This is a genomic window from Acinetobacter sp. 24-47-66 (genome assembly GCF_056779755.1).
In genome coordinates, this window is record NZ_JBWYIL010000004.1 from 57,672 (window position 1) to 115,342 (window position 57,671).

Genomic DNA, 57,671 nt, shown 5'->3' on the forward strand with positions numbered 1-57,671 from the left:
TATTGAAAGTACCTGAAAATTTAGATACACAATCCATTGCACCCATCTTATGTGCTGGGATCACGACGTGGTCGCCATTAAAACATTGGAATGTCGGTGAAGGCTCTAAAGTGGCTGTTGTTGGACTCGGTGGTTTAGGTCATATGGCGATTAAACTTGCTCATGCACTTGGTGCAGAAGTGACTTTATTTACACGATCAGCAAATAAAGAACAGGATGCACGTGATTTAGGTGCAGATCATGTCGTGTTATCAACAGATCCAACACAAATGAAATCAGTGAAAAATCAGTTCGATTTAATTATTGATACTGTGCCATATGATCATGATCTAAAGCCTTATATTCCGACACTTGCATTGAGTGGGACACTAGTATTGGTAGGCTATCTCGGAGAATTTAGCAGCAATTCCGTACCCATGATTATGGGAAGAAAATCAATCGCTGGATCGGTGATTGGTGGGATTCAAGAAACTCAAGAACTACTTGATTTTTGTGGTGAGCACAATATCGTGTCGGATGTAGAAGTCATTGATATGCAAAATATTAATGAGGCATTTGAGCGAATGCTTCAAAGTGATGTGAAATATCGTTTTGTGATTGATATGAAAAGTCTACAAGCCAGCTAATCCATTAAACTCCTGTAGCAGAAAAGAAGCGGCAATCTGCCGCTTCTTTAGCTTTTGTTTTAGAAGAAACCCATTGGTTTAGTAGAGTAACTCACCAATAAATTTTTAGTTTGTTGGTAATGATCCAGCATCATTTTATGATTTTCACGACCAATCCCTGATTTTTTATAACCGCCAAAAGCAGCATGAGCAGGGTAGATATGGTAGCAATTTGTCCAGACTCGACCTGATTGAATTGCACGTCCTGCACGATATGAAGTATGCGCTGATCGAGACCAAACACCAGCACCTAATCCATAAATGGTGTCATTGGCAATTTTGATGGCATCGTCGAAATCTTTAAATGTTGTCACAGCCAAAACTGGTCCAAAAATTTCTTCTTGGAATGTTTTCATGCTGTTATTGCCTTTGAAAATCGTCGGCTCAATATAAAAACCTTGTCCAATTTCTTCACGAGCTTGACCACCCGTAAGAATTTGAGCACCTTCTTCACGACCTGTAGCAATACAACCTAAAATTTTATCTTGTTGCTCTTGCGAGGCTTGAGCACCAATCATGGTTTCTGTATCAAGTGGATGTCCCGTTTTAATTCGCTTCACGCGCTCTACAGCCATCTCTAAGAATTTATCTGCAATACTTTCCTGGACTAAAGCACGTGATGGACAAGTACAGATTTCTCCCTGATTCAGCGCAAACATGGCAAAACCTTCAAGCGCTTTATCTAGATATTCATCATCCTTATCCATGATGTCTTCGAAGAAAAGATTTGGAGATTTGCCCCCAAGTTCTAATGTCACTGGAATAATATTTTCGGTGGCATATTGCATAATTAATTGACCGACTGCAGTTGAGCCGGTAAATGCAATTTTTGAAATACGTGGGTTTGTGGCAAGAGGGCGTCCTACTTCAACACCATAACCATTGACGATATTCAGCACACCTGGTGGTAAAATATCTTGTATCAGTTCAACTAAAACTAGAATACTGACAGGAGTTTGCTCAGCTGGTTTTAAGACAATACAGTTCCCCGCTGCTAATGCAGGCGCAAGTTTCCACGCCGCCATTAAAATCGGAAAGTTCCAAGGAATAATCTGTCCAACGACACCCAATGGCTCATGAAAATGGTAGGCGATAGTATCTTCATCAATTTCTGAAATACCACCTTCTTGTGCGCGGATACAGCCAGCAAAATAGCGGAAATGGTCAATACACAGTGGAATATCTGCAGCTAAGGTTTCACGGATAGGTTTACCATTGTCCCATGTTTCTGCCACAGCAAGTAATTCTAGATTCTCTTCTAAGCGATCTGCTATTTTTAATAAAATGTTAGAGCGAGTTGTTGCAGACGTTTTGTTCCATTCAGTTTTAGCGGCATGAGCTGCGTCCAAAGCGAGTTCAATATCCTCTACTGAAGAACGGGGAACTCGAGTAAAGACTTTCCCGTCTACTGGAGAAAGATTATCAAAATACTCACCTTTTACTGGAGGAACCCATTTCCCACCAATGAAATTTTCGTATTGTGCTTTAAATTGAACTTTAGAATCTGGTTGATTGGGATCAGCGTAGCGCATAGTGTCCATCCTTTGGTTGTGCTGTAAAGTTATGGAAAATATCTTCGTCTTTGGTATTAGATATCTTCTATTATTGATGAGTTAACATAACCACTATAAGGTTGGAAAAAGGTTGGAATGATGAAGGTTTACAACTGATCAACAAATACTATAACTATAATAAGTACAACACATGCATATTGGGAAATGTTGAGATAATAAGGAATGAACTCAATGCAGACTCTAATCAAGCAAAGACAACAAATAGAAACACTTAGAGAGAAAATCAGTCTTTCAACTGTACAGGCGAAACAACTTGGTCAGCATATTTTAAAGTCTTGGCAAAGATCGAAGTTGGCAGAAATTCCGAAAGAGCGAATGGTAGCGCCGTTGATCACAACGTGTACTGTTGAAAGTAACAGCCTAAATCAAGCATTGAAAATATGTGAACAAGAGTTAAAACATGTTGCACAACAATCATCTATGGTACTTGCGGTAGGCGATATCAACAGCACCATTATTTGGACGGAAGCTAGTCAACAAATGCGTAAGGCTGCAGAACGTGTTCACTTTATTGAAGGCGGTCAATGGCGGGAGGAAGTGGTTGGAACAAATGCTTTAGCATTAACCTTGAAAACTGAAAAATCAAGTTGTGTGTTTTCAAATGAACACTATATGGAGTCTATTCATGATTGGGTGTGCTATGCAGCACCAATTGTTGATCCATTTTCGAAGCAACTCATTGGTGTATTAGATTTATCAACGACATGGGATCATCACAATAGTTTTGGACTACTCGCAGCAGAACGTTGTGCATCTTTAATACAATCAGCATTACTGAATTATCAACGCCAACATTTATTTATTCGTACCTTTGGAATTCCTCAAGTCATATTTAACGGACGTACCTTGGTGGTGACACCTAGACAGATTGAAATTTTGACAATATTGGCATTATGTCCTCAAGGTCTTAGCTTAGATTCGCTTCATCAAGCTTTATATGGGGAACGAAAGGTAAGCATGGGAACTTTAAAAGCTGAAATGTCGCAGCTTCGAGATTTATTGGGTGGAATGTTAGGCTCAAGACCCTATAAATTACTGGCGCATATTGAGGCTGATTTCCTCCAAATCGAAAATGCTTTAGACGTTGGATTTATTGATAAAGCTTTACAGCAGGTCAATGGTGTAATGCTCGCAAAAACAGAAAGCCCATTCTTGTGTTCTTGGCGAAATTGTTTAGATTCGCGTTTGAGCGAAGCAATTTTTAAATATTGTGATGTTGAAGTGCTTTTAAAATACATTGCACGAAATCCTGATGCAGTTGATGCAATGGAGCGTTTAATGGAGTTATCACCGCAAGATCATTCAACGCAACAACTTTTACAGCACTATCATAATTGAGCCGAATTAAAGTAAAACACAACGGCCTAAAGCATATTCTTCATATTGTTAACGTATTTTATTCCCATTTTTATATACCTACAAAATTTTAAAGCCGCTGTTCCTGATGTAATGTACTACCGAATTCGATTGTGAACCAAAGAATAAAAAAAAGAGAATCTGAAGTGTATCCAGATTCTCTTTTAGATCTAGCAACTCAAAAATTTACATTGCAGCTTTAAAAATGTTGATGACTTGTTGGAGATCTGCTTTACGTGGGTTAGTGAGCATGCAGGCATCTTTTTGTGCATTTTGAGCCATCACTTCTAAATCTTCTTCTTTAACTGAAAGCTCTTTTAATCCTGATGGAATGCCAATGGATTGAGATAGGATTTTGATCGCATCAATTGCTGCATATGCAGCTTCATTAATGGTTAATCCTTCAATATTTACACCCATTAATTCAGCTATTTTGGCATAACGATCAGGGCAGGCAATTAAGTTGAACTCACAGACATGGGGAAGCAAAATCGCGTTACATACACCATGCGGAAGATTATAAAAACCGCCTAATTGGTGAGCCATGGCATGTACATAACCTAAAGAGGCGTTATTAAATGCCATGCCTGCCAAATATTGTGCATAACTCATTGCATCACGTGCTTCAATATTCTCACCATTAGCAACCGCAGGACTCAGCCATTGACTGATCATGCTAATGGCTTTTTCAGCACAGGCATCCGTAATTGGATTCGCTGCTGTTGAAACATAGGCTTCGACGGCATGAGTAAGCGCATCCATACCTGTTGCAGCTGTCAACGCTGCAGGTTTTGCGATCATCAGTTTAGGATCATCTATGGCAATGAGTGGAGTGCAACGCCAATCGACGATTGCCATTTTTACATGGGTTTCTGTATTGGTAATAATACAAAAACGCGTCATTTCCGAAGCAGTTCCTGCAGTTGTGTTGATTGCAATAAGAGGTGTCATCGGAACGGTGCTTTTATCGATTCCTTCATAGTCGCGAATGTGCCCACCACCTGCAGTCACTAAACCAATACCTTTAGCACAATCATGTGAAGAGCCACCACCTAAAGAAATAATAAAATCACAAGCATTATTATTGTATGCTTCCACACCATCGTGGACATTAATATCAGTCGGATTAGGCTCGGCACCAGCAAATATGTAGCTCTGCACTTGCGCTTCTTTTAAATAGCCAGCGATGATATCTGCGACACCAAATTTGTATAAACCTGCATCAGTCACAATCAGTGCTTTTTTAGCCCCTAAATTTTGAGCTTTGCTTCCAACTTCTTTAGCACTACCTGGTCCGAAAAGTGAAACACAAGGGATATAAAAACCGTTTGTTTGGTCTGCAATATTTTTAAAAGCCATGGTGAGATTCCTTTTACCATTTATTGTTGTGGTCGGTGATATTTACCGTGTTTGCAGTATTGGACACTCTTGCGATTATGTGTACCTACCAAATACCAACCCAATTTCTCCATGGCTCAAAACAAGAAACAGCAAGCAAGAAATAATATTTCAAATGGGTGAAAAGGAGATTGGTCGCAAAGGTCTGTGAAGAGATGGGGAGGTTGAAGAATAGAAATATTGTATGACCAAGAGAAAGTCCATTCAGCTTGATCAATACACATTAACAATCAAGACCAGTAAAATAAGGTCTTAGATGAACAGAATTTAAAGATTTTTTGAAGAAAGCCAAGCAAAGAGTTGGTCATACACTTGCTGACGAACCAGTTTTTTTGAAAGAACCAAATCATGCAGGCCATCTTTAATTGTCATTACAGTGACATCACCTTGTAATGCTTTTGCATATTTTTCGATAGTTTTTACATCTAAAATCACATCAGAGGTCTGAGCATCAATGTTGTATTTCTTGGGATTGGTCGTGCGACTTGAGTGCATAACAAGGAGTGGAACTGAAATTTTAGGACTAGATTGAATTTTCTGTTGTGCTTTCACAACAGCACCAATAAAACTCAAATACACTTTGGTGTAGGTTTTAGGTTTAAGCTTGAGATCAAAACTCCATTCACCGTTCAAATTTTCGTGCAAACTCTTCACGTAAAACTTATTTAATTCACTTGGTAATTGCATCAACGGAAATTGCTGAGCTAATTTTGCAATCATTGGAAGCGCATATTTCTTTTTCAAGACATTCATATTGAAATCATAAAATGGGCTGTTGGCCCAGATTGCTTTAATCAATGGATAATCAGGGTGTCGAATTGAAAAATAAGTGGCAGTTAAACCGCCTGTAGAATGACCGCATAATAATACCGATTCATTTCCCTCACTCTGAATTGCATTCAATGCGGCATGAATATCTTCATCATATTCGGTTAGGTCTTTCACAAAATAAGGTTTTTGATGCGGAAGTAGTGATCTACCGTATTTTCTAAGGTCAATGGCGTAAAAATGAAAACCTTGGGCATTAAATTTTTTCGCCATTTCTTGTTGGAAGAAATAATCAATAAAGCCATGGATATACAGCACAGCTTTTGTTGATGGAATATCCGATGGACGACGTACTAATGTTGCAATAACCTCACCATCATAATCAGGCGTAAATTTGAAAATATGTTGTTCAAATTTTTCACCTAAAATGTCGGGTTGGTAGTGTAGCGTGGTCTCAGCACTCATTTTTTCGATCATCTATTGATTCATTCCCTGATTCAAAATTGTTTAGATTGACTATAAATATTCTTTTAAAAGTTGTTCTGTATCGTCAAACAATCGTTGAGCTAAACTACGATTTTTCGCATGTGAAGATTGAAAAGCTGGTGTTTGCAAACTTTTGTATTGACCTGTTTTTTTAGACCATTCAGGTGATAACGCAATTTGATGAATAAGATTTGCCGGTTTGTTGGGTGAGATTAAGAACAATTTTAAAGCGCGATATTGATAGTTAGGAAGCTCGCGATAAATTTCGGAATCCACACCACCTGGATGAATTGCGTTACTGGTGATAGATGTGCCTCTGAGCTTTTCAGCTAAAGCATGACTAAATAGTAAATTTGCTAATTTACTATTTCCATAGCTGAGTACACCGTTATACTTTTTAACAGAATGAAATTTAAATTGATGTGTGTCAATTTTACCCAGAACATGCATCATGGATGCAAGATGAATGATACGGCCTGAAGGCGCGTTTTGAAGTAAAGGTAACAATTGCATTGTCCACACAAAATGTCCTAGATAATTGACACCTATTTGTTTTTCAAAACCATTAGCCGTTTCTTCTAATTTAGGCGTCATTAAACCTGCATTGTTGACCAAAATATCAATCTGTGAATATTTTTCTTTTAAAGTTTGTGCTGCAGATTTGACTTGATTTAAATCATTTAAATCTAATTCTACAATATCAATTTGACCATGACCTTTGGTGCTGATTTCTGCTTTAGCTTTCTGAGCTTTATCCAAATTACGACAGGCAAGTACGACATGATGACCATCTTCAACAAATTTTTTTGCTGTCGCTAATCCAATTCCTGTATTTGCACCTGTAATCACCACTGTTTTCATTATTGTCTCTAAAGTTCTTAGTATGAGATTGTTTTAATACAGTCAGAGCAGTGAGTCAAACGTACTTTCAAGAAATTTTCATATAATTGTTGCATGATACGAACTGCTTATCTGACTCATACAAAAGTTACAGAATCTGAATAGCACAACTCATTTTAAGATAGAATAATATAGTTATATCGTTGTTATTTTTAAAATTCTTCCAGTCTTTCTTATTTAGGCAAACTGTATGCTGGCGTGTCCTCCGCAAAATCCAAAGCAACGTCATCAATATACTGCACAGGCATTAATTGATCATTGCGATACACTCAAAGCCGTATTTCAGGATCAGTGGTTATATCTATGGACGATTACGCCTGAAAATTTATTCGTAATTGATCAGGAAAATAATAGCTTAGTTATCGCAGATGGACTGCTCACAGTTGAGTGTATTTATGATTATAAAATTCAATTTTATACATCCCACGCAAATGTCGAGATTCAAAAAATTGCGGATTTTATGTTCAATGATTTTTGTTTTATCTTTAATCATAAGGCCTCACATCATTCTCTATATTTAAAAACGAAAGTGCAGTTATTTCGTCAAATGTTGGTAGAAGAAGTCTTTAAATGGGTCGATGGAGAAAATCGTGTTGAACAATGCCTTTATAATTTGACCGATCAGCAAGCGATGCAGTTAGATCGAATCATGATGCAAAGTGAGTATTATGATGAACCTCATTTGCTGAATTTCAGTCGATTTGGTGCTGAAATACCTTTGGAAGTTGAACTGAATTTTAAACATCTGTGCTTGGTCAATTCAGTCATGGGAGATAATTTTCTTGCAGTGCAAAAATTGATCCCAGTATACGATCGGTTAAGCACTTCAGCAGAATTAATGTTGCCAAAACGGTTATATCGTATGGCACAAATTTCTTTCGAAGAACAATTTAGCTTATCTCAATTGGTAGACTTAGAGCCTGATTTCAATTTACTCAAACAGCATAACGAGCAAACACCGCATTTATTAGGTTTTACACGTTGGATCAAACGAGGGTATTGGCAGTATCAAGATATTTTCAATAAACAAAATTTTTTAAATAAAGATGTGCAGTATTGGGTAGAAGATATAGCGCAACAGTCGCCACTGTTTATACACAAAAGAGCAGTGAATTGGTTATTTAAACAAGATTATCTTGTCATCGACTGGGTAAGTGAAAATTTAAAAGATCCGAATATTCGATTGGCCGTCACCGCTTTAAGTTTTGTGGATTGCTCTAAAGTACATCCGCATGTCATACAACTCTCGATTCAATATTTTGAACAGGTTATCGGTCGTTTATTTATTTCTGAGTGTTTACGTATTTCACAGCAACAAGCATGGTTTGAACTATCTGCTGAGCATCATTCATATGCATTGAATGAGGCACAAAATGCTCAAGATTTTAAAAAATCACAGCCACTCACGGCTTCTATTTTATATCTCAAGGAATGGTTGGACTTGTTATGGTCATTGGATCAGCAAGGATTGAGTTCAGTGAAATATGTCTTTAAACGTATTTCTCAAGTGATGCAGTCTTATATGTTGTTTTTAAATGACTTAGTTAAAGATCTGCCTGATGAAATCATCAAATTTATTGAGCCCTCAACACAACATCAAACGCATTTTCATTTCTTAATGCAGCAGTATCATATCAATCTAGATGAGTTTAGGCAGCGCTTTAAGCATCCAAATTCTCAATATAACCGCAGCAATAGTATTTTTGACTCTTATATCGCAGATTATCTCATTGATTTTTTTCAACAAGATCGAACCATTGCGAAAAACATGACTTGGTCTGCATGGTATCAGCAAGCAATACGTTGGCATCAACATTTACATTATGTTGATACATTGACGACTTTGAAATTGCGACATGCTGAGAGTCATTGGAAACGAGTATCACCGCAAGCAGTTATGTATACAGAGAATTGGAAATTTGAGGAGTTGAATGAATTAGAGCAAATTATTCAAGAGTCTGTAAATTATAAACATTGTCTAGCTTTATCTTATACCCAAAGAATTATTGATGGTGAATATGTGGCGTTCCATATGTCAAATTTACATGATCCCTCACAGCATTTGACACTCGGGTGTTTTTTTAAATTCGATCAGTTGCATTTTGACCAACTGCGTTTGCCCAATAACGAAGTTGCTGATCCTAAGGTTGTGAGGGAAGCTAAAGAGTTTGTACATCAAGTCAATGAAATGTTGATTTGGAATTTTGGAGATCCTGAACAAATCAACAGCTGATGCGCCTTAAATTGACGTATTCAAGCGTTAACATGATCACAAGGCTGATTTTTGGCTTAACTTTTTGATGAAATGTCGTTAGGCTATGAGCGTTCAAATTAGGTTAAGCACATATGAAACAAGAAACTGCACTGAAGTTAATGAAAGCAGGAGAAAATGTCTTTTTGACAGGTTCTGCGGGTGCAGGAAAAACGTATACGCTTAATCAATATATTAATTATCTTAAGGCACGAAAAGTTTCAGTCGCCATTACCGCATCTACAGGCATTGCAGCCACACACATGAATGGGATGACCATTCATACGTGGGCGGGGATCGGGATCAAAGATTTTTTATCAGATGATGATCTAAAGCGCATGAAAGAGCGTAAATATCTCAAAGAGCATTTAGAAAATGCGCAGGTATTGATCATCGATGAGATTTCGATGCTACATGCGAAGCAGCTTAATTTAGTTAATCAAGTGCTTAAGTTTTTTAAAGAGTCTGATGAAGCATTTGGTGGCATACAGGTGATTGCCGCCGGAGATTTCTTCCAGTTACCACCAGTCGGACGCAATGACGAAAAAAATCGAGATAAATTCTGTTTTATGTCCCAGGCTTGGGTAGAAGCGAAATTTCGTGTTTGTTATTTAACTGAACAACATCGACAAGATGACTCAGCCTTGAATGATATTTTGAATGCAATCCGTGCGCAAAATATTCAAGCCGAGCATATTCAAGCTTTACAACAAACGCGTGAGCAAGATATTGGTGAAACATTTACACGTTTGTATACCCATAATATGGATGTTGATGCCATTAATTACCGTCATCTAAATGAGATTGATGGGGATGGTCATCAATTTTGTGCACAAATGGATGGTAATGAAAAATTAATTGAGACATTAAAATCTTCCGTACGTGCACCAGAAGAATTGACCTTAAAGAAACATGCCAAAGTCATGTTTGTAAAAAACAATTTTGATGTGGGTTATATCAATGGCAGCCTTGGTGAAGTCATTGGCTTTGAAGAAGTAGATGATCACGGGGTATTACCTAAAGTTAAATTAACAGACGGCACTGTTCTGGTGGTCGAACCTGAAACCTGGTCTGTTGATAATGATGCAGGAAAGACAATCGCGAGTTTTTCCCAAGTTCCTTTAAGGTTAGCTTGGGCGATTACTATTCATAAGTCTCAAGGGATGACTTTATCGGCGGCGGAAATCAATTTGGCGAATACCTTTGAAAAGGGTCAGGGCTATGTCGCCTTATCTCGTTTGAAATCTATTGATGGTCTGAGGTTGCTCGGCTTCAATGAGCAAGCATTAGAATTAGACAGTTTAGCAATTAAAGCCGACCGAAGATTTCAAGAGCTCTCTGATGAAGCAGAAGCGCATTTTGGTGATGCTGATTTAGAAGCGCAACACAAGGCATTTATTCGGCACTGTGGTGGCACACTCAATGAGCTTGAGATTAGTCGTAATGAGAAAAAAATTGCCAAAAATGCAGGTAAAGCCAATTATGCCACCGCGACTCTCGATGAAACTCGCGAACTCTTTGAAAATGGTTATGAAATTCAGGATATTGCGGTTGAGCGTGGTTTAACGCCAGCAACCATTATTAACCACTTAGGCAAACTTCATCGTGAGCAGGGGTTAGATATTTCGGTTGCTCATCCTGGGGGTGAAGTCGTTGAACAAGTACGTAAAATCTATAAAAAATTACTTAAAAGACAGAGTCCTGAACATTTCGGTGAAGATGGTGCAATCAAGTTGCGTCCGATCGTGGAAAATACCAATCCGCGTATGGGCTATGACCAAGTGAGATTAGCCTTATTATTCATTGAATAATGAGTTACGCGTTTGAAATTGATTTTTTAACACACAAGCAAAGGGAATTAAGATGCCACAGATGATCGTTGAGTATTCGGATAATATTCAAAATTTAGATGCGAAAGCGTTGCTTTTAGGCTTAAACCACGCTTTATTTGATACAGGTCTAGTGGGGCATCCTTCTGATATCAAATCACGTATTCGTGCTAATAGTGATTTCCTGATTGGTTTTGGCGAAGAGCCTCAAGCCTATATTCATGTTCGTTTAGGGATCATGACGGGGCGTAATGAAGAGCAAAAGAATCTTATTTCAGATCGCTTAAATGAGTATCTTCATAGCTTTAATGGTTATCATGCTCAAGGCTTAACGGTTCAATTGATCATTGAGTTGGCGGAAATGCCAAAAGAGCATTATCGTAAAGGTAGAGTTCAGAAGTAAGACAAAAAAGGCTGAAGTGATCTTCAGCCTTTTGTTATGCAGCAAAAGTCAGTATTTCGATATCTGCACTATTTTGAATTTTTTCAGCCGAATAGCTATAGAGTTCATCGATAAAAGCGACATTAAAACTTCCGACAGTTTGAGCCTGCGTATAAGCGAGCTTACCTGCGATGGCAAAGTGTACATGGGCAGCAATACAGGCAATGGTTGGGTTTGTTACGCCAGCATAAGCAGCAATTAATGCACCTAAGGCGCATCCTGTAGCGGTAACTTTTGGCTGTAAATGTGAACCTCCATTAATCTTAACCATACATCCATAAGACTTAGAAAGAATAAAATCAGATTCGCCAGAAATTGCGATACATTCAGAGTAATCTAATAAAGTTTTTGCCTGTTCTACTACGGCAGCGCTATCGAGGGTACTGTCTACACCCTTAGATTGATTTTGTTGTCCTGCTAAGCTCCCAATTTCTGAAGCATTACCTCGGATAATGGTGGGTTTAAACCGCAATAAATCATTTGTAATTTCAGTACGCCATGGCAAAACAGCACTATAGCCAACAGGATCTAATACCCAAGGTATATTTTTTTTGTGAGCAGTTTCTGTGGCAATTTTCATTGCGGCAACTTGTTCTGTGTGAGGAGTCCCTAAATTGATACTTAAAGCTTGACTAATACTTACGAAACTTTCAGCTTCAAAAGGATTATCAATCATGGCAGGTGAGGCACCAGCAGCTAACAGTACATTTGCGACATAGTTGGCAGCAACCTGATTGGTCATACAATGCACTAAAGGTTGAGTGGTTTTTAACAGATGCCATGCTTCAATGACCTGTTTAAGAATCTCTTGGGTTTGAACCTCAATATCTTTTGGAGCATTTGCTATCAAGTTTTCTGGATGATTCATAGTCGTTCGCTAGCGTGTAAAATAGTGGTCTTGGTGATTACAATTACGACAAATTAAACTGACATAGTCATCTGCGTCATAATCCACAGAAAGTTCATTCGAGCCACAATTCATACAACGTTTTTGTGAGTAGAAATTTAAACGTGGCTCGATTTTACTCCACGATCGCCAAACAGGTTGAAAAAAGATTGATTCATCATAGCCTAGAAAATGAAAAAATAAGATTTCGCTCATTTTACTTAAAGGTAAGTTAGGTAGCCTTGGCAGTGTTGAGGTTTCCCATTTTTCAGCTAAAGAACGTTCACGATATTGCTGTAAGGTCTTTTTTAAAAGGTTGGTATTGATAAAATTTTCATTACGGGCTTGGAGTGCTTTCTGATGGTGCAAATACTCAAGCGCAGTTTGAACTAAATAATAGATTTGACCCACAGCAAGAGAGTCTAATAATCTAAAACAAAAGGTTTGAAAACTCTGATTTCCAGCAATTTGAACGCCCCAAGTACGACAGTAGTATTGCGCAAATTGAATAATTTCTTGGTACAACAGAGTATAGAGTGCACTTTTGACTTCATCACTATTTTTAAATGGTACACCTTGGCTCAGATTTTCATAAAAGAGCTGACGTAACGCTTGGGTAATACTAAACAAGCTCGGCTCAGAATAGCCGTCAAGACGGACATTAATATAGTATTGACTGAATTCACTCGAAAAGTCACGTGGGACAAGAATATTGTCTTTCAAAAGTTGTTTCATCAAATGATTTTGAAATAAATAACTTGGGGTAATGGTGTGATATTTAATATTTTCCCAATCGATGAATTCTTGATGTTGGGTATGCTCATGAACTTGTTGATCTAATATTGAGAGTAAAAACAACTTGTGCATAAAGCTCAGTTGATGCAAATCGAGTTCTTGTATGTCTTTATTCTTCGATGCAATTTTACGTTGTTCTTGAATGCGAGTTTCCTGCATCATTTTCTTTCGTTTTGCTGTGCAACGCTCACAATGACAGTTGCGGTTTTCATCTTGAAAGACTTGATGATGGCAGTGAGAGCATTGATGGAATAGGATTTCTTTATCAAATTCTTCTGCTTCAATAAAGTACATACTGGCCTGACAAAGTGGACAGAAACTACTTTCATCAGCATTTTTTTGGAGAATTTGCAACATGGCAGCACTTTAATTTCAAGATGAAAGAATTATACACACGATTGTTCAACATCGCTTGATTGAGTCAGTATTGAAAACAAATCTGACTGGTGTTGCGATCAATAAAATAAGCAGGTGAATGCCTGCTTATGTGAAATATATGAATAGATCGAACCGGAAAATTATTTCCTCAAGTGTTAGATCGACCTAGATGGAGGATTTAATAGGTTAAAGGGCAAGGGAGCTCTGAATCGGAAAAATGTTGCATTTTAGCTTGGATAAGTACCTGAGATTTCTTTTGAGATAATCTCTTGATTCCGAGTGCATCATAGTTTTTCAATACAGCTGTGACTTCTGATGTTTCAATAGGCATTCCCTCGCTGGTTAAAAATGCTGCAATCACGCGATGATCAATTTTAGCAGCATCCATCATCTGCATGGTTTTGATGTTTTCTACTCTGACTATATGGTCCCTGATGAGCATGATTCACCTCATTTATGATTTATAAGTTTTTTGATGATTACCGCTCTTAAACTGAAGCAATAATTATGCTTGAAAATTAAGAAGTGAATTTTTGTTACATTTCTATCGTACTTAGACAAGATATTTGAAACGGGTAATAAAGAAGCAAACTGTTGTTACTACAAATAAATTAAATTGAAAAAAAATGAATAGACCCATATTAAATAGAGCGTCAAACACAGACAATTCGTCAATTTTGACCTATGATCAATTGACTTCACATAAAAGCATAATCGCTGTAAAGAACAGCTTATAGGACGAGTTATGAATATCGCGGCAAATCCAGTGATCGAAGCAGATCAAACGATTTTTTTGAAAGATTATCAGAAGCCAGCGTTTGTCGTGGATTCGATTGAATTAAATATCCAAGTCTATGACGATCATACGATGGTGACAGGCACACTAAAAATGCAACGTCAGACTGAAGGTGATTTGGTGTTGCTTGGTCGTGATCTTGAGTTGAAGTCAATTACACTGAATGGTCAAGAGTTAAATTCTTCGCAATATTATCTAGATGATGAACAATTGGTGATTAAAGCTGTACCTGATGATGCATGCATCGTTACAGTCGTTAAAATTCATCCTGAATCAAACACACAACTTGAAGGTTTATACCAAGCAGCATCTGATCTGTTTGTTACACAGAACGAACCAGAAGGCTTTCGTAAAATTACGTTCTATCCAGACCGTCCAGATGTGCTGTCTGTTTTCACAACACGTGTCGAAGCGGATAAGAAATTTCCAGTCCTACTGGCGAATGGTAATTTAATTGAAGCGGGTGAAGTGGGCGAAGGACGTCATTATACCATTTGGCAAGATCCAACCAAGAAACCAGCCTATCTCTTTGCATGTGTCATTGGAGACTTAGCGGTATTAAAAGATCGTTACGTCACGTCTGAAGGTCGTGACGTAGCTCTAGAAATTTATGCTGAAGAAAAAGATATTCCGAAGTGCCATATTGCCATGGAAGCACTTAAACATTCTATGCGTTGGGATGAAGAACACTATGGATTACCTTATGATTTAGACAATTATATGATTGTCGCGACCAGTGCATTCAATATGGGTGCAATGGAAAACAAAGGGCTTAATATTTTTAACACATCATGTGTTTTAGCTGATGAAGAATACACGACTGATGCTGCGATTATGCGTGTTCAATCTGTTATCGCTCATGAATATTTCCATAACTGGACGGGTAATCGTATTACTTGCCGAGACTGGTTCCAACTTTGTCTGAAAGAAGGTTTAACCGTTTTCCGTGATCAATCTTTTTCTGAGGATTTGCAGTCTGCTGCTGTTCAACGAATTGATGATGTAGCAGTGCTTAAAGCGCACCAATTCCCTGAGGATTCAGGACCATTGTCTCATCCTCCACGTCCAGATCATTTCGTAGAAATTAATAACTTCTATACAGCGACTGTGTATGAAAAAGGTGCAGAAATTAACCGCATGATGGCGACTTTATTAGGTAAAGAAAAATTCCGTAAAGGAACGGATGAGTATTTCCGTCGCCATGATGGTCAAGCTGTGACTGTGGAAGATTGGGTTGCTGCATTATCAGCAGGTTCTGGTGTGGATTTATCAGGATTTTTAACTTGGTATAACCAACCGGGTACACCTAAGCTTGAAGCCAAAGGTGAGTATGATGCTGAGCAGAAAACTTATCGTTTAAACTTTAAGCAAAGTTTAAAACCACATCCAAAATATCCAAACTTAAAAGCGGTTCCAATTCCTGTCGCTTTGGCTTTGTTTGATGAACACACTGGTGAGCAACTTCAACTTGAATGCTCAGCTTTAGTTGAAGATCAAGTCAAAGATGGTGTTTACTTATTCACGACTGATGAAGCAACGATCGAGTTTAAAAACGTGGCGAAGGTGCCTGTAATTTCACTATTACGAAATTTCTCTGCACCCGTGAATTTAGAGTTTAATTATACTGATGAACAGCTTGCGTTCTTATTACAGTACGAAACCAATGGCTTTAATCAGTGGCAAGCGACGCAAACATTGCTTGAGCGCATCTTATTAAATGACCAACCTGCTGACATATATATTGAAGCGATGTTAAAAACGCTACCTAGAGTAATTCAGCAAGATCCGCTGTTAGCTTCACGTTTATTTGATGTTCCGAGTGAAGGTTATTTGGGTAGTCGTATTGACCACGATTATCAACCGACAGCGATCTATGAAAAGCGTAATGCTCTATTAGATACTTTGTCTCGCCGTTTAGGTGATTTTGCTAAAGAGACTTATTTATCATTAGATCCAGCAATACAGTCAGATTTTTCCCAAGCTATGGGTACACGTGCTTTAAAGAACATCATGCTTTCATTTATTGCGCGTCAAGGAGATGAGGCTGCATTTGATTTAGCTGAGCAACAGTATCGTCAAACACGTAATATGTCTGAACGTTTAGGTGCTTTAAAAGTGTTGGTGTGGAATGATGCACCGCAAGCTGTTGAGATTTTAGAAGATTTCTATACGCGTTTTAAAGATGAGGCTCTATCAATGGATCAGTGGTTTATGATCCAAGCAGCTCATCCGAAAGCGACAGCAGAAACGATTCAAAAACTGACATCACATGCTGATTACGATCTTAAAGTACCTAATCGAATCCGTGCTGTAACTGGTGGTTTAAATTCAAACCCTGTCAATACTTGGAGTTTTGGGGTAGATCATATTATTCAGTTGGCTCAATATTTGGATGAAAAGAATCCGATTGTAGGCTCACGTTTGTTACAACTTTTATCACGTTGGTACACGTTAGCCCATCCTCAACAAGCCGAAGTCAAAGCGAAACTCGAAGCATTGAAACCTATCGTGAAATCTAAAAATGTATCTGAAACTTTAAATAGTATGCTTGCTGTTTAAATCACAAATAAAAAACCAGTGCAATGCACTGGTTTTTTTGACTCAACAGAATCAAGCTTGCATGGTCATAAGACTCGCATTACCACCTGCAGCTGCGGTATTAATACTAATTGCACGTTCAATAAAGAAGCGTTCTAAAGGAATGTCATAATTACCATGCTCTAGATGTGTTATTCCGATGATCGGACCTTGTCGCTGAGCCACTTTATCTTGCAATTTTAACAGTTGATTTTTGGTGCCATGATGTAGAATTGCATCAAAACTACCTGTCTCAATATCAGCAATAATGGCGATACGTTGAGCGACCTCTTTAGGCATAGACTGTAAGTATTTTAAAACAAACGTATTCTCACCTAGAACAGTTGGCTGAGAGCCAACCGCGAGAATGGCATGAAGTTGATGAATCTGATCTATTTCTTGATCTGCCAAGCTTAAAACACGATGTCTCGGTAACACAACATATTGATTACTTTCACCTGTTGGTCCTTGTAATTCATAGCTATGTCCGACACAACTTGGTTGCAACGCCTTCATTTGATAATGCGGAAATGACTTATTGACCCAATCTTTATATTGATTCAATAAATTTTGATGTTCAGTCAATTCAACGCCTTGGCTCGTTGCATAAGGTTGTGCAATTTTTTTATGTGTACATTCATGCATTAATCGATAAATGTACATCGGTCCACCAGCTTTTGGACCTGTACCAGATAAACCTTCTCCACCGAAGGGTTGTACACCCACAACAGCACCTACAATGTTGCGGTTAATATAGAGATTTCCAACTTCTGCTTTTGAAATAACGGTTTGTATGGTTTCATCGATCCGTGTGTGTAAGCCCATAGTCAAACCATAGCCTTTGGCATTGATTTGATCAATAAGTAGATCAAGTTCGCCATATTTATAAGTAATGACATGCAGTACTGGACCAAAAACTTCACGTTCAAGATCATCTAAATGTGGTAACTCAATCAAAGTCGGCTTAACAAATGTGCCTTGCTTGAGATGAGAGTCATCTTCATCCCACATGAGTTGTTGAACGGGATAACCCAAAGATTTCATTTTATTGATATGTTGATCAATGGTTTGTTTTGCTTCGCGATCAATAACAGGACCGATATCAGTTTTTAATAAACTTGGAATACCGACACGCAATTGCTTCATCGCACCTTTAAGCATTTTGATCACGGTATGCGCATTATCTTCTTGAACACATAAAATTCGCAGTGCTGAACAACGTTGACCTGCACTATCAAATGCTGAGCTGACAACATCTAATACCACCTGTTCAGTCAGGGCAGAAGAATCTACGATCATGGCATTTTGACCGCCAGTCTCTGCAATGAGAGGTATTGATTGACCAAATTGATTCAGTCGTTTTGAAACGGTTTTCTGCAAAATTTTCGCAACCTCAGTTGACCCTGTAAACATAATACCTTGAATACGATGATCACTACTGAGTTGTGCACCCACTGTTTCACCACGTCCGGGCAAGAGCTGTAAGACAGATTGTGGTACGCCAGATTCCCAAAGGATCTGAACTGCAATTGAGGCAATTAAAGGGGTCTGCTCCGCTGGTTTGGCGATTACAGTATTCCCAGTCACAAGTGCCGCCGCGATTTGACCTGTAAAAATTGCCAATGGGAAGTTCCAAGGACTAATACACAATACTGTACCTAAGGGTTGAATAACGGCTTTGTTATCTAGATCTTTCACTTGTGCTGCGTAGTAGCGTAAGAAATCTACTGCTTCGCGTACTTCAGCAATCGCATTGGCAAATGTTTTACCGCTTTCACGACTGAGCAGAACCATTAGCTCTTCAAGTCGAGACTCCATCACATTGGATGCTGTAATTAAATATTCTGCACGTTGATCTTTTTCTAAATTTTGCCAATCCTGCTGTGCTTCAGTCGCATTAACTAACGCCATTTCCACTTGCATGGCATGAGTTTCCGTCACTTCACCGACAATATCTTGATGGTTTGCAGGATTGAGAATTGCCATTGACTCTGTATCGTGTACGTATTCATCTAATCTCAGACCCATTGGGGTGGCTTTAATTTGAACTTTAGACCATTGTTGATAAGTATGATTCAAATGTTCAAGGTCTTGGTCATTTGCAAGATCAATTCCAAGAGAGTTAGGGCGATGATCAGCATATAAATGTTTCGGATATGGAATAGCAGGGTGCTTTAATCCAACTTTGCCTTCGATTCGACTTGTGACATCAATGGTTTGATGTGGATTTTCAATCAAGTCATCAATTTTGAGTGTTTTATCAGCAATACGATTTACAAAAGACGTGTTTGCACCATTTTCAAGCAATCGTCTAACCAAATAAGCCAAAAGGGTTTCGTGATTTCCGACAGGTGCATAAATTCGGCAAGGTATGCCAAGTTTATCATCTGCTTTAGAACCGACGACTTGTTCATAAAGTGGTTCGCCCATGCCATGTAAACATTGGAATTCGTATTGTCCCTTATAATATTGTTCAGGATTTGCTAAATGATAAATAGTGGCTAAGGTTTGTGCATTATGTGTCGCGAATTGCGGATAAATAAAGTCTGGTTCGGCTAAAAGTTTGCGAGCACATGCAATATAAGATAAATCTGTGTGCACTTTTCGAGTAAAGACAGGATAATCGGTCATGCCTTCAACTTGTGCTTTCTTAATTTCACTGTCCCAATAGGCGCCTTTGACTAAACGAATCATTAAACGTTTTTGACTACGCTTAGCTAAATCAATGATGTAATCGACCACGTAAAAACATCTTTTTTGATAAGCTTGAATCACAAATCCAATGCCTTTCCAGCTATTCAATTTCGGTTCGAAACATAAGCGTTCAAGAAGTTCCAATGAAATTTCCAGACGATCAGTTTCTTCAGCATCGATATTTAGACCAATATCATATTGTTTCGCTAGAACCGCTAGATTAAAGACTTTGTGATAAAGCTCATCGTGTACACGGTCAATTTGCGAGCGTTGATAACGTGAATGAAGTGCTGAAAGTTTGATTGAGATACCGGGGCCTTCGTAAACATCTTTGTCAGACGATGCCTTACCAATCGCATGAATCGCATTTGTATAATCTTGATAATAGCGCTCCGCATCATGATCTGTAAGTGCTGCTTCACCTAACATATCATATGAGTAACGGAAGCCTTGTTCTTCTAATCGTTCGGCATTATTTAACGCCTCATCAATGGTTTCACCTGTAACAAACTGTTCACCCATCATACGCATAGCAACATCAACGGCTTTGCGAATAATGCCACGGCCACTTCGTGCCAAGATGCCTGTGAGTAGACCAGATAAACTATTTGCTTTAGGTGTTTCCATTAATTTACCGGTCAACATTAAGCCCCATGCTGCCGCGTTTACAAACATTAGGCTGCTTTGACCTAAATGATCTTTCCAATTGCCTTGGTTGATTTTGTCTTTGATCAATAAGTCACGTGTTGCTTTATCAGGGATACGTAACAGCGCTTCAGCTAAACACATGAGCGCAATACCTTCTTGTGAAGATAATGAAAATTCTTGTAATAAACCCTGTACAATGCCTGCTTTGCCCGCTGACCCTTTACGTTCACGTAATGAATGCGCTAAATTGAAGGCTAATTGATAAATTTTGTCTGAAATTTCTTGATCAATCTCGGTCTGTTCGAGAAGTGTTTCGACACATTCAGATTCATCACGGCGCCATGCACGATTTATTTCTAATTCTAGATCTGATTTATCTTTAAATTCAGTAATGTCTTGAATGTCTATTGGGCGAGAAAGGGGTGAGCTAAGTTGTTCCATGAGATATACGCCAGCGTCCTGTGACAATGAAATAGATTTATCTTTAAGGTTTATTTAATTTATAATTACAGAAAATATGGTGCATAACTCACTATAATTAGAGTTAAATTTAGAGAATAATTCGCATGCAGACTCAAATGATGACGTTGGATCGTACAGATTTAAAAATTTTAGATATCTTGCAAAAAGATGGGCGTCTATCAAATATAAAACTTGCTGAAATGGTCAATCTTTCTCCCACAGCAGCGCTTGCTCGAGTACAAAAACTAACCAAAGATGGATATATTACAGGTTATGAAGCCAAGTTAAATCCAGATCTGCTGAATCGAAGTTTTGTGGTATTTGTCGAAATTTTATTAGATAAAACAACTCCAAATGTATTAGAAGAATTTTCTGATGCAGTGAGAAGTTACCCTGAAATTGTTGAATGTCACATGATCAGCGGTGGGTTTGATTTTGTAGTTAAAATTCGTTGCGCCAACATGGAAGAGTTTCGTAAGATCTCTGGACAGGTTTTATGGCAACTGCCTGGCATCAAAGAAACCCGTAGCTATCCAGTGATGGAAGTTATTAAGGAATCTTCGCAAGTGCAACTTAAGCAAACATTTAAAAAGTAAATGTATAAGAAAGGGGCTATAAGCCCCTTAATTTTTTATTTCTCATTACCTTCCATTTTTGATTTCTTGCATTTCAATTTCATATTTCTGTTGAGCTTCATCAAAACGGTCAGTCACATCTTGCGCTGGCGGGCGGCCTAATAAACTCACCACCATAATACTCACCCAAGATAAAATAAAGCCAGGAATGATTTCATAGACGCCAGTATCAGCCATGGTGTTTTTCCATACAATGACGGTAACAGCACCAACAATCATACCTGCCAATGCACCATTGATGGTCATTCGTTTCCAGAAGAGAGAAAGGATAATCAGTGGTCCAAATGCTGCACCAAAGCCAGCCCACGCATAAGCAACTAAACCGAGTACCTTGCTGTTCGGATTCATTGCAAGGAAGATTGCCATAATCGCAACGATTAATACCATCAAACGACCTACCCAAACCAGCTCGGTTTGTGAGGCAGATTTACGAATAAATGCTTTGTATAAGTCTTCTGTAAGCGTGGTAGAGCATACCAATAGTTGGCAGCTTAGGGTACTCATCACTGCAGCAAGAATCGCGGCAAGAATCACTCCTGCAACCCATGGATTAAATAAGATTTTAGTTAATTCCATGAAGACTGTTTCAGGATTTGCATTGACTGCAGCACCGAGTTGAGGAAACGTATCAAAGTAAGCGATTCCGAAATAACCGACAGCGACTGCACCACCAAGACATAGAATCATCCATGTCATTCCAATTCGACGTGCAGCTGGAATAGACTTCACGGAATCTGCTGCCATAAAGCGCACAAGAATATGTGGTTGACCAAAGTAGCCAAGTCCCCATGCCATTGAAGATAAAATTGCTACAGTGCTGAGATCTGAAAGTAAATTATTCGCTAATGGGCGTGCGGATTCCACAATGATACTAACTTGCTGAGCATTTTCACCAATGGCTAAATAGGTCATTACTGGAGCAAGTAAAAGCGCAAAGATCATCAAGCCTGCTTGGAATGTATCTGTCCAACTGATGGCTAAGAAACCGCCAATACAGACATAACTAATCGTTGCCACTGCTCCAATCCATAGGGCTGTGTTGTAATCCCAACCAAATAGGCTTTCAAATAAACGTGCACCTGCGACCATGCCAGAGGCACAATAAATTGCAAAAAAAATCAAAATTACAAAAGCTGAGATGATACGAAGAACTTTTTTCCGATCACCAAAGCGGCTGGTGAAATAGTCGGGGAGAGTCAATGCGTTATGTTGTATTTCGGTATGAACACGTAGACGACCCGCGACCAACAGCCAGTTCAACCAAGCACCGATAATTAAACCAATGGCAATCCAAGCTTCGGATAAACCTGAGAGATAAATTGCACCAGGTAGGCCCATGAGTAACCAGCCACTCATATCTGATGCACCTGCGGATAATGCAGTGACGACACTGCCTAAACTCCGACCACCTAAAATATAATCATCAAAATTATTCGTGGCTTTGTAGGCATAAAGCCCAATGCCAAGCATCGCCACAATATAAAAAATAAATGTGATTAGCGTAGGATTTAATTGGCTCATTGCTATGCCATCCTTTGTCTGTCCTAAATGACCATCTTTCCGAGATGAATTTTTAATCGAATTATTCGAGGAGCTGATTCAAGCATGTTTTGAAAATTACGCTCTGTTACATTTGAGTGAGATTTATAGTCGTTTAGTGAAACTGAATGTAATTTTAGTTACAAAGACTATTTTTTCAAAAAAAGTTTACTTTGAGGTTTAAAACAATTCTATAAATGATTGTCTTTAACATAAAGTTACATTAGTCACTTAAACAGCGAAGTTGTAATTTTTTATTGCATAAAGAAGTATTAAATCAATAGTGAAAATAAGCATGAAGCCTATCATCGATATTGCATGATAATGGTGCATTATTGTTGAGTAATAAAAGTGTCTACGGTTGAATTTGATAAAACAAGAATAGAGCGGGATCTGCTCGGTGAAAAAGCGGTTCCTTTCGATCGTTACTATGGGATTCATACCCTACGTGCGATGGAGAATTTTCAGATTTCGCATCAACAGATAGGTGAAAACATACATTTTATTCGTGCATTGGCACAGGTTAAAAAAGCATCAGCACAGACAAATTTAAAATTTTCCAAATTGAGTCAAGACGTCAGTCAAGCGATTCAATGGGCTTGTGATCAATTGATTGAGCAGCCTGAAAGCTGGAAATCTTCATTTCCAATTGATATTTATCAGGGTGGAGCTGGAACTTCTATTAATATGAATAGTAATGAAGTGGTGGCTAACCTTGCACTCGAGCATCTCGGCTTGCCAAAAGGTCAATATGATGTAATTCATCCAAACGACCATGTGAATAAATCGCAATCGACCAATGATGTTTATCCCACTGCATTGAGATTAGCAACATATTACAGTTTAGAAGATTTATTGTCTCAAGTGCGCTCATTAATCGCTGCTATTGAGATCAAAGCATCTGAATTTCAACACGTAATTAAAATGGGGCGAACTCAACTCCAAGATGCTGTACCTATGACACTCGGACAAGAGTTTCGTGCATTTGCGACGCTATTAAAAGAAGACTATCGCCTCATCCAAAAGATGCGTCATTTACTGCTAGAAATAAATTTGGGTGCGACTGCGATTGGAACGGGTGTGAACACACCTCATGGATATGCACAAGAAGTGGTTCAAAAGCTTTCTCAAATTACTGGATTGAAATTACAAGGTGCTGAAGACTATGTTGAAGCCACCAGTGATTGTGGCGTATTTATTATTCTATCAAGTACTTTAAAGCGTTTAGCCGTCAAGCTCTCAAAAATTTGTAATGACCTGCGCTTATTAAGTTCAGGGCCTCGTACGGGATTAGCTGAAATTAGATTACCTGAATTACAAGCTGGCTCATCCATTATGCCTGCGAAAATCAATCCAGTTATTCCTGAAGTAGTGAATCAAATTGCTTTTAAAGTCATTGGTAATGATTTGACAGTGACCATGGCAGCTGAAGCGGGGCAATTACAATTAAATGTCATGGAACCTGTAATTGCACTGACCATGAATGAATCAACCAATTTATTAATTCAAGCAATGCAAACACTTGAAAACAAGTGTATTCAAGGTATTACTGCAAATGAACAGACTTGTTACGATGCAGTGATGCGAAGTGTTGGTATCGTCACATTATTAGATCCGATTCTAGGTCATGCCAAATGTGATGAAATTGGGAAGGTTTGTCTTGCAGAAAATAAAACCATTCAGCAAGTTGTCATTGAGCAGAATCTTTTGACGCAAGAGCAGTTAAATCAAATTTTCTCTTTTGAAAATTTAGTGTCTGAGATCGCGGGTCATGTTGTCGATGATATGAACATGGACAAAGTAAGTTAATAGAGTAGGTAGAATCTGAAAGTCAATTGAATATAAATTGATGGCATATTTCATTCAATGAGGTATGCCATTTTCATTGAAACTTTTAAGTATAATTTCTTAATTGAATGTTTATAATAATTAAAATTATGAGCCATAAATACAAACATTATAATTTAGAGAAAATGAATGAAAAGAATAGTAATAAGCACGCTGCTGTGTTCGATGTTGCTGGCATCCTGTTCAAAAAAAATAGAGGAACATTCTGCTGAAGCAGTTCAAGAAAATACTGCTGATACGCAAGTTGATATGCAAGAAGCGGCTGAACCAAATACTTTGCCCGTCCAGGAGCAAAAACCTGAGGTCATATTAAATCAAGAGGTTAATCCAGTTGAACTGACTCGTCGTATGGTTCGAGAGGCGCAAGTTAACTTTACTGTTAAAGATGTGGTGAAAAGCAGTTTAGAGATAGAAAAAATAACCCTTGAAGCTGGCGGATTTATTGAAAGAAAAGATATTGATTTCAATGTGGTTGATCTTAAACGTCAGAATATTTCAGAAGGCAAAGTAAAAGTATTTGAAAAAGTTGAACCTGTATCTTTTATGGTGCTACGTGTACCGAGTGAGCGTGCCCCACATGTTGTTAATCAACTTTTACCTTTAATGTTTTTTTTGAATCAGCAACGCTATAGTGCACAACGTTTTGAATTGAAGCTTCTCCAAGAAAAAATGAATCAAGCACAGACTATTTCAAGTCAAGCACGACCAGCTCATTTGAATGAAATCACACGGCTCACTCAACTCGAAGTTCAAGACCGTGTTAAATTCAGTACGATCAGTTTACAACTGAATCAACCAACACTAGTCCGAGAAAGGGTTGATATTGATATTGATGCAGTGGCGCGATTAAATGGTGATCACTTTATTCAGCGTGCTTGGAATAGCATCAAATATGGCTGGCAATTTGTGCTCGATCTTTTGGTGTTTTTATTAATGATTTGGCCTTTGTATTTGATTGTCTTAATTGGCTTCTTGTTATATCGATGGTTAAAACCTTATTTTGATAAACTCAAATAAGCCCATGCCTCAATTTGGCTGAACTGAAGAAAGAAGTTTGGCCAAATCTTGCATTCCTTCGGTTGCTGATTTTGAGATACATGTATAGTGTTGTGGCACACGGCCGAGATCGGCTTTAGGGTCGATATAATACGCATCACAACTTGGTGAAATACTGTGTACTAAGCCTGCAACAGGATAAACAGCTAAGCTCGTTCCAATCACAACAAAGATTTCAGCTTGCTGGCAAATCACTTCTGCTTCTTCAAAAGCGGGAACGGATTCACCAAACCATACGACATGTGGACGAAGTGGGTATCCAGCGTCACAAAAGTCACGAGAAATATCCAGTTCAGTACCTTCAATTGTGTAAAATTTGTCTGTGAATTGAGCATCTGGCCCCGAGGTTTTGGCGAGTCTTATATTTCCATGAAGATGCAGTACTTTTTTGCTTCCAGCGCGTTCATGTAAGTCATCAATATTCTGCGTGATCACATGTACATCAAAATGTTGCTCAAGTGCTGCAATCGCAAGATGTGCTGCATTAGGTTCAGATGCTAAAATTTTTTTTCGCCGTTCATTGTAAAAGCGCTGTACTAAAACAGGATTGTTACGCCAAGCTTCGGGCGTTGCGACATCCTCTATGCGATGGTTTTCCCAAAGTCCATCGCTATCTCGAAATGTATTGATACCACTTTCAGCACTCATACCAGCACCCGAAAAAATCACAAGCTTTGTTTTAGACTGATTCATCCAATCTCCATCCTATTGATTTTGTGCCCACGTATGACGTCTGGATCAACTTAATATTCAAATATTCATTAGAGCTTATATAGTTTGATTCAGAAATTTAGAAATTTCTTGTACGAATTTAATGGGTTCATTGATCAAAGGCGTATGCCCTGAGCGCTCAAACAGTACGATACGATGATTTTTAACCGATTCAGCAATGAGCTTTTGCCCTTGCGCTGGATAGAGTGCGGATTTAGCGCCGATAAAAAAAGTTGCTGGACATTCTAACTTTGAGATCGATGCTCTGTAATCTTCTTTATGGTTTAGATAGTTGTCAATGTACCAACGCATATAGTCGAGACGTTGCATAGGGAGGATTAACTTTTGAATTTTCGGTTGATTGAGTGTTGTTTTAAAAATTTTAGCGCTCAATTGATGATTATCTTGTAAAGATAAAAACTTAACCCAAAGCTCGACTAATTCGCGGCTTAAGTGAGTAGGTAATTTACTCAGGTTTTGATAATTTTCATGTTGATGTAAAAAAGAAGAAAGTTCGATGAGTAGCTTTTTGAACTCTGGATAGCGATCGCCCAATAGCCCGAAACTCCAAGTTTCATCAGAAGGTATTTTAGGGGTTTGATCAATATGCAAGTATGCTTGGATTTGATCAGCAAATTGACCATATTGCATACCATGCATGGCAGTAGTTGCCCCCATAGAATAAGCAATCACTCTATATTGTTGTCTAGGGCGTTGACTGATCAATGCCTGAATATCGTTCCAGTGACTTGAAATAGCATCAGTATCTGGAATTTTACAATGCTTAGACCCACCAAAACCGCGCCAGTCAGGAATAATGAATTTATATTTCTTTAAATTAAGTGCAAAAAAAGGAATCCATTGCCAACTTTGCATTCCTAAACCAGATAGCACCAAAACAGGTTCACCTTGACCAATTTCACGAACATATAATTTTTCGTCATCTTGCATGGTATAAAATGGCATAGATATATCCTTTATTTTGTATTCATTATTTTCAATTGTGGAATTACACGTTCTAACCAACTGATCCAACCTTGCTCTAATTCAATGCCTAATTGAAGAATCATTTTGTGAATATAGAGTGTACGGTCATCATTATCTTTATTAGCAAAATCTTTATCGTAAATCGCTTGATATATTTTTAACTTATTTTTATGAATCTCTAAATGAGATTCCAATTCTGTCAACACATTATTACCACCTAGTTGTGCTTCAGCTCTTAAACGCACCATCAATTCTTCTCTGAGTTGGGCAGGCTCACTATGCTGTACCATCCAATTGGCAAGTTCAGTTCGACCTAGAGCATCAACTTTATATTTTTTCTTTCTCGAGTTGGGATCGCCTTCATCAATAGTCGAAATCCAACCTTTTTTTTGCATAGCATTGAGTTCACGATAGATTTGTTGGTGAGTTGCATTCCAAAAGAATCCCATAGAACGGTCAAAGCGACGCGCAAGTTCAATACCTGTACTTGGTTTTTCAATGAGACTGGTCAACAAAACATGTGCTAAAGACATAAATCATATATCGTAAAATCTTGAATCAACTTTATTATGCAACATGTTGCATAAAAAGCAAAATTAGAATATATATTTATGCAACAAGTTGCATGAAGCACACAATAATAGCAAGCAAACGCGAGCCATGAGGTCAGAATGTCAAATTATCCAAACTTACTTGCACCACTAGATTTAGGTTTTACCACTTTAAAAAATCGTGTATTGATGGGTTCAATGCACGTAGGTTTAGAAGAGGTTGAAGGTGGCTATGAACGTATGGCCGCATTTTATGCTGAGCGTGCTCAAGGACAGGTCGGTCTTATCGTGACGGGGGGGATTTCACCCAACGATGCTGGTGTGACTTTTGCTGGAGGGTCAAAATTAGACTCGATTGCTGAAGCTGAGAAACATAAAATCATTACACAAGCAGTACATGATGCTGGCGGTAAGATTGCAATGCAGATTTTGCATACTGGTCGATATTCATATCAGCCTGAAAATGTTGCGCCATCAGCAATTCAAGCACCAATTAATCCAGTTAAACCTCATGCTTTAAGCTCGGCTGAAGTTCATCAAACCATTGATGATTTTGCTAACTGTGCAAAGCTGGCTCAATATGCAGGTTATGATGGTGTTGAGATTATGGGGTCTGAAGGTTACCTCATCAATGAATTTATCGCAGCACGTACCAATCACCGTGATGACGAATGGGGTGGGAGTTATGAAAACCGCATTCGTTTGCCGATTGAAATTGTAAAACGTACCCGTGCAGAGGTGGGTGAAAACTTTATTATCATTTATAGACTTTCGATGCTCGACTTGGTTGAGGGCGGTTCAACGCTTGAGGAGGTCATCCATCTTGCAAAAGAAATTGAGAAAGCTGGCGCAACCATCATTAATACAGGTATTGGTTGGCATGAAGCGCGTATACCCACGATTGCAACGAAAGTACCTCGAGCAGCATTTACATGGGTGACAGAAAAGCTAAAAGGTGAAGTCAATATTCCATTGATTACCTCAAATCGTATCAATACCCCTGAAATGGCTGAACACGTGTTAGCTTCAGGTCATGCAGATATGATTTCTATGGCTCGCCCAATGCTTGCAGATGCAGAATTTGTACTAAAAGCTGAACAGGGTAGAAGTGACGAAATCAACACGTGTATTGGCTGTAACCAAGCGTGTTTGGATCATATTTTTTCACTCAGAATTGCGTCATGCTTAGTTAATCCACGTGCATGCCATGAAACTGAACTCATTTTTAAAGAAACCCATACGCCTAAAAAAATTGCTGTCATTGGTGCAGGTCCTGCAGGATTGAGTTTTGCTACTTATGCAGCTGACCGTGGTCATCAGGTCATCATCTTTGAAGCAACCGATCAAATTGGGGGGCAATTCAATATTGCAAAAACGATTCCAGGAAAGGAGGAATTTTATGAGACATTGCGTTACTTTAAGCGAAAAATTGAGTTGCAGCCTTTAATTCAATTAAAACTTAATCATACTGCAACTTTTGAAGAGCTTAATACAGATCAGTTTGATGAAATTGTAGTCGCTACAGGTGTGACACCTCGACATTTAGATATTGAAGGAATTGATCATCCAAAAGTGTTGTCTTATATCGAAGTTTTAAGAGAGAAAAAATCAGTCGGACAGCGTGTTGCGATTATTGGTGCTGGTGGTATTGGTTTTGATACTGCTGAGTATCTAACCCATGAGGGGGAAAGTGGAAGCTTGAATCCTCAAAAATTTTATGATGAATGGGGAATTGATACATCTTATTCTAATGTAGGAGGTTTAAAACCTGCTCAAGTAGAACAGCCATCACGTGAAATCTACTTATTACAACGTAAAGCCACTTCAGTTGGTGCAGGCTTGGGTAAAACGACGGGTTGGATTCATCGTACTGGATTAAAAAATCGCGATGTAAAAATGATTCCAGGTGCAACGTATAACAAAATTGATGACCAAGGCTTACATATCACAATCAACGAACAAACTACCGTCTTAGACGTGGATCATGTGGTGATTTGTGCAGGTCAAGAATCATATACGGCTATGTTTGATCAACTTGAGCAGGCAGGTAAAAAAGTTCATTTAATTGGTGGGGCGAAAGAAGCGGGTGAGCTAGATGCAAAACGTGCGATTCGTCAAGGTGCTGAATTGGCTGCCAAGATTTAAGCCAGAAAATTTCTCTCCTGTATTCTAGATGAAAGTGCGAGAAGAGGATTTGGAGAGGGTACTTAATTGAATGAGACCTCTCCTTGACGCAGTATTCTCCCTTTTCTTCTAAAAGATTGGACTGATACAACAAAAAGGACGTAACAATGACACTCGAAACCACACAAAAATCTATTCAACGTTGGCACCACATGCTTGAAACGCGTGATTTAAGTCTATTGAATGAGCTTTTGTCTGAAAAAGTCGTATTTAAATCACCTGTCGCATTTAAGCCTTATCCAGGCAAACAGGTTGTTACTTTTATTTTGAGCAATGTGATTGAGATCTTTGAAAATTTTCGTTATCACCGTGAGTTCTATACAGCAGATGGGCTTAGTGTTGTGCTCGAATTTTCTGCAAATGTCGGTGAAAAAACATTAAAAGGAATTGATATGATCCAGTTTAATGAGCAAGGTCAAATTGTTGACTTTGAAGTGATGATTCGGCCTAAAAGTGGCTTAGAGGCTTTGGCGTTGCAAATGGGTCAACGTATGGCTCAATTTCTACCAAAATAAATTAGGCATGTTTTTGGCTTATGAATTGGAGTAAGTAAATTCGGAGTCTGTATGAATCTTAATCAGCGTTTCAAGTGGATGCAAGAATTCACTCAAACCCAACTTGATCATTTTACTGGTGCAGCTATACCTTCAATCTATTTTAATCCGCAAGGTGAGTTAGCGCATGTGATTTCAAACTTGAAACGTTTGCATTATAAATATAGACCAACGCCGTGGCTCTCGAATACGCATGCTCACTTGGTGTATTTTGATAAAATTCGAAAGAAAACCGTAAAATTAGAATATGACTTCATTGAACAGTTAACAATGTCTGATGGGGGAACGACGGGTATTGCTTGGTATGGCATGCATCTTTCTGCGGAAACGCCAACTATTTTAGTGCTACATACCATTACTGGAAGCCCAGCCAGTATGAGAGAATTGGTCAGAGACTTACATCAAGTAACTGGTTGGCGTATCGCATTGTGTTTAAGACGAGGGCATGCGGGTCTACCACTTTCAGTTCCTAAAATTAATCTTTTTGGAAACACGCAAGATCTAAGAGAGCAGATTGAACATATTCAACAGCGCTTACCATATTCTAAATTGTATGCAGTTGGGTCTTCAGCAGGAACTGGATTATTGGTTAGATATTTAGGTGAGGAAGAAAGCTCCACACCAATTCAAGCGGCTTTCGCACTTTGTCCTGGATACAATACGGAAACTGGGTTTTCAAATGTTCATCCTTTTTATAGCCGTTTGATGGCAAAAAAGTTAAATGCACATTTTTTAAAACCGTATGAGCAACATTGGCGAAATTTAGAAAGTTTAAAGCAACTGAGTGTTGCTAAAGATTTATTTGATTTTGAAAAAACATATTATCAGTTCGCTGGATTTGAAAATTATGACGCATATTGTAAAGCGACAAATCCCATCTATGTCTTTGAGAAGATTAGAGTGCCGTTGATGATTTTAAATTCGGAAGACGATCCAGTATGCCATATCCGCAATTTAGAGCCTTATAAAGAAGTGATTCAACATATGCCGAACATGGCAGTAGTGACCACAAAAAAAGGAAGCCATTGCTGTTTCTATGAAGGTAATAAAAATCCAGAATCTTGGGCACACAAATTAATTGCAGAATTTTTTTTAGAATTAGAGAAAGCCTGACAATTTTTGTTGTTTATAAATGAATAACAATTTGACTTTCATTCATGTTGACATTAAAAAACCGAGTCTTGTCACTCGGTTTTTTTAAATTCGAAAATTAGTTTTCTAAAGCAGGGGTAGCAGCAGCAATAGCAGCGGCAACAGCATCATCTTCAGATTGAGAACCACCTGTTGATGCACTTGGAGAAGGTGTAGGGCGTTCTACATTTTCAACAGCTGGTGCTGGCGCAGGATTCGTTTGTGCAGGAGCATCACGGTATTCACGACGAATAGTCGCTGACGTATTGTTTGTCTCCTGATGCTCAATTTCAACTTGAGTTGGTGGTTCAGGTTCGATTTCTGGTTCAGAAATCTCTATGTTCTCAATTTGTTCTGCCTGTTCAGTTGTTTCAACAGTTTGTTCCTGTTCTTCTTCCTTAGGCGCTTCTTTTTTTACACATGCAGTAACGAGAAGTGCAGATAAGATTGCACCACCGATTAAAAGTTTTTTATTCATAGTTGCTCAAAACAAACTAGCTAGATCGACTGACGTAGTATAACAGCAAATTAACAGATGAAAATCACTGAAAGTGTGCGTGAATCTTTATTGGAAATGATGATAGAATAACCAATTGTTTATTGTTCTTTGAATTGATGCGGATTGACTTTGCTTTATAGGTACAGAGTAAAGTAAAATTGCGCAACATTGCAGGCCGATTTAGGCTCGATTGTACGAGAAACCCAATGACCCATTTTATTTTCGTTACTGGTGGTGTTGTTTCATCACTAGGTAAAGGTATTTCAGCTGCTTCAGTTGCTGCACTTTTAGAAGCCCGTGGATTAAAAGTAACCATGGTGAAAATGGATCCATATATTAATGTCGATCCAGGGACGATGAGCCCGTTCCAACATGGTGAAGTTTTTGTCACAGAGGATGGTGCGGAAACTGACTTAGACTTGGGTTATTACGAACGTTTCTTGCGTCGTGCGAAAATGACCAAGCTTAATAACTTTACATCTGGTCGCGTGTACCAAGACGTTTTAAATAAAGAGCGTCGCGGTGATTACCTTGGTGGAACAGTTCAAGTTATTCCACACATTACAGACAATATTAAAGAACGTGTTCTTCGCGCTGGCGAAGGCTATGACGTTGCTATTGTTGAGATTGGCGGTACAGTAGGTGACATTGAATCTCTCCCATTCATGGAATCTGTTCGTCAGTTAATGGTTGAACTTGGTCACAAACGCACAATGCTGATGCATTTAACGTTGTTGCCATATATCAAGTCAGCTGCAGAGTTGAAAACAAAACCAACTCAGCACTCGGTGAAAGAATTACTCTCAATCGGTATTCAACCAGATATTTTGATCTGTCGTACTGAACACGATGTTGATGCTGATACAAAGCGTAAAATTGCGTTGTTCACGAACGTAGAAGCTCGTGCAGTTGTGGTGTGTAAAGATGCACGCACCATTTACGAAATACCACGTACGTTCTATGAGCAAGACGTTGATGATTTAATTTGCGAGCGTTTTGGTTATAACGATTTACCAGAAGCCGATCTTTCAGATTGGGATAATGTCGTAGAAGCATTATTAAACCCTGAGTACACTGTTCGTGTTGCGATGGTGGGTAAATATGTTGAACTTCCAGATGCTTATAAATCTGTGAACGAAGCACTTTTACATGCGGGTATTCAAAACCGCGTTAAAGTTCAAATTGATTATGTCAATGCCGAAGAACTTGAAAGCCAAGATGTAGCAGAAGTGTTGAAAGATGCTGACGCAATCTTAGTTCCTGGTGGTTTTGGCGAGCGCGGTACTGAAGGTAAGATGCAAGCGATTAAATTCGCACGTGAGAATGGAATTCCATTCCTTGGTATTTGCTTAGGTATGCAACTTGCGGTCATTGAATACGCACGTAATGTTGCTGGTATTGCAGATGCAACCTCAACAGAATTTAACCGTTCAACTAAATCGCCTTTAATTGGTTTAATTACGGAATGGTTAGACGAACGTGGTGAAGTACAGCAACGTTCTGTAGATTCTGACCTTGGTGGAACAATGCGTCTTGGCGCTCAAAAATCAGAATTGGTTGAAGGCACTAAAACTGCAGAAGTGTATGGTTCAGTAGAAATTATTGAACGTCATCGCCATCGTTACGAAATGAATAATCGTTATATTCCTGCTTTAGAAGAAAAAGGCATGAAAATTTCTGGTTATTCACCAATCCAACGTTTAGTTGAAACTGTTGAAATTCCTCAACATCCTTGGTTTATTGCTGTACAATTCCACCCGGAATTTACAAGTTCTCCACGTGATGGTCATCCATTATTTGCTGGTTTTATTGATGCTGCTAAAAAACAGTATCAAAAATCGAAATAATGAATGTCTTAGGACATAACTAGGAAGTTTAAATGTCACAATTAAAAGCACAAGAAATTGTACGTTTAGGCGATATACAAATGGCAAATCATTTGCCATTTGTATTATTCGGCGGAATGAATGTACTTGAATCAAAAGATTTAGCTTTTGAAATTGCAGAAACTTATGTTGATATTTGCAAACGTTTGGATATTCCATATGTTTTCAAAGCAAGCTTTGATAAAGCAAATCGTTCGAGCTTAAATTCTTTCCGCGGACCTGGTCTTGAAAAAGGAATTGAGTGGTTAGCTGACATTAAAAAACATTTTAATGTACCCATCATTACAGATGTTCATGAACCATATCAAGCAGCACCTGTGGCTGAAGTGGCTGACATCATTCAATTACCTGCTTTCCTCAGCCGTCAAACAGATCTTGTTGAGGCAATGGCAAAAACTCAAGCCATTATCAATATCAAAAAAGCGCAATTCTTAGCACCGCATGAAATGCGTCATATCCTGCATAAATGTTTGGAAGCCGGGAATGACAAGCTGATTTTATGTGAGCGTGGCTCAGCATTTGGTTACAACAACTTAGTTGTCGATATGCTTGGTTTCGACATCATGAAAGAAATGAATGTGCCAGTCTTCTTTGATGTGACACATGCACTTCAAACCCCAGGTGGTCGTGCAGATTCAGCAGGTGGTCGTCGCGCACAAATTACGACATTAGCGCGTGCGGGTATGGCTACAGGTCTAGCAGGTCTTTTTCTGGAAGGACATCCTGATCCAGAAAAAGCAAAATGTGATGGACCTTGCGCTCTTCGAATGTCTCAACTTGAGCCATTCTTAGCTCAGCTTAAAGAATTGGATACCTTGGTTAAAGGTTTCAAAAAATTAGATACACACTGATGCAGCGTTAGACGCATCGTTTTATTAATCAACTGAGGAATTGTTCATGAGCCAAATCGTTGACATTCGTGCACGTGAAATTTTGGACTCTCGTGGTAACCCAACCATCGAAGCAGACGTTATCTTAGCATCTGGCGTAGTTGGCCGTGCATGTGCACCATCTGGTGCTTCAACTGGTTCTCGTGAAGCTTTAGAACTTCGTGATGGCGATAAAGCACGTTACTTAGGTAAAGGTGTTAAAACTGCTGTGAACAACGTAAACACGTTAATCCGTGACGCGTTAGTGGGTAAATCAGTATTCGAACAAAAAGACATCGATAATACGATGATCGCTTTAGACGGAACTGAAAACAAAGAAAAATTAGGTGCGAACGCAACTTTGGCAGTGTCTTTGGCTGCTGCGCGTGCTGCTGCTGACGAAAAGAAAATTCCTCTTTTCCAATACATCGCAGACCTTCGTAACAACAGCATTTTAACAATGCCTGTTCCAATGATGAACATCTTAAATGGTGGTTCACATGCGGACAACAACGTTGATATTCAAGAGTTTATGATTGAGCCAGTTGGCTTTACTTCATTCTCTGAAGCGCTTCGTGCGGGTGCAGAAATTTTCCATTCTTTAAAATCAGTTTTAAAGAAACAAGGTTTAAATACTGCTGTTGGTGATGAAGGTGGTTTCGCGCCAAACTTACGTTCAAACGAAGAAGCAATTACAGTTATTCTTGAAGCAATTGAAAAAACTGGCTACAAAGCAGGTTCTGACATTATGCTTGCGCTTGACTGTGCATCTTCAGAATTCTACAAAGATGGTCAGTACATCCTTGCTGGTGAAGGCAATAAAGCATTCACAAACAACCAATTCTCTGACTACCTTGCTGGTCTTGTAAACCAATATCCAATTATCTCTATTGAAGATGGTTTAGATGAATCTGATTGGGAAGGTTGGTCTTACCTAACTTCGATTCTTGGCGACAAGATTCAATTGGTTGGTGATGATTTGTTTGTTACAAATCCTAAAATCCTTCAACGTGGTATCAACGAAAAAGTTGGTAACTCTATCCTGATTAAGTATAACCAAATCGGTACGTTGACTGAGACTTTAGATGCGATCTATCTTGCTAAAGCAAATGGTTACTCTACAGTGATTTCTCACCGTTCTGGCGAAACTGAAGATTCTACAATTGCGGATCTTGCAGTAGGTACTGGTGCTGGTCAAATCAAAACTGGCTCACTTTGCCGTTCTGACCGTGTAGCGAAATACAACCAATTACTTCGTATTGAAGAATTAACGAATGCTATTTACCGCGGTAAAGCTGAGTTTAAAGGTTTAAATTAATCGTTTAGATTATTTTGAATTTCAAAAAACCACTCTGTAAAGAGTGGTTTTTTTTGTTATTAAGCTATGAAATAAAAAGTGTAAATATAATGACTCTAGAATATTCAATAACTTTTGATATTTAACAGTACATGTTTTTAAAAGAAACCAATCAATGTGAATTTGTTTAACATTTGCATATTTAACACAGTTACACATACTACCTTTCTTTGTTTTAGGGTATATTAGTGCTCTAATTTCATGATGTTAACTAAGCCTCAAATATAATGTTAGACGTCTTTAAAACTACTTCAAGTAAAGTGATTTTGCTGGTGGCAATAATTTTAATTGCCATCTTTCAATATCGCTTTTGGCTCGGTGAAGGAGGATATTTCCCTCATCAGGCGCTACTTCAGCAAATGAATCAACAAGCTGAAACAAATGAAGAGTTAAAAGAGCGTAATCGTATTCTGGCTGCTGAAGTATATGATCTAAAAAATGGTGTAGAGGCGATTGAAGAACATGCACGTTTAGATCTTGGCTTAATTAAGCCTCATGAAACTTTTATTCAAATGAGTACAATCAGTACGAATTATAAGCCGATTTACATCGGCCCAAATGCTAACGTAGATTTAAGAACCAATGAGTCTAGACAACCTGAATCTGAACAACCGTAAATTATGGGCTATTATTCCGGCAGCAGGTTCTGGTAGTCGATTTTCCAAATCAGCGTTAAAGCAATATCAAATTATCCAGAATAAAACTATACTTGAGCATACTGTAGAACGTATTGCTCAATTGCCTATTGCTGGCTATGTATTGGCAATCTCAGAGCATGACCAATTTGCTCAGACACTTCAATTTGCTAAATCAGAAATCCTTCATTTCTGCTTAGGTGGTCAGGAGAGGGTTGATTCTGTACTTAACGGTTTAAAGTATTTAACCAATATTGCAGATGAAAATGATCTGGTGTTTGTGCATGATGCTGCTCGACCTTGTGTCAGCTTGAGCAATTTAGAATCTTTGATTCGCCATGTTATCGAATCTAAGCATAGCGCAATTTTAGCAACGCCTGTACGTGATACTTTAAAAAGAGTAGATCAGTCGAGTGCCATTGAAAAAACTGTAGATCGAAGTGCATTGTGGCAAGCACAAACTCCACAATTGTCGACCATTAAATTGCTAAAAACTTCGATTGAACATGCATTAACTCACAAGATCACAATCACGGATGAAGCGAGTGCGCTTGAATATGCTCATCATCCAGTAGATGTGGTGATTGGACGATCTGATAATATTAAGATTACTTATCCTGAAGATTTAGAACTTGCTCGTCTGATTCTTCAGTCACAGTCTGACTCGAAATAATTTAGTTTTATGTTTGGGACTTTGCTTAAATAGCCAAAACATTGTCTTATAATAACGCCACTTAGAATATGCAATTCAGCCAATGATACCTTCACAACAGTACCGTTTTTTGCGTCATGCCTTGAGAGATGGACGAACAATCAAACATGATTCGTCACGTTGGACTAAATTACATTTAGATCCATGGTTACTTGGTTTTTTGATATTAAACGCAGCTTTTGGACTCATGGTTGTTTATAGTGCAACCAATCATGATTCAAGCATGGTGATTCGGCAGGCGACCAGTTTTGGTATCGGTTTTATTTTGCTGTTTATTTGTGCACAAATTCCTCCAAAAGTTTATCAAATTGTCAGTCCTTATCTGTATGCATTTTCGATTGTGCTTCTGCTTTTGGTATTGCTAATTGGTGATGTTCGCTTAGGCGCAAAACGCTGGATTTCTATTCCTGGATTAGGGAGTGTGCAGCCCAGTGAATTTATGAAATTTACGATGCCACTCATGATGGCTTGGTTTTTTAGTCTGCGGACTTTACCACCCAAATTTATGCATATTCTCTTTGCTTTATTTCTGATGATGATACCTTTTGTTTTAGTCGCATTACAGCCTGACTTAAACATTGGATTAATTATTCCTGGAATTTTTGTCATTTTTTTAAGTGGTATTTCTTGGCGTTTGATTGGGGCTGTGGTTGCTGGGTTTGCAGTGGTTGCACCATTATTATGGAATTTCTTTCTACAGGAATATCAGAAAAAGCGAATTTTAACTTTGTTTGATCCTGAATCAGATCCGCTAGGTGCAGGGTGGAATATCATTCAGTCTAAAATTGCGATTGGTTCTGGTGGACTATTTGGTAAAGGTTTTAATGAAGGAACACAGTCTCATTTAGGTTATCTCCCTGAACATCATACAGACTTTATTATGTCTGCTTATGCAGAGGAATTTGGCTTTTTTGGTGTGTTTGTATTATTTGTTATCTTTGCAGCGATCATTATTCGTTGTTTGATTATTTCCATGAACAGCTTCCATAATTTTGGACGTCTTTATGCGGGTGCGGCAGGTTTAACTTTCTTTTTCTTTGTGTTTTTGAATAGTGGAATGGTGAGTGGAATTCTTCCAGTAACTGGTGATCCATTGCCACTCATGAGTTATGGTGGTACGGCAGTCATTGCAACGCTTGCAGGTATGGGCATTGTAATGTCTATACATACTCATCGCTAAAACATGTGGGGTTGACAGCAAATATCAACTCACATTCTACTTACTCTCTCATTTATTGAAAATTTGAGCTTCAATGATTGCTCTAATCATTCATTACACTTGTATGTTGAAAAAGATGAAAGTGTAGATGGAAGTTGATCTATGCTATTTGAGAGAGTAACTTTAAAAAAATTAACTTATTTCCTCATTTTTTTGTAATAACTAAATTTTTATCGATGGTAGAGAAAATTTGAGCTAAACAATGACCTTTGTACTGTTTCCTGAGAAAAAAATATCCCTGTCATAGCCGTTGTCTTAAAGTTGGTGATCCATTTTATGAAAATTTTTTTCTAAATTTGATTCATGTAGATGTATAAAAAAATTAACTATGGCATATTAATTGCTGAATAAGAATTAAACGAATATTGCAGGAGAGAGGTCTTCTGTAGATCCGCCGAAGGAGCAACGACCCCGGAATCTCTCAGGCAAAAGGACTGTAATTATTCTCAATCATCTGGAGAGAAGTCTAATGATATTTAGACTCACCGAAGGGGATGGAAAAATTCATATGTCATGAAGATTTCCGAAGCTCTCAGGTACCGTGACAGATGGGGCACTGAAAATATAAAATTTTCAAGGAGCTTTTATGTCACATATTATGGTGATTGGTGCAGGCATTACAGGAATAACCACTGCCTACGAATTATTAGAACTTGGTTATCAAGTCACAATTTTGGATAAAAACTTATACCCAGCAATGGAGACTTCATTTGCGAATGGAGGTCAACTTTCTGCATGTAATGCAGAGGTGTGGAATCAGAAAGCAACGGTACTGAAGGGTATCAAATGGATGACCCAAAAAGATGCACCGTTATTACTCAACCCATCTTTTGATTTGCATAAATACGCTTGGCTGATCGAATTTATGGGTAACATCAAGCATTACGAAGCCAACACACAAGAAACGGTAAGACTGGCATTATTGGCAAGAAAACGGCTGTTTGAAATTGCACAGAAAGAAAATATTCAATTCGATTTGGAAAAGCGTGGAATTTTGCACTTTTATCATAATCAGCAGGATTATGATGTCGCTATACGAGTGAATGATTTGTTATGCAAAGGTGGATTAGAGCGTCACGCTGTTACAAATGAAGAAATTCACAGTATTGAACCAAGTTTGACGGGGGAATATTACGGTGGTTTTTATTGTCCTGATGATGCCACAGGAGATATACACAAATACACCACGCATTTAGCCCAAGTGGTGGCGAATAAAGGCGGGAAATTTTTATACGGTGTACAAGTTGAAGATTTAAATCTGGATCATTCAACAGAACAAGTTTCAGCTAAATATCGCGCTTGTGATCCTAAAAGTAGAGATATACCCGATGGATTTATTCAAGCTGATGCAATGGTCATTTGTGGTGGAGTTGGAAGCTATCATTTAGCACAACAGGCTGGAGATTGTGTCAATGTTTATCCAGTGAAAGGGTACTCGATTACAGTTCAGCTGAATGATGAACATAGCCAACAACATGCACCATGGGTAAGTTTATTGGATGAAAGTGCAAAAATTGTGACGTCGAGATTAGGTCGAGATCGTTTAAGAATTGCTGGTACTGCAGAATTTAATGGCTATAACCGAGACATCCGTATGGATCGCATACAACCTTTGGTTCATTGGGTGAATCGTAATTTTGATATTTCAACTGAGCATTGTGTCCCTTGGGCTGGATTAAGACCGATGATGCCGAATATGATGCCAGTGGTAAGACAAGGGAAGCATCCGAGAGTCTTTTATAATACCGGTCATGGGCATCTGGGTTGGACGCTGTCAGCTGCAACTGCTGCAATGATCAGTTTAGAAATTTCACAGAAAATAGCGGCTTAATGAAAAGCCACAATAGCGTGAAAACTATTGTGGCAAATACATTTATAGTCGAGTGAAAACTTGATCTGCATTCAAACGAGATTTAGGTAATTTGGCATTAAAATCTTTTTCACTTCGATAACCAAGTGCCAATAGCACTGATGGAATCAGGCCTTTTGCGTCAAGATTTAACTCTTCAGCGATAATTTTTTCATCGAATCCTCCAATTGGAGTGGCATCGATACCTTCTAAACCTGCAGCAAATAAGGTTTGCCCAAGTGCAATAAAAGTTTGATTTTCAGACCAGCGCTGGATATCGCCTTTTTCGTTGCGATAATAATCAACATAGCCTAAGCGCGTATCTTTTTGAGCTTGTTTTGCTTGGTCATCTTTAAAACGACCACTGATTTCATCTTGATTTAATAATCGATCTAGATGAGAGTCTGTAATGTCTTTATGCGTACAAAACAGAATTGTGTGTGAAGATTCAAGGACTTTGGGTGCATTATAAACATACTTACCAACCAGTGCTTTAGCAATGCGCTGTTTGGCTTCATCAGTTTCGATGACAAAGAAATGCCACGGTTGAATATTGATAGATGAAGGTGCGAGCCTTAAAGATTCCAATAATTTTTCAAACTTTTCTTGAGGGATCTTTTTTGAAGAATCGTATGCTTTGGTGGTGTAGCGAGATTGGGAGATGTTTAACAAATCCATATTATCCTCCGATTATTCACAATATATTCATCTAAAAATTTTAAATGACTCTGAACTTAAATATTTTCTATAGTTGATGCTAAATGATATGAAAAATCTGACTTGTCTTTAAATCAATAGGCATATTTTAAATCAGTATATTTTTCTAATGACATTGCAATTTGTTGGTTGATAAATGCGCGCACATCTTCTTCAGTCATAGGTTGACCATTCTTGCTGATATTATGTTCGATCGGTGCTTGGTCTGCGGCCTTAATTTTGTAGACAAGGTGGGTGATCAATTCGTAATCGTTATTATGGTTTACGATGTTAGTCACATATTGATATGAATGCTCAAAGTTGAGATCTTGATGGGAAAATATAAATTGTTCAAAGATTGTCAATGCGGCGCCATCAGCAAGATTTTTGAGTTCATCAATAATTGTGGCATCTAGGCGTACATCATAACGTTCAGAGATTGCTTTACCATCGATTAATAATGACACTTTATCATCTTCATGGTGCTGAACAGTAATATTGCTGAAATTAGACATGACAAACTCACGAATTGAATTGAGTGGTTATTATCATATGCAGAAAAACTTAAAGCAAAACATACTGATTAATATTCAAACATTGAGTGAAATTTCAATTTAAAGGTTGATGAGATCATTATAAAAATAGAGGAACTAATAAGACCATGTTTTCAGTGTCAGATCATTGATTGACTGCTTAGAGAATTTCGATTGATTAATTTCCAAAATTTGAGCTTGATCCAAACGCCAGTCGCCTAAGACAATTCTTCTTTTATCTTGAGAGATATGGATTTGAGGGCGATGCGTATGACCATGAATTAGTAAATCAACTTCTTTCAATGCATCGTGGACAGCATCTTGATTTACATCCATGACATCATAAGATTTAAATTCTTTTGATTCGTGGCTTTTTTTTCTAAATCCATTTGCAAGTTGAGTACGAAAAGAAAGTGGGGTTTTCCGCAGTATCCAAATGAGGAGTGGATTTCTGATTATTTTTTTAAAACGTTGATAGGCGACATCGTCTGTACATAGCGAATCACCATGTTCTATACGAATTTGGACGTCATTTATTTTTAAGTTAGAGACTTCGGACAATAAGATGCCATCAAATTTATTTAAAAAAAATTGATTCAGCGCAAAATCACGATTGCCGACAGAAAATAGAACTTGATTTCCCTGTGCAGTAAATCTTTTTAAGCGTTCAACGATTTCATCGAGCCAAGGAGCTGTATAGTCATCACCAATCCATGCATTAAACCAATCACCTAAAATATAGAGTTGGGTTTGCTGGTCTTGATAATGATCTAATAAATCTAAAAACCCTCGAACGAGTCGAGGGTGTTCAGGTGACAGGTGTAAATCTGAAATAAACAGATAGGTCACTTAATATTCCTTATTTGCCTACATCCCCATCAACTTTAGATGGGGAAACAATCCCTTGAACATGATATTCGTTTTAAAGCAGTGCTTGAAAACTTAATAAGTTAAGGGGTAGGTTTTTTATTCAGAGATAATTTTAGCAGATTCGATCACAACGTTTTCTAGTGGAACGTCAGCGTGGTAGCCACGGTTACCAGTGCGAACGCCTTTGATTTCATTAACAACGTCCATACCTTCTACAACTTTACCAAATACTGCATAACCCCAGCCTTGAGCTGTTTTACCCGTATGGTTAAGGAAAGCATTGTTTTTCACGTTAATGAAGAATTGTGCAGATGCTGAGTGAGGAGCTTGAGTACGTGCCATGGCAATCGTACCTTCGTCATTGCTTAAACCGTTGTCAGCTTCATTTTCAATAGAATCGCGAGTTGCTTTTTCTTTGAAGTTTTCATCCATGCCACCGCCTTGGATCATGAAACCGTCAATTACACGGTGGAAAATTACGCCATCATAAAAACCATCACGAACGTACTCTAAAAAGTTAGCAACAGTTTTAGGTGCTTTTTCAGAGTTAAGCTCTAGAACAATACGTCCTTTATTGGTGTTTAATTCGACTTGAGGAAAACTCATTCTATAATCTCCTGATCATGGACAAAAAGCCATGGGTTTGTGGTTGAGAGAAGCATAAGCAAACTGTAAACTACAAGGCAAGCAAAAACGTTATTTTCTTTGTTAATAATATGAAGATAGCGTTTTAATTATCCTATTTTATCTTATAGAAGTGATTTATCAACTATGAAGCCGAATGATGTTGTTTCATCCCTGCCAAATACCCCGACGACTAACAATCCATCAGTCGATGCTGCGCAGCAAGAACAACAACCGGGCTTAGACTTTGTACGTCAAGTAATTACAGAAGATCTTGCAGCAGGGCGTACAGATAAAGTCGTGACGCGCTTTCCACCAGAGCCTAATGGTTATTTACACATTGGACATGTTAAAGCGATTTGCCTGAATTTTGGTATTGCAGAAGAATTTTCTGGTTTATGTAATCTTCGTTTTGACGATACAAATCCAGATGCAGAAGAACAAGAATATGTAGATGGTATTGCGAACGATGTTAAATGGCTCGGTTTCGACTGGAATGGTGAACCACGCTACGCATCAAGTTACTTTGATCAATTGTATCAATGGGCGATTCAATTAATTAAACAAGGTGATGCATATGTCGATTTGCAATCTCCTGAAGAAATTAAGCTGAATCGTGGAAATTTTGTAGAACCAGGTAAAAATTCTCCGCAACGTGATGCAACGGTTGAAGAAAACTTAGCACGTTTTGAACAAATGCGTAATGGTGAGCTTGGAGAAGGCCAAGCAGTACTTCGTGCCAAGATTGATATGGCATCACCGAACGTACATATGCGTGATCCAATTCTTTACCGTGTTTTACATTCTGAGCATCATCAAACAGGCGATACGTGGAAAATCTATCCAATGTATGACTATGCTCATCCTTTGTCTGATGCGATTGAAGGCATTACGCACTCGTTATGTACGCTTGAATTCCAAGACCATCGCCCGTTCTATGATTGGGTTGTCGCTAAGGTAAATTCTCCAGCAGTTCCACGCCAGTACGAATCAAGCCGTTTGAATGTTGATTACACCATCACCTCAAAACGTAAATTACGTAAGCTGGTCGAAGGTGGTTACGTCAATGGTTGGAATGATCCACGTATGCCTACAGTCGTGGGAATGCGTCGTCGTGGCTTTACTCCAGAAGGCTTACGTGATTTCTGTAAGCGTGTGGGCGTATCTAAAACTGATGGTATTGTCGATGTTGCAATGCTTGAATTCTGCATTCGACAATCATTAGAAAATACTGCTGCACGTGGTATGGCGGTACTGAATCCTCTTAAAGTGACATTGACCAACCTTCCAGAGGATATGGATTTAACACACGCACGCCATCCAAATGTTGATATGGGTGATCGTGTAATTCCACTGACTTCTGAATTGTATATTGATCGTAAAGATTTTGAGGAAGAGCCGCCTAAAGGGTTTAAACGCTTAATTCCTGGTGGTGAAGTCCGTTTACGTCATGCTTATGTGATTAAATGTGATGAAGTGATTAAGGATGAAAATGGCGAAGTTGTTGAACTTAAATGCTCTATCGATCCGCATACTTTAGGTAAGAATCCAGAAGGTCGTAAAGTCAAAGGTGTTATTCATTGGGTATCTGCAAATAAAGGGATTCCTGCTGAAATTCGTATTTATGATCGTCTATTTACTGAAGCCGCACCTGATGCGGACGATGATTTCTTAGCGAATTTAAATCCAGATTCTCTAAAAATTGTTCAAGCGGTAATTGAGCCTGCTTTAGCTCAAGCGAAACCTGAAGATCGATTCCAATTCGAACGTGAAGGTTATTTTGTCGCTGATCAATTTGATCATACTGTTGAAAAACCTGTCTTTAACCGTATTTTGGATTTAAAAGATAGTTTTAAGCCTGCAAAATAAAGTTTGGTAATATCAAAAAAAGCCTGATTGATTCAGGCTTTTTTTTATTCAAATTTAGGTTAATAAATAATTTTTGTGATTAAATTCACATGATTAGATAAAGGTGAGTATTTAAGAATAATTTAATAAGTTATAAATAAAAACTAAAATAACATTATATTTCAAATATATATTTGACTATTTGGATTTTCAAGCGCATATTTAATTCAACCGAAAGGTTAATTTGAAACTTTGTTTTCCTCGAAACCCTGCTTAAGCGGGGCTTTTTTTTGCTTTAGTTTCTGATGTTGCTGTAAAGCGATATACACAGGGCCTTTCAGTTTGCGCTGATCATTTAACTTTTTCTTAATATAAAATACCAAAGCAAAACAGGTGGTTGCTAAAGTTAAAAGAAGACTATTTAAGTAGCTCATGAGTGAGCTGATATAACCAATAGTGGTGAGTCTATTCATCATTTTGATGACTTGTGGACTACTTTCGATGCCCGTGATCGCCCAAGAACATAAGTGTTCACAATTATTAATAATGAGATGATAGTTATTTTCATGCATTCGAGAGCGCATTCGTCTTACGACAGCACGACCTGAATATTTGGGGGTGCTATAATGCCGAATCGTAATTTTTTTGCCATGTGCAAATTTTTGCAGAGATGTAATTTCGATCGGATGTTTTTTAAAGAGATGAGCAAAACCTGAATAATGAATAACACGACCCTTACCCACATAAATACCATGATGTGAATAACCAAAATGCTTAACAATTAAGTGAGCACCAAGAGGGAATGTTTTGACGTGTTTATGCCGCATTTATAAAATATTCCAATAACTTTACAGATGTACATTTATTGAAAGAGAGTCCACAGTATAACCGAATTGGAAATAAATAATGAGGTATAAATACAATATAAGCACCCTAAAAAAGGTGCCTAAATTTTTTATTCAAGTCAAATGAAGTTATGAGAAGAAAGCATTTTGTGCTTCACAATTTTTAATTGCATCTTCTTTAGGAAGCTGTTGAATTTGCTCTTCAAACTCGATTTTTTGACGATCTATGGCAGTTTGAGGAATACCGCTCTCTTTCGCTAATTTTTCAATGTTGCCCCAAACTTCCTCACATGCTGAAGGTAGCTTATTACAACCACTAAGCGATATGAAAGTCGCCCCTAAAATAATGAATAGAATATTTTTCATTGAATCCCCAAATGTATTTTTAATTATCCTATGAGCTTATCTTAATTGAACATTTTTAAATTGAACAGAAAATTTATCATAAAAAAAGCACTGTCTATGCAGTGCTTTTTTTCTTTACTGAAGGGTGATTTTGTTACTCAATAAATCAGTAAGATCTTTTTTTGAATAGCCACGCGAAATAAGAACTTTTTTGATTCCGCGGATTACATCTTCATCTGATGCCTTTTGTAAAGCCTCGATCAACTGATCGTTAGTCTTACATGAACAATCATTTTCAACACAAGCAATTTGATTTTTATGCTCGTTCTGCTGCGAATCTGATGAAAACAGCTTTTGCCAAAAACTCATAGAGCCTTCATTTGCAACCAAAGATAGGTCGAAATATAGTCGATTTAAAATTTAATGCAAGTTTGTAACCGTGATTTAAGGCTCATTTTAAAATAAATATTTCGATGATAAACCTAAAGTTTAACGAAATTATGACATTGAAAAATTAAATATTTCTTTATTTATATGATTTCTAAGTGAAATTCAAAAAGAATAAAAAATGGACAGTGTAAGAACTGTCCATTTAGTAAGAAATAAATTGTTTAAATTTTCTCTAAAAGAACGCCTGACTCGACATGGTGGGTATAAGGAAATTGATCGAACAGCGCAAATTTAGTGATTTTATGAGTTCCCGATAACATCTTTAAATTGTCGTGCAAAGTATCTGGATTGCATGAAATATAAATAATACGGTTAAAGTGTTGAAGTAGCTTCAAGGTATCATCATCAATGCCTGCACGAGGTGGATCTACAAATACAGTATCGAAGTCATAACTTTGAATATCAATATTGGCTTCTTGTAAACGTCTAAACTCACGTTCTGCATTGAATGCTAAGGTAAAATCTTCAGCTGAAAGGCGAGCAACTTGAATATTATTAATTTGATTTTGCTCAATATTCCATTGCGCTGCATAAACTGATGATTTAGCCAGTTCTGTTGCTAGAACGCGATTAAACTTTAGCGATAATGGAAGGGTAAAATTACCATTACCGCAATAAAGCTCTAAAAGATCTTTATCACTGGTTTGAGCTGCATTACATGCCCACTCCAGCATTTTTTGACAAACTTGCGCATTTGGTTGCGTGAAGCTACTTTCAATTTGCTTATATTTGAATTTACGGTCAAATACTTGTAATTCTTCAACTACATATTCATCCGTCAATACAATTTTTTGACCACGGCTGCGACCAATAATCTTAATATTGAGTTTTGAAGATAAATTTTTTGCTAGTTGTTCCCAGTCTTGATCAAGCGGACAACGATAAATCAATGAAACCAGCATTTCACCGTTCAACGTAGAAAGAAAATGTACTTCAAACAGACGCTTAGAGAGCACTGCATTTGATTTTAGTTCAGACAGGAGAACTGGCATTAAATCATTAATAGATTTATCCGCGATTGGAAACTCATCAACACGTACAACTTTCTTTTGAATACCATCTTCCGCGGGTTCAAACATGGCATAAAACATATCATCTTCTGTATGCCAAATACGGAACTCAGCTCGCATACGGAAATGTTTTTCAGGAGATGAAAAAACTTCTAGTTCAGGTGGTTGATATTCAGCAAATTGATTGCGGATACGTTCAATTTTTGCATCAAGTTGTTGTTGATAAATAGAAGTCATAAAAATCTAAAAAAACTAGCACAAAGCAGAGTGAATGGTAGCAAATAATAAGCCAACATTCTTCTAAATCTTTGTGCTGTTGTGACTATCTTTTGGTGAGGTGCTCAACTAAGTAGTCGATGAACACACGTACAGCTGGTAATAAACCACGGCGAGAAGGGTAAACCACATGAAAAATACCGTGTGGTGCATTCCAGTTAGGCAGAACCTTAACAAGACGCCCATCTTTAATATAATCTTCAACAATACTGTCTGGGAGTAATGCTACCCCACAATTGTCACTTGCAAGTTGTGCAAGCATAAGTAAGTCAGAGCCCATCACGACTGGACTCACTTTGACTTTAATCGATTTGTTGTTTGAATCATGTAGTACGAGTTGTTGATCAGTATGTTCATCAACCATACTTAATATTCGATGATTTGAGAGTTCTTCAGGTTTTTTGATAGATCCAAATTCATTGAGATAAGCCTGGCTGGCGAAAAGATGTTGTTCAATATTTTCAAATTTTCGAATGACCAAACTTGGGTCATCATCCAAACTTGAGCGAACACGAAGCGCTAAATCAATTCCTTCATTGATGATATCGACACGTCGATTAGTAACCATCAATTGAACTTTGATTTCAGGATACTGCTTAAGGAAATTTGGCAGTATTTTGGTCATTTCATGCTGGGCAATTGATACGGGTAAACTGACACGAATTAAGCCTCTTGGTTGTTCACTTAAATGATCTACCAAATCATGAGCAGATTGGGCAGCATTCATCATTACTTGCGCATGGCGATAAATGTTCATCCCAATATCAGTGACAGCAAAATGACGTGAACTACGTTGAATAAGCCTTACACCGAGATTTTCTTCTAAATTATAAACACGTCGACTCAATTTTGATTTGGGAATGTCAGTTGCTCGCTCGGCAGCGCTAAAACCACCATGTTCGACAACAAGGGCAAAGCAATAAAAATCATCTAAATCTGAAAGCATGGATTCATTCCATATATGCGACGTTTTGTTAAAAAATACATTATTGTTCTGAATAGTCAATTGAGTTGCTGTGTTTTCTCTAAAATCTAAGGTTGTTATATGTAGTAATGAATAAAGAGGGCTATTTAAAAATCTAAAAGCAATGGTTAAACTTATGTTTTATAGCACGTAATACTTAAGGTTGACATGGCTTATACAACAATTGAACTTCAAGATCCTCAAGAAAATGTACAGTGCCCGCATTGTCAACACGCTGTTATCGACTGGAATGAAGAGCAATATATTCAACCTTGTGATCATACATTGTTTATTGCTATGGACTTGGGATTTGAATTTATTTCAGATGAATTTGAAGCAACTATGCCTCGCACAGTAGATGAAATTCATGCAGATGATGAAAACTCGGATGTGTTTACTGAGATTACACGTTCTGATTTAGCTCAGTTTAAAATTTATAAAGTTGCATTGGGTGTCGAAAACCTCAATCGTTATATTGGTTTCCAATCATAATTTTTTTAATCACACGCATATGGTGAAAAGACTTGGAGTTACCTTGAGTCTTTTAATTTCTTTGTATTGGGTTATTGATTGCAAAGTTCTAAGTTTGTGTTAATTCATGATAAGTTCAATGCTTTGCATAAAGAAATCATGGCTATCATAAAACGCACTTATGGCTATAAACATCCGATCTATTTTTGGATTGGTTCGTGTTTTATCGATCAACTTCACCTTAGATCCAAGTGAATTCTATCTAACCCACTTGGATTTCAGCATTAGGATGACTCAACCTGCTTTTTTTAGGGGTTGCAATTAAATAAGCCAATGTCAAAGGACCGAGACGACCCGCAAACATCAGTATCATGAGCATATATAAACTTGCAGGTTGTAATTCTGAAGTAATACCTCTAGATAATCCGACTGTACAAGCCGCGGAAACAGCTTCAAATAGTAAATCTAGAAAACGTTTATTAGGCTCTAAAATTAACAGCGTAAAGAAACCAATGAAAATGAGCATAGCAGTTATGCTAATGACCGCAAGAGCTTTATAGGTGACCGTTGCGGGAATCGAGTGTTTAAAAACAGTGACTTCGTCAGCTCGTCTCAAAAACGTGATCACACTCAATACAACAATAATAAATGTACCTACTTTAATACCACCAGCAGTACTTAAAGATCCGCCTCCAATAAACATTAATAGCATAGTCACCAAGGTTGCTGGATCACTCATACTGGCCATATCAATACTATTAAATCCAGAGGATCGCGGTACTGTGGCATGAAACCAAGCATTTAATGCTTGGTCTCCAATTGACATTGGGGCGAGGGTCAATGGATTATTTGCTTCTAAACACCAAATCATAATAAAGGCAAATAGATTGAGTCCTGCGATGGTAGAAAGAATGAGTTTGCTGTTGGTTGAGAGTTTTTTCCACTTATGAGCGCGTTTGATATCCATAAGTACCACAAAACCTATTCCACCAATGATATACAACATACTGATGGTCAGAGTTACAGCATATTGACCTGAAAAGCTCATTAAACTGTCTGGAAAAAGAGAGAAACCACCATTATTAAATGCTGAGATACTGTAAAAGGCTGCATAAAACAGAGCATCACTAAAATCGTAGTATTGAAGCCACGTAAATGTCAGGATGAATGTTCCAATCCCTTCGAAAAATAGAGAATACAATAAGACGGCTTTAATAGTGAAAGAGGCCCTTGCTAAACTGGTTTGACCAATTGTTTCTTGAGCCATCACTTGTTGCTTTAAACCGAGTTTAGTGGAAAGGCTTAAAGCAGCCAAAATTGCGAAGGTCATGAACCCTAAGCCACCACATTGGATGAGTAGCATAATGATGAACTGACCAAAAGTCGTATATGCTTCGCCAATATTGACCACAGAAAGTCCCGTAATTGTCACTGCGGATGTGGCAGTAAATAAGGCTTCTAGCCAAGAGACATTTCCTTCGTGAGCAAAGGGAAGTTTTAGCAGTAATGTTCCAATGATAATAAAACTGAGAAAGCCCAAAGCAAGCAAACTTGGTGGACTCAAATTAATACTTTGCGTTTTTTTATTGATCAATTGATCATAAAATTTCATCATTTCGAAATAAATCTCGATGAGAGTTTACGTAAAAGATTGACAGGACCTTCAACAATTAAAATGTCATTTTTTTGCAGTAATGTACCAGGTGCGATGTCATAAATTACATGTGTGCCACGTTGTAATAATAATGTTTGTACGCCGTCGCTATGTTCCATGATGTCTTTAAATTCTACACCTTGTAGTTTTTCACCCACTTCCACTTTGACAATATAACGGTCATCATTCAACGCCATATAGCGTCTAACCATTGGATAGCTTAATGATTGTGCAACGCGAATACCCATGTCTTCTTCTGGATGAATAATTTGACCAATACCGAGATGCGTCAAAATCATATGATGGGCTTTCGATTTTGCTTTTACTAGGATTTTTTCTACGCCTAAATTTTTAAGGTTGAGGACACATAGAATACTGGCCTCAATATCTTCTCCAATTGCGACAACGACGGCATCGCAATTCTGTACATTCAGTTCTCGAAGTACATGTTCATCTGTGGCATCGGCGATGACAGCATGACTGATGTTATCAGAGATATTTTCAACGTATTTTTTTTCAGTATCGATTCCAATCACATCATGTTTTAATTGAGTGAGTTCTAATGCAACTGTACCGCCAAAGCTGCCTAAGCCAATTACTGCAAATAGCGCCATTGAATATCCTAAAATTTAAAAGATCAGAAAGTAATGATTTGATTTTAATTTCGCTTTGAGTGAGTTTATCTTGTTGATCTGAGTTGATTCAATTCATTTGTTGAGGATTATTTGTGATCACTATAAAAATAGTAAATCGTAATTGAAATCAATGTCCATGAAAGTGCTAAGTAAATATAAGTTAAATGAATATGATCGATCATAAAGTTAGCATGAGCGAAACTTGTCATGAGCACAATTGCCATCATATATATCAACGTCATACGATAACGATAAATAGGAGCTAATCCCAACATGATATAGGGTAGTGCTGCATAACCTAAAAAAATAAAAACTTCGAGGAATTTGCTTAAGGTGGTAACTTCAGGATATAGATATTTCGAAATAAACAGAATTGCGGAAAAGATGATCCACATGAGAAAAGGAATTACTACAAAACTGAACCATATTTGCATGATTTATCTTAATATCTAAAATTTTAAAGTGATCGTTTTTTCTATCTTTCGATTTTAATTGTATATCAATTATTGAATTAAAAAAGCCTGTCAAAATGACAGGCTGTATTGATTTTATTTGAGGAAACGTTGATAACCAAGATTATTGGTAATTTCTTCGTATGGATAATTGATACTTTCTAATGTTTCAACTAAACCATCAGGGTTTTGTTGTGCATCTTCAGCTTCGAGTCCAACCAATACACGACCTTCAGCCGCACCATGATTACGATAATGGAACAGGGTAATGTTATGCGTTGGACCAAGACGTTCCAAGAATGTTAATAATGCACCTGGACGTTCAGGAAATTCAACGCGGAATAAACGTTCATTTTCAATATCAGCATGACCACCGATCAGGTAGCGAATATGTAATTTGGCAACTTCATCATCAGATAAGTCATCCACATCGTACTGAAACTTTAATGTCTCGAATATTTCTTGACGTTCTTTTTCGCCGCTTTTTAAACTAATTCCAACAAATACTTGCGCTGCAGTCGCACTACTTGCACGGTAGTTGAATTCAGTAATATTTCGACCTTGAAGGGCACGACAGAAATTGAGGAATGCACCTTTTTGTTCAGGAATCGTGACAGCAAAAATAGCTTCTTTACGTTCACCTAATTCAGTTCGTTCTGCAATATATCGTAAACGGTCAAAGTTCATGTTGGCACCGCATACAATTGAAACGATGTTTTTACCTTCTAAGCCGTGCTCAGCCACATATTTTTTAATACCAGCAAGTGCCATCGCACCTGACGGCTCAACAATACTACGGCATTCATCATAGGTGTCTTTAATTGCGGCACAGATTTCATCAGTATTCACCAAAACGACATTTGGCTCTACGATTGGACCTGAATTGTCAGATTTTTGCAGACGAATCACGTCAAACGGTTTTTCACCGATTTGCGCAACGGCTGTACCATCAGCAAATAATCCTACAGACGGTAGAATCACACGTTCATTTGCTTCTAAAGCAGCTTTTAAACAAGCTGACTCGTCATATTCCACAGGAATAACTTTGACATGTGGTGCTACATCACCAAGGTAAGCAGCAACACCTGCAATCAAACCTCCACCACCAACGGCAACGAATACATAATCCACATCTCGCCATTGACGTAAAATTTCATTGGCAATTGTACCTTGACCAGCCATAACGAGTTCATCGTCATAAGGCGGAATAAAAGTCATTCCTTCTTCTTGTGCACGTTGAATTGCGTATTTATTTGCGATGTCAAAAGAATCACCATGAAGTACAACCTCACCACCTAAGCGCTTGACTGCTTGGACTTTAATGTCTGGTGTTGTCTTAGGCATCACAATAATTGCGCGAATTCCTAATTTTTTTCCTGAGAGAGCTACACCTTGAGCATGGTTACCAGCAGAAGCGGTAATGACACCTCGTTCTAGTTGAGCTTTAGGAAGTTGGCTGATTCTGTTGTAGGCACCGCGGAGTTTGAAAGAGAATACGGGTTGTAGGTCTTCACGTTTAAAACGAATATTATTATTAAGACGTTCACTAATTCGTGGTGCCGCTTCGAGTGGGGTTTCGATAGCAACGTCGTATACCGTTGCTTGTAAAATTTGTCGAACCAAACGAGACAGCATGTTAATTTTCCATCTAACAGTTTAAAATAGGCGCTTATTGTAACAAACCATAAGGCTTAGCGGTTTAAAATAACTGCAAAAGTCCAAATTAGTTGAGTGAAGTCATGAGTCTATATGCAACCCAAGATGAGAAAAAACAAGCAGCAGCACAAGCAGCTTTAAAACACTTACCGAAAGGGGGCATTTTAGGCGTAGGCACAGGCAGTACTGTTAACTTTTTGATTGATTTACTTCCTGAACTTCAATTAGAAGCCGCAGTTGCAAGTTCGGAAGCGACTGCGCAGCGTTTGAAGAAGCTGGGTATTGAAGTGGTAGATATGAACTCAGTGGGTGGTCTTGATGCATATGTAGATGGTGCAGATGAGATTGATCGTCATATGCACATGATCAAAGGTGGTGGTGCGGCATTGACACGTGAAAAAATCGTGGCATCGATTGCAAAAAAATTCGTCTGTATCGTAGATGATTCTAAATGGGTAGATCAGTTGGGGCGTGATTTCCCGCTTCCTGTGGAAGTAATCCCAATGGCACGTTCTGCTGTGGCTCGTAAAATTGTCTCTTTAGGTGGCGACCCAGCGTACCGTGAAGGTGTAGTGACCGACAATGGTAACGTGATTTTAGACGTGCATAACTTAAATATCTTAAATGCACTTGAGCTTGAAAAAACATTGAATGATATCCCTGGTGTGGTATGCAACGGTATTTTCGCATTAAACAAAGCCGATATTGCAATCGTTGCGACCAACAACGGTATTGAAGAGCGTACAGCGATTTAATTTTAACTCCTTGACAAGCTAGTCTCCCTAAACTCCCTCTTTTTAAATAGAGGGGCTTTTCTTCCCCCTTTCTTAAAGGGGGGAGATGGGGATTTAATAATTAAAGAATAACAATGACTTTATCCGACCTTCCTGATATTGAAATCACCAAAAGTATTCGATCGAAAAGACTACGTCTACGTATAGATGGAACGTCAATTCGTGTGACTGCGCCATGGTTTTGTACCCATAAACAAATACAACAGTTTGTTCAAGATTCAGAAGCTTGGATCGTTCAAACTTGGCAGGCACAACAAAGTAAAATTCAACAGATTGATCGCGTTTTACCTTTATCTTTACAGTTATTTAATTTAGAAAATCCTATTCAAATTCAATATATTCAGCAGAAATTCAACTATAAGTTTGATTCAGTGATGAATGAGCTGTGTGTGAGTGATCGTCAGCCTGAACAATATTTAAAAGCCTTTGTTATTGATTATGCTAAACAGCATCTGCCTGTATATCTGGCTCAAGTATCTGATCAGTGTGGTTTAGCTTATCATGGCTGTAAGATTCGTCAGCCAAAAACGCGGTGGGGAAGTTGTACAGCACGTCATGATATTATGTTGAATAGTGCTTTGGTGCTTTTTCCTCAGGAAATAACACGCTATGTTTGTGTGCATGAATTAGCACATACAAAGCATTTTGATCATAGTGCTCAGTTTTGGGCGGAAGTGGCGAAGTATGATCCAGATTTTAAACTTAACCGAAAAAAATTAAAAATAACGCCGTTGCCATATTGGTGGATGCATAATTAATTATTATGCTGGGATTGCTTTGTCGATATTAAAAAATCAATTGTTTAGCGCTAGTCAATTAGTCTGATTTGGCGACTGGTATTCTAAATTTTGGCTATCATGATTGCTCTGTTTGGTTAGTTTGTCTCTAATATGCTCATAAGACGAACTGGTGTGTGTTTTTTGATTCTAATTTTGTCTGTACCTGCTTTAATGCTTTATAGCATCCTCATGTATATTCTACTGAACCCGATTAATCCTATTCACTATCATTGGACGAACTATTTATCGCTTTTTGGCGGGGCTATAGCGTGGTTGATATTATCGATTATGGCAACTTTATGGATAAATCAAAAAAGGATTTCTAAATTGCTTTCCGTGAGTGGAGGGTTATGTTCGGTATGGGGGGTAACTCCTTTTGTTGTGAAACAGGATCCGATCGTATTTTTTGCTCTCCCAGAGTTTATATTTGCACTGTATTTATGCTATTTGAGTTGGCAAGAAAATCAATGAAGTCACATGATAGACTTTATTAGATGCTTAACAGAGCCATCTAAATTATTAAACTTATAAAATAACAGCATTCCCATATGAAAGGGTTCAGAAAGTCACAAGTTCCTGTCATACTACTGCCTGTAACGAATACAGTCATTTAGAGGTAGATATCGTGATTTCAGTTGGTATTGTTGGTGGTACAGGATATACAGGCGTTGAACTTTTGCGTCTTTTGCTGCGACACCCAAATGTTCAAGTGAAAGCACTGACTTCTCGTACTGAGGCTGGTCGTCGTGTCGATGATATGTTTCCAAGTTTACGTGGTCATACCGATCTAGAGTTTTCAGATTTAAGCTTAGATTTATTAAAGTCTTGCGATGTTGTGTTTTTTGCGACACCACATGGTGTAGCGATGAAACACGCTGAAGAATTAGTAGCAGCGAATACAAAAGTAATCGATTTAGCCGCTGACTTTCGTTTGCAGGATTTAGCGCAATTTGAAAAATGGTACGGTATGGAGCATGCTTGTCCAGATCTACTTAAAAATTCAGTGTATGGGCTTTCTGAGCTCAATCGTGAAAAAATTAAACAAGCTCAAGTGATTGGTAATCCTGGTTGTTATCCAACGACAGTTCAAATTGGTTTGGCGCCTGTACTGAGATCTTCAGAAGTATTGGTAAAACCTGAAAGTATTATTATTGATGCAAAATCTGGTGTATCTGGAGCTGGACGCAAAGCAAGTTTAGGCATGATCTATACTGAAAATGCTGATAACTTCAAAGCCTACGGTGTTGCAGGGCATCGCCATCATCCTGAAATTGTTGAAGCGCTTGAAAATATATCGGGACAGAAAGGTGTATTTGACAATATCCTTTTTGTTCCGCATTTGGTGCCGATGATTCGTGGCATGTTATCTACAATATATATCGACTTAACAGAAGCAGGTCAGCAAGCCGATTTGCAAGTAATTTACGAACAGTTCTACCAAAACGAGCAGTTTGTTGATGTTATGCCGGCAGGAAGTTCACCAGAAACTCGTTCTGTTCGTGGATCAAATGATTTACGTATTGCGTTGTATAAACCACAACCAACAAAGTTAGTCATTTTAGTTGCCCAAGATAACTTGGTGAAAGGTGCAGCAGGACAAGCTGTTCAAAACATGAATTTAATGTTTGGATTTGCGGAAAAT

At 38.1% G+C, this 57,671-nt stretch carries 50 protein-coding genes and 1 riboswitch (2 of these 51 cut by a window edge); of the genes, 24 read left to right on the forward strand and 26 right to left on the reverse strand.

Going from position 1 to position 57,671, the window contains the following annotated elements; all coding sequences use genetic code 11:
* A protein-coding gene (locus AC1M84_RS05420) for an NAD(P)-dependent alcohol dehydrogenase (protein ID WP_481592711.1) crosses the window boundary here: on the forward strand, positions 1 to 626 show its 3' portion. The gene continues 427 nt to the left of window position 1, outside the view; 626 of the gene's 1,053 nt are visible here — the last part of the coding sequence; the start codon falls outside the window, past its left edge; it ends in the stop codon at positions 624 to 626.
* A 59-nt stretch (positions 627 to 685) separates the two neighbouring features.
* Here the strand turns inward: AC1M84_RS05420 and exaC are convergent, their stop codons facing one another.
* On the reverse strand, positions 686 to 2,197 hold the full coding sequence (exaC, locus tag AC1M84_RS05425) for an acetaldehyde dehydrogenase ExaC (RefSeq protein ID WP_481592710.1): 1,512 nt from the start codon (positions 2,195 to 2,197) through the stop codon (positions 686 to 688).
* Between the two features lie 204 nt (positions 2,198 to 2,401).
* On the opposite strand from exaC, the gene AC1M84_RS05430 reads away from it, so the two are divergent.
* Entirely contained in the window at positions 2,402 to 3,577 is a 1,176-nt protein-coding gene (locus AC1M84_RS05430; RefSeq protein WP_481594584.1) for a sigma-54-dependent transcriptional regulator family protein, read from the forward strand.
* A 204-nt stretch (positions 3,578 to 3,781) separates the two neighbouring features.
* On the opposite strand, the gene mdh is transcribed toward AC1M84_RS05430, so the two are convergent.
* The 3 genes from mdh to AC1M84_RS05445 all read right to left on the reverse strand — a co-directional run bounded on the left by mdh (position 3,782) and on the right by AC1M84_RS05445 (position 7,108).
* Complete coding sequence (mdh, locus tag AC1M84_RS05435; RefSeq protein ID WP_481592708.1) at positions 3,782 to 4,954, reverse strand: iron-dependent methanol dehydrogenase; 1,173 nt, start codon at positions 4,952 to 4,954, stop codon at positions 3,782 to 3,784.
* Between the two features lie 306 nt (positions 4,955 to 5,260).
* Positions 5,261 to 6,226: an alpha/beta hydrolase gene (locus tag AC1M84_RS05440; protein ID WP_481594657.1), complete on the reverse strand. Its 966-nt coding sequence runs from the start codon at positions 6,224 to 6,226 to the stop codon at positions 5,261 to 5,263.
* A 51-nt stretch (positions 6,227 to 6,277) separates the two neighbouring features.
* Positions 6,278 to 7,108, reverse strand: coding sequence for an SDR family oxidoreductase (locus tag AC1M84_RS05445; protein ID WP_481594585.1), 831 nt, complete (start codon positions 7,106 to 7,108; stop codon positions 6,278 to 6,280).
* 229 nt (positions 7,109 to 7,337) lie between these two features.
* Between AC1M84_RS05445 and AC1M84_RS05450 the strand changes: the two genes are divergently transcribed.
* The 3 genes from AC1M84_RS05450 to AC1M84_RS05460 all read left to right on the forward strand — a co-directional run bounded on the left by AC1M84_RS05450 (position 7,338) and on the right by AC1M84_RS05460 (position 11,630).
* Complete coding sequence (locus AC1M84_RS05450; protein ID WP_051586487.1) at positions 7,338 to 9,380, forward strand: hypothetical protein; 2,043 nt, start codon at positions 7,338 to 7,340, stop codon at positions 9,378 to 9,380.
* Positions 9,381 to 9,493: 113 nt separating this feature from the next.
* Positions 9,494 to 11,209: an AAA family ATPase gene (locus AC1M84_RS05455; protein ID WP_481594586.1), complete on the forward strand. Its 1,716-nt coding sequence runs from the start codon at positions 9,494 to 9,496 to the stop codon at positions 11,207 to 11,209.
* Positions 11,210 to 11,261: 52 nt separating this feature from the next.
* The gene (locus AC1M84_RS05460; protein WP_180027772.1) at positions 11,262 to 11,630 is read left to right on the forward strand and encodes a 5-carboxymethyl-2-hydroxymuconate Delta-isomerase; all 369 of its coding nucleotides are present in this window, start codon (positions 11,262 to 11,264) and stop codon (positions 11,628 to 11,630) included.
* Between the two features lie 34 nt (positions 11,631 to 11,664).
* Here AC1M84_RS05460 and thiM read toward each other — a convergent pair whose 3' ends face one another.
* From thiM to AC1M84_RS05475, 3 genes are all read right to left on the reverse strand, one after another.
* On the reverse strand, positions 11,665 to 12,537 hold the full coding sequence (gene thiM / locus AC1M84_RS05465) for a hydroxyethylthiazole kinase (protein ID WP_481588221.1): 873 nt from the start codon (positions 12,535 to 12,537) through the stop codon (positions 11,665 to 11,667).
* A 9-nt stretch (positions 12,538 to 12,546) separates the two neighbouring features.
* Positions 12,547 to 13,707 carry a hypothetical protein gene (locus AC1M84_RS05470; RefSeq protein WP_481594587.1) on the reverse strand — a complete coding sequence of 387 codons (1,161 nt, stop codon included), beginning with the start codon at positions 13,705 to 13,707 and terminating at the stop codon, positions 12,547 to 12,549.
* 199 nt (positions 13,708 to 13,906) lie between these two features.
* A complete protein-coding gene (locus AC1M84_RS05475) occupies positions 13,907 to 14,170 on the reverse strand; it encodes a hypothetical protein (protein WP_035263756.1) in 264 nt (87 codons plus the stop codon).
* Positions 14,171 to 14,473: 303 nt separating this feature from the next.
* On the opposite strand from AC1M84_RS05475, the gene pepN reads away from it, so the two are divergent.
* Entirely contained in the window at positions 14,474 to 17,083 is a 2,610-nt protein-coding gene (gene pepN / locus AC1M84_RS05480) for an aminopeptidase N (protein ID WP_180027775.1), read from the forward strand.
* 51 nt (positions 17,084 to 17,134) lie between these two features.
* Here pepN and putA read toward each other — a convergent pair whose 3' ends face one another.
* A complete protein-coding gene (gene putA, locus AC1M84_RS05485; RefSeq protein ID WP_481594588.1) occupies positions 17,135 to 20,884 on the reverse strand; it encodes a trifunctional transcriptional regulator/proline dehydrogenase/L-glutamate gamma-semialdehyde dehydrogenase in 3,750 nt (1,249 codons plus the stop codon).
* Between the two features lie 125 nt (positions 20,885 to 21,009).
* Here putA and AC1M84_RS05490 point away from each other — a divergent pair, with 125 nt between their 5' ends.
* Positions 21,010 to 21,501 (forward strand): Lrp/AsnC ligand binding domain-containing protein, encoded by a 492-nt coding sequence (locus tag AC1M84_RS05490; protein WP_035263751.1) that lies wholly within the window; start codon positions 21,010 to 21,012, stop codon positions 21,499 to 21,501.
* 45 nt (positions 21,502 to 21,546) lie between these two features.
* On the opposite strand, the gene putP is transcribed toward AC1M84_RS05490, so the two are convergent.
* Positions 21,547 to 23,061, reverse strand: coding sequence for a sodium/proline symporter PutP (gene putP, locus AC1M84_RS05495; protein WP_481594589.1), 1,515 nt, complete (start codon positions 23,059 to 23,061; stop codon positions 21,547 to 21,549).
* A 369-nt stretch (positions 23,062 to 23,430) separates the two neighbouring features.
* On the opposite strand from putP, the gene AC1M84_RS05500 reads away from it, so the two are divergent.
* Positions 23,431 to 24,888: an aspartate ammonia-lyase gene (locus tag AC1M84_RS05500; RefSeq protein WP_481594590.1), complete on the forward strand. Its 1,458-nt coding sequence runs from the start codon at positions 23,431 to 23,433 to the stop codon at positions 24,886 to 24,888.
* Between the two features lie 168 nt (positions 24,889 to 25,056).
* Complete coding sequence (locus AC1M84_RS05505; protein ID WP_481594591.1) at positions 25,057 to 25,944, forward strand: DUF4349 domain-containing protein; 888 nt, start codon at positions 25,057 to 25,059, stop codon at positions 25,942 to 25,944.
* 9 nt (positions 25,945 to 25,953) lie between these two features.
* On the opposite strand, the gene AC1M84_RS05510 is transcribed toward AC1M84_RS05505, so the two are convergent.
* The 3 genes from AC1M84_RS05510 to AC1M84_RS05520 all read right to left on the reverse strand — a co-directional run bounded on the left by AC1M84_RS05510 (position 25,954) and on the right by AC1M84_RS05520 (position 28,214).
* Positions 25,954 to 26,676 carry an SIR2 family NAD-dependent protein deacylase gene (locus tag AC1M84_RS05510; RefSeq protein WP_481592699.1) on the reverse strand — a complete coding sequence of 241 codons (723 nt, stop codon included), beginning with the start codon at positions 26,674 to 26,676 and terminating at the stop codon, positions 25,954 to 25,956.
* Between the two features lie 75 nt (positions 26,677 to 26,751).
* Positions 26,752 to 27,660, reverse strand: a complete 909-nt coding sequence (locus AC1M84_RS05515) for an alpha/beta fold hydrolase (protein ID WP_481592698.1) — start codon at positions 27,658 to 27,660, stop codon at positions 26,752 to 26,754.
* 11 nt (positions 27,661 to 27,671) lie between these two features.
* Positions 27,672 to 28,214 carry a PadR family transcriptional regulator gene (locus AC1M84_RS05520; protein ID WP_481587528.1) on the reverse strand — a complete coding sequence of 181 codons (543 nt, stop codon included), beginning with the start codon at positions 28,212 to 28,214 and terminating at the stop codon, positions 27,672 to 27,674.
* A gap of 138 nt (positions 28,215 to 28,352) precedes the next feature.
* Between AC1M84_RS05520 and AC1M84_RS05525 the strand changes: the two genes are divergently transcribed.
* From AC1M84_RS05525 to AC1M84_RS05535, 3 genes are all read left to right on the forward strand, one after another.
* Positions 28,353 to 30,377, forward strand: coding sequence for a 2,4-dienoyl-CoA reductase FMN-binding domain-containing protein (locus AC1M84_RS05525; protein ID WP_481592697.1), 2,025 nt, complete (start codon positions 28,353 to 28,355; stop codon positions 30,375 to 30,377).
* 146 nt (positions 30,378 to 30,523) lie between these two features.
* On the forward strand, positions 30,524 to 30,931 hold the full coding sequence (locus AC1M84_RS05530; protein ID WP_481592696.1) for a nuclear transport factor 2 family protein: 408 nt from the start codon (positions 30,524 to 30,526) through the stop codon (positions 30,929 to 30,931).
* A gap of 51 nt (positions 30,932 to 30,982) precedes the next feature.
* Entirely contained in the window at positions 30,983 to 32,083 is a 1,101-nt protein-coding gene (locus tag AC1M84_RS05535; protein WP_481592695.1) for a YheT family hydrolase, read from the forward strand.
* A gap of 97 nt (positions 32,084 to 32,180) precedes the next feature.
* On the opposite strand, the gene AC1M84_RS05540 is transcribed toward AC1M84_RS05535, so the two are convergent.
* Positions 32,181 to 32,579 (reverse strand): internalin, encoded by a 399-nt coding sequence (locus tag AC1M84_RS05540; protein WP_481588211.1) that lies wholly within the window; start codon positions 32,577 to 32,579, stop codon positions 32,181 to 32,183.
* 227 nt (positions 32,580 to 32,806) lie between these two features.
* On the opposite strand from AC1M84_RS05540, the gene AC1M84_RS05545 reads away from it, so the two are divergent.
* From AC1M84_RS05545 to AC1M84_RS05575, 7 genes are all read left to right on the forward strand, one after another.
* Positions 32,807 to 34,447 (forward strand): CTP synthase, encoded by a 1,641-nt coding sequence (locus tag AC1M84_RS05545; protein ID WP_179998118.1) that lies wholly within the window; start codon positions 32,807 to 32,809, stop codon positions 34,445 to 34,447.
* 32 nt (positions 34,448 to 34,479) lie between these two features.
* Complete coding sequence (gene kdsA / locus AC1M84_RS05550; protein ID WP_035263729.1) at positions 34,480 to 35,337, forward strand: 3-deoxy-8-phosphooctulonate synthase; 858 nt, start codon at positions 34,480 to 34,482, stop codon at positions 35,335 to 35,337.
* A gap of 46 nt (positions 35,338 to 35,383) precedes the next feature.
* A complete protein-coding gene (gene eno / locus AC1M84_RS05555) occupies positions 35,384 to 36,673 on the forward strand; it encodes a phosphopyruvate hydratase (protein WP_180027787.1) in 1,290 nt (429 codons plus the stop codon).
* 266 nt (positions 36,674 to 36,939) lie between these two features.
* Complete coding sequence (ftsB, locus tag AC1M84_RS05560; RefSeq protein WP_481592694.1) at positions 36,940 to 37,329, forward strand: cell division protein FtsB; 390 nt, start codon at positions 36,940 to 36,942, stop codon at positions 37,327 to 37,329.
* On the forward strand, positions 37,295 to 38,020 hold the full coding sequence (gene ispD / locus AC1M84_RS05565) for a 2-C-methyl-D-erythritol 4-phosphate cytidylyltransferase (RefSeq protein ID WP_481587522.1): 726 nt from the start codon (positions 37,295 to 37,297) through the stop codon (positions 38,018 to 38,020). Before ftsB ends, ispD begins: the two co-directional genes overlap by 35 nt.
* Positions 38,021 to 38,102: 82 nt before the next feature.
* Positions 38,103 to 39,239, forward strand: a complete 1,137-nt coding sequence (rodA, locus tag AC1M84_RS05570; protein ID WP_092766373.1) for a rod shape-determining protein RodA — start codon at positions 38,103 to 38,105, stop codon at positions 39,237 to 39,239.
* A 397-nt stretch (positions 39,240 to 39,636) separates the two neighbouring features.
* Positions 39,637 to 39,725: riboswitch (glycine riboswitch) on the forward strand.
* A 139-nt stretch (positions 39,726 to 39,864) separates the two neighbouring features.
* A complete protein-coding gene (locus tag AC1M84_RS05575; protein WP_481594592.1) occupies positions 39,865 to 41,109 on the forward strand; it encodes a D-amino acid dehydrogenase in 1,245 nt (414 codons plus the stop codon).
* Positions 41,110 to 41,151: 42 nt separating this feature from the next.
* Here the strand turns inward: AC1M84_RS05575 and nfsB are convergent, their stop codons facing one another.
* The 4 genes from nfsB to AC1M84_RS05595 all read right to left on the reverse strand — a co-directional run bounded on the left by nfsB (position 41,152) and on the right by AC1M84_RS05595 (position 43,832).
* Positions 41,152 to 41,805, reverse strand: coding sequence for an oxygen-insensitive NAD(P)H nitroreductase (nfsB, locus tag AC1M84_RS05580; protein WP_035263717.1), 654 nt, complete (start codon positions 41,803 to 41,805; stop codon positions 41,152 to 41,154).
* 113 nt (positions 41,806 to 41,918) lie between these two features.
* Positions 41,919 to 42,338 (reverse strand): hypothetical protein, encoded by a 420-nt coding sequence (locus AC1M84_RS05585; RefSeq protein ID WP_035263715.1) that lies wholly within the window; start codon positions 42,336 to 42,338, stop codon positions 41,919 to 41,921.
* A 135-nt stretch (positions 42,339 to 42,473) separates the two neighbouring features.
* Positions 42,474 to 43,205: a UDP-2,3-diacylglucosamine diphosphatase gene (locus AC1M84_RS05590; RefSeq protein ID WP_481592692.1), complete on the reverse strand. Its 732-nt coding sequence runs from the start codon at positions 43,203 to 43,205 to the stop codon at positions 42,474 to 42,476.
* A gap of 117 nt (positions 43,206 to 43,322) precedes the next feature.
* Positions 43,323 to 43,832 (reverse strand): peptidylprolyl isomerase, encoded by a 510-nt coding sequence (locus AC1M84_RS05595; RefSeq protein WP_035263711.1) that lies wholly within the window; start codon positions 43,830 to 43,832, stop codon positions 43,323 to 43,325.
* Positions 43,833 to 43,997: 165 nt separating this feature from the next.
* Here AC1M84_RS05595 and AC1M84_RS05600 point away from each other — a divergent pair, with 165 nt between their 5' ends.
* Positions 43,998 to 45,719 carry a glutamine--tRNA ligase/YqeY domain fusion protein gene (locus tag AC1M84_RS05600; protein WP_481592691.1) on the forward strand — a complete coding sequence of 574 codons (1,722 nt, stop codon included), beginning with the start codon at positions 43,998 to 44,000 and terminating at the stop codon, positions 45,717 to 45,719.
* A gap of 218 nt (positions 45,720 to 45,937) precedes the next feature.
* Here the strand turns inward: AC1M84_RS05600 and AC1M84_RS05605 are convergent, their stop codons facing one another.
* From AC1M84_RS05605 to AC1M84_RS05625, 5 genes are all read right to left on the reverse strand, one after another.
* Positions 45,938 to 46,525, reverse strand: coding sequence for a lecithin retinol acyltransferase family protein (locus AC1M84_RS05605; protein WP_051586486.1), 588 nt, complete (start codon positions 46,523 to 46,525; stop codon positions 45,938 to 45,940).
* 147 nt (positions 46,526 to 46,672) lie between these two features.
* On the reverse strand, positions 46,673 to 46,909 hold the full coding sequence (locus AC1M84_RS05610) for a hypothetical protein (RefSeq protein WP_481594593.1): 237 nt from the start codon (positions 46,907 to 46,909) through the stop codon (positions 46,673 to 46,675).
* 114 nt (positions 46,910 to 47,023) lie between these two features.
* Complete coding sequence (locus AC1M84_RS05615; RefSeq protein ID WP_035263705.1) at positions 47,024 to 47,257, reverse strand: hypothetical protein; 234 nt, start codon at positions 47,255 to 47,257, stop codon at positions 47,024 to 47,026.
* A gap of 242 nt (positions 47,258 to 47,499) precedes the next feature.
* Positions 47,500 to 48,585, reverse strand: coding sequence for a tRNA (uridine(54)-C5)-methyltransferase TrmA (trmA, locus tag AC1M84_RS05620; protein WP_481594594.1), 1,086 nt, complete (start codon positions 48,583 to 48,585; stop codon positions 47,500 to 47,502).
* A gap of 85 nt (positions 48,586 to 48,670) precedes the next feature.
* Positions 48,671 to 49,570, reverse strand: a complete 900-nt coding sequence (locus AC1M84_RS05625) for a LysR substrate-binding domain-containing protein (RefSeq protein WP_035263702.1) — start codon at positions 49,568 to 49,570, stop codon at positions 48,671 to 48,673.
* Positions 49,571 to 49,756: 186 nt separating this feature from the next.
* Here AC1M84_RS05625 and AC1M84_RS05630 point away from each other — a divergent pair, with 186 nt between their 5' ends.
* A complete protein-coding gene (locus AC1M84_RS05630) occupies positions 49,757 to 50,080 on the forward strand; it encodes a hypothetical protein (protein ID WP_481592687.1) in 324 nt (107 codons plus the stop codon).
* Between the two features lie 241 nt (positions 50,081 to 50,321).
* On the opposite strand, the gene AC1M84_RS05635 is transcribed toward AC1M84_RS05630, so the two are convergent.
* From AC1M84_RS05635 to ilvA, 4 genes are all read right to left on the reverse strand, one after another.
* The gene (locus AC1M84_RS05635) at positions 50,322 to 51,671 is read right to left on the reverse strand and encodes a TrkH family potassium uptake protein (protein ID WP_481594658.1); all 1,350 of its coding nucleotides are present in this window, start codon (positions 51,669 to 51,671) and stop codon (positions 50,322 to 50,324) included.
* The gene (locus AC1M84_RS05640; protein WP_035263698.1) at positions 51,671 to 52,327 is read right to left on the reverse strand and encodes a potassium channel family protein; all 657 of its coding nucleotides are present in this window, start codon (positions 52,325 to 52,327) and stop codon (positions 51,671 to 51,673) included. The genes AC1M84_RS05635 and AC1M84_RS05640 overlap by 1 nt, the downstream gene beginning before the upstream one ends.
* Before the next feature lie 107 nt (positions 52,328 to 52,434).
* On the reverse strand, positions 52,435 to 52,782 hold the full coding sequence (locus AC1M84_RS05645; protein WP_481594595.1) for a hypothetical protein: 348 nt from the start codon (positions 52,780 to 52,782) through the stop codon (positions 52,435 to 52,437).
* A gap of 114 nt (positions 52,783 to 52,896) precedes the next feature.
* Positions 52,897 to 54,435, reverse strand: coding sequence for a threonine ammonia-lyase, biosynthetic (gene ilvA, locus AC1M84_RS05650; protein WP_481594596.1), 1,539 nt, complete (start codon positions 54,433 to 54,435; stop codon positions 52,897 to 52,899).
* A 104-nt stretch (positions 54,436 to 54,539) separates the two neighbouring features.
* Between ilvA and rpiA the strand changes: the two genes are divergently transcribed.
* From rpiA to argC, 3 genes are all read left to right on the forward strand, one after another.
* Positions 54,540 to 55,211: a ribose-5-phosphate isomerase RpiA gene (gene rpiA, locus AC1M84_RS05655; protein WP_481591051.1), complete on the forward strand. Its 672-nt coding sequence runs from the start codon at positions 54,540 to 54,542 to the stop codon at positions 55,209 to 55,211.
* A 113-nt stretch (positions 55,212 to 55,324) separates the two neighbouring features.
* The gene (locus AC1M84_RS05660) at positions 55,325 to 56,008 is read left to right on the forward strand and encodes a M48 family metallopeptidase (protein WP_481592684.1); all 684 of its coding nucleotides are present in this window, start codon (positions 55,325 to 55,327) and stop codon (positions 56,006 to 56,008) included.
* 646 nt (positions 56,009 to 56,654) lie between these two features.
* Positions 56,655 to 57,671: the 5' portion of an N-acetyl-gamma-glutamyl-phosphate reductase gene (gene argC, locus AC1M84_RS05665; protein WP_481589944.1), read on the forward strand. It continues 33 nt past the right edge of the window; the window shows 1,017 of its 1,050 coding nt (coding positions 1-1,017); it begins with the start codon at positions 56,655 to 56,657; its stop codon lies beyond the right edge, outside the window.

What these genes read in the sequence shown, in the direction of transcription:
- putA (WP_481594588.1), bottom strand. Translation starts at nt 20,884, where the DNA reads ATGGAACAACTTAGCTCACCCCTTTCTCGCCCAATAGACATTCAAGAC.
- AC1M84_RS05660 (WP_481592684.1), top strand. Translation starts at nt 55,325, where the DNA reads ATGACTTTATCCGACCTTCCTGATATTGAAATCACCAAAAGTATTCGA.
- AC1M84_RS05635 (WP_481594658.1), bottom strand. Translation starts at nt 51,671, where the DNA reads ATGAAATTTTATGATCAATTGATCAATAAAAAAACGCAAAGTATTAAT.
- AC1M84_RS05460 (WP_180027772.1), top strand. Translation starts at nt 11,262, where the DNA reads ATGCCACAGATGATCGTTGAGTATTCGGATAATATTCAAAATTTAGAT.
- AC1M84_RS05530 (WP_481592696.1), top strand. Translation starts at nt 30,524, where the DNA reads ATGACACTCGAAACCACACAAAAATCTATTCAACGTTGGCACCACATG.
- AC1M84_RS05520 (WP_481587528.1), bottom strand. Translation starts at nt 28,214, where the DNA reads ATGTCTTTAGCACATGTTTTGTTGACCAGTCTCATTGAAAAACCAAGT.
- AC1M84_RS05545 (WP_179998118.1), top strand. Translation starts at nt 32,807, where the DNA reads ATGACCCATTTTATTTTCGTTACTGGTGGTGTTGTTTCATCACTAGGT.
- ilvA (WP_481594596.1), bottom strand. Translation starts at nt 54,435, where the DNA reads ATGCTGTCTCGTTTGGTTCGACAAATTTTACAAGCAACGGTATACGAC.
- exaC (WP_481592710.1), bottom strand. Translation starts at nt 2,197, where the DNA reads ATGCGCTACGCTGATCCCAATCAACCAGATTCTAAAGTTCAATTTAAA.
- AC1M84_RS05605 (WP_051586486.1), bottom strand. Translation starts at nt 46,525, where the DNA reads ATGCGGCATAAACACGTCAAAACATTCCCTCTTGGTGCTCACTTAATT.
- ispD (WP_481587522.1), top strand. Translation starts at nt 37,295, where the DNA reads ATGAGTCTAGACAACCTGAATCTGAACAACCGTAAATTATGGGCTATT.
- AC1M84_RS05455 (WP_481594586.1), top strand. Translation starts at nt 9,494, where the DNA reads ATGAAACAAGAAACTGCACTGAAGTTAATGAAAGCAGGAGAAAATGTC.
- AC1M84_RS05440 (WP_481594657.1), bottom strand. Translation starts at nt 6,226, where the DNA reads ATGAGTGCTGAGACCACGCTACACTACCAACCCGACATTTTAGGTGAA.
- AC1M84_RS05470 (WP_481594587.1), bottom strand. Translation starts at nt 13,707, where the DNA reads ATGTTGCAAATTCTCCAAAAAAATGCTGATGAAAGTAGTTTCTGTCCA.
- AC1M84_RS05645 (WP_481594595.1), bottom strand. Translation starts at nt 52,782, where the DNA reads ATGCAAATATGGTTCAGTTTTGTAGTAATTCCTTTTCTCATGTGGATC.
- thiM (WP_481588221.1), bottom strand. Translation starts at nt 12,537, where the DNA reads ATGAATCATCCAGAAAACTTGATAGCAAATGCTCCAAAAGATATTGAG.
- AC1M84_RS05490 (WP_035263751.1), top strand. Translation starts at nt 21,010, where the DNA reads ATGCAGACTCAAATGATGACGTTGGATCGTACAGATTTAAAAATTTTA.
- AC1M84_RS05445 (WP_481594585.1), bottom strand. Translation starts at nt 7,108, where the DNA reads ATGAAAACAGTGGTGATTACAGGTGCAAATACAGGAATTGGATTAGCG.
- putP (WP_481594589.1), bottom strand. Translation starts at nt 23,061, where the DNA reads ATGAGCCAATTAAATCCTACGCTAATCACATTTATTTTTTATATTGTG.
- AC1M84_RS05540 (WP_481588211.1), bottom strand. Translation starts at nt 32,579, where the DNA reads ATGAATAAAAAACTTTTAATCGGTGGTGCAATCTTATCTGCACTTCTC.
- AC1M84_RS05510 (WP_481592699.1), bottom strand. Translation starts at nt 26,676, where the DNA reads ATGAATCAGTCTAAAACAAAGCTTGTGATTTTTTCGGGTGCTGGTATG.
- AC1M84_RS05625 (WP_035263702.1), bottom strand. Translation starts at nt 49,570, where the DNA reads ATGCTTTCAGATTTAGATGATTTTTATTGCTTTGCCCTTGTTGTCGAA.
- kdsA (WP_035263729.1), top strand. Translation starts at nt 34,480, where the DNA reads ATGTCACAATTAAAAGCACAAGAAATTGTACGTTTAGGCGATATACAA.
- AC1M84_RS05600 (WP_481592691.1), top strand. Translation starts at nt 43,998, where the DNA reads ATGAAGCCGAATGATGTTGTTTCATCCCTGCCAAATACCCCGACGACT.
- eno (WP_180027787.1), top strand. Translation starts at nt 35,384, where the DNA reads ATGAGCCAAATCGTTGACATTCGTGCACGTGAAATTTTGGACTCTCGT.
- AC1M84_RS05505 (WP_481594591.1), top strand. Translation starts at nt 25,057, where the DNA reads ATGAAAAGAATAGTAATAAGCACGCTGCTGTGTTCGATGTTGCTGGCA.
- rodA (WP_092766373.1), top strand. Translation starts at nt 38,103, where the DNA reads ATGATACCTTCACAACAGTACCGTTTTTTGCGTCATGCCTTGAGAGAT.
- AC1M84_RS05615 (WP_035263705.1), bottom strand. Translation starts at nt 47,257, where the DNA reads ATGAGTTTTTGGCAAAAGCTGTTTTCATCAGATTCGCAGCAGAACGAG.
- AC1M84_RS05630 (WP_481592687.1), top strand. Translation starts at nt 49,757, where the DNA reads ATGGCTTATACAACAATTGAACTTCAAGATCCTCAAGAAAATGTACAG.
- AC1M84_RS05450 (WP_051586487.1), top strand. Translation starts at nt 7,338, where the DNA reads ATGCTGGCGTGTCCTCCGCAAAATCCAAAGCAACGTCATCAATATACT.
- AC1M84_RS05610 (WP_481594593.1), bottom strand. Translation starts at nt 46,909, where the DNA reads ATGAAAAATATTCTATTCATTATTTTAGGGGCGACTTTCATATCGCTT.
- mdh (WP_481592708.1), bottom strand. Translation starts at nt 4,954, where the DNA reads ATGGCTTTTAAAAATATTGCAGACCAAACAAACGGTTTTTATATCCCT.
- rpiA (WP_481591051.1), top strand. Translation starts at nt 54,540, where the DNA reads ATGAGTCTATATGCAACCCAAGATGAGAAAAAACAAGCAGCAGCACAA.
- ftsB (WP_481592694.1), top strand. Translation starts at nt 36,940, where the DNA reads ATGTTAGACGTCTTTAAAACTACTTCAAGTAAAGTGATTTTGCTGGTG.
- AC1M84_RS05595 (WP_035263711.1), bottom strand. Translation starts at nt 43,832, where the DNA reads ATGAGTTTTCCTCAAGTCGAATTAAACACCAATAAAGGACGTATTGTT.
- AC1M84_RS05515 (WP_481592698.1), bottom strand. Translation starts at nt 27,660, where the DNA reads ATGCCATTTTATACCATGCAAGATGACGAAAAATTATATGTTCGTGAA.
- AC1M84_RS05430 (WP_481594584.1), top strand. Translation starts at nt 2,402, where the DNA reads ATGAACTCAATGCAGACTCTAATCAAGCAAAGACAACAAATAGAAACA.
- AC1M84_RS05535 (WP_481592695.1), top strand. Translation starts at nt 30,983, where the DNA reads ATGAATCTTAATCAGCGTTTCAAGTGGATGCAAGAATTCACTCAAACC.
- AC1M84_RS05640 (WP_035263698.1), bottom strand. Translation starts at nt 52,327, where the DNA reads ATGGCGCTATTTGCAGTAATTGGCTTAGGCAGCTTTGGCGGTACAGTT.
- trmA (WP_481594594.1), bottom strand. Translation starts at nt 48,585, where the DNA reads ATGACTTCTATTTATCAACAACAACTTGATGCAAAAATTGAACGTATC.
- nfsB (WP_035263717.1), bottom strand. Translation starts at nt 41,805, where the DNA reads ATGGATTTGTTAAACATCTCCCAATCTCGCTACACCACCAAAGCATAC.
- AC1M84_RS05475 (WP_035263756.1), bottom strand. Translation starts at nt 14,170, where the DNA reads ATGCTCATCAGGGACCATATAGTCAGAGTAGAAAACATCAAAACCATG.
- AC1M84_RS05585 (WP_035263715.1), bottom strand. Translation starts at nt 42,338, where the DNA reads ATGTCTAATTTCAGCAATATTACTGTTCAGCACCATGAAGATGATAAA.
- pepN (WP_180027775.1), top strand. Translation starts at nt 14,474, where the DNA reads ATGAATATCGCGGCAAATCCAGTGATCGAAGCAGATCAAACGATTTTT.
- AC1M84_RS05575 (WP_481594592.1), top strand. Translation starts at nt 39,865, where the DNA reads ATGTCACATATTATGGTGATTGGTGCAGGCATTACAGGAATAACCACT.
- AC1M84_RS05525 (WP_481592697.1), top strand. Translation starts at nt 28,353, where the DNA reads ATGTCAAATTATCCAAACTTACTTGCACCACTAGATTTAGGTTTTACC.